42 protein-coding genes and 1 tRNA gene are annotated in these 46,248 nt (G+C 43.6%); 9 read left to right on the forward strand and 34 right to left on the reverse strand.

Annotation, left to right across the window (positions count from 1 at the left end; translation table 11 throughout):
* From AACR09_RS21235 to AACR09_RS21255, 5 genes are all read right to left on the reverse strand, one after another.
* The coding region (locus AACR09_RS21235; protein ID WP_228010800.1) for an AAA family ATPase at nt 1-1,103 on the reverse strand (1,103 nt) is incomplete at its 3' end.
* Between the two features lie 5 nt (nt 1,104-1,108).
* A complete protein-coding gene (sbcD, locus tag AACR09_RS21240) occupies nt 1,109-2,362 on the reverse strand; it encodes an exonuclease subunit SbcD (RefSeq protein ID WP_193835650.1) in 1,254 nt (417 codons plus the stop codon).
* A 213-nt stretch (nt 2,363-2,575) separates the two neighbouring features.
* Nucleotides 2,576-3,145 carry a porin family protein gene (locus AACR09_RS21245; RefSeq protein WP_017085555.1) on the reverse strand — a complete coding sequence of 190 codons (570 nt, stop codon included), beginning with the start codon at nt 3,143-3,145 and terminating at the stop codon, nt 2,576-2,578.
* Nucleotides 3,146-3,653: 508 nt separating this feature from the next.
* Entirely contained in the window at nt 3,654-4,310 is a 657-nt protein-coding gene (locus AACR09_RS21250; RefSeq protein WP_065681884.1) for a glutathione S-transferase family protein, read from the reverse strand.
* Nucleotides 4,311-4,511: 201 nt separating this feature from the next.
* Nucleotides 4,512-5,108, reverse strand: coding sequence for a LysE/ArgO family amino acid transporter (locus tag AACR09_RS21255; protein WP_193835651.1), 597 nt, complete (start codon nt 5,106-5,108; stop codon nt 4,512-4,514).
* 504 nt (nt 5,109-5,612) lie between these two features.
* Here AACR09_RS21255 and AACR09_RS21260 point away from each other — a divergent pair.
* Nucleotides 5,613-7,331 (forward strand): S8 family peptidase, encoded by a 1,719-nt coding sequence (locus tag AACR09_RS21260; RefSeq protein ID WP_193835652.1) that lies wholly within the window; start codon nt 5,613-5,615, stop codon nt 7,329-7,331.
* A gap of 392 nt (nt 7,332-7,723) precedes the next feature.
* Here the strand turns inward: AACR09_RS21260 and AACR09_RS21265 are convergent, their stop codons facing one another.
* The gene (locus AACR09_RS21265) at nt 7,724-8,248 is read right to left on the reverse strand and encodes a GNAT family N-acetyltransferase (protein WP_193835653.1); all 525 of its coding nucleotides are present in this window, start codon (nt 8,246-8,248) and stop codon (nt 7,724-7,726) included.
* Between the two features lie 274 nt (nt 8,249-8,522).
* Here AACR09_RS21265 and AACR09_RS21270 point away from each other — a divergent pair, with 274 nt between their 5' ends.
* Together AACR09_RS21270 and AACR09_RS21275 are read left to right on the forward strand one after the other, a co-directional pair.
* Nucleotides 8,523-9,818 (forward strand): sensor domain-containing diguanylate cyclase, encoded by a 1,296-nt coding sequence (locus tag AACR09_RS21270; protein ID WP_193835654.1) that lies wholly within the window; start codon nt 8,523-8,525, stop codon nt 9,816-9,818.
* 266 nt (nt 9,819-10,084) lie between these two features.
* On the forward strand, nt 10,085-10,840 hold the full coding sequence (locus AACR09_RS21275; RefSeq protein WP_228010801.1) for a class I SAM-dependent DNA methyltransferase: 756 nt from the start codon (nt 10,085-10,087) through the stop codon (nt 10,838-10,840).
* Between the two features lie 132 nt (nt 10,841-10,972).
* Here AACR09_RS21275 and AACR09_RS21280 read toward each other — a convergent pair whose 3' ends face one another.
* From AACR09_RS21280 to AACR09_RS21295, 4 genes are all read right to left on the reverse strand, one after another.
* Nucleotides 10,973-13,003, reverse strand: a complete 2,031-nt coding sequence (locus AACR09_RS21280; protein WP_193835655.1) for a TonB-dependent receptor domain-containing protein — start codon at nt 13,001-13,003, stop codon at nt 10,973-10,975.
* A gap of 172 nt (nt 13,004-13,175) precedes the next feature.
* Complete coding sequence (locus AACR09_RS21285; protein ID WP_193835656.1) at nt 13,176-14,105, reverse strand: LysR family transcriptional regulator; 930 nt, start codon at nt 14,103-14,105, stop codon at nt 13,176-13,178.
* A 226-nt stretch (nt 14,106-14,331) separates the two neighbouring features.
* Nucleotides 14,332-16,521 carry an immunoglobulin-like domain-containing protein gene (locus tag AACR09_RS21290; protein ID WP_193835657.1) on the reverse strand — a complete coding sequence of 730 codons (2,190 nt, stop codon included), beginning with the start codon at nt 16,519-16,521 and terminating at the stop codon, nt 14,332-14,334.
* A gap of 472 nt (nt 16,522-16,993) precedes the next feature.
* Nucleotides 16,994-18,007: a DHH family phosphoesterase gene (locus AACR09_RS21295; RefSeq protein ID WP_193835658.1), complete on the reverse strand. Its 1,014-nt coding sequence runs from the start codon at nt 18,005-18,007 to the stop codon at nt 16,994-16,996.
* Between the two features lie 239 nt (nt 18,008-18,246).
* Here AACR09_RS21295 and AACR09_RS21300 point away from each other — a divergent pair, with 239 nt between their 5' ends.
* The gene (locus AACR09_RS21300) at nt 18,247-18,486 is read left to right on the forward strand and encodes a PAS factor family protein (RefSeq protein WP_004733935.1); all 240 of its coding nucleotides are present in this window, start codon (nt 18,247-18,249) and stop codon (nt 18,484-18,486) included.
* Nucleotides 18,487-18,627: 141 nt separating this feature from the next.
* On the opposite strand, the gene AACR09_RS21305 is transcribed toward AACR09_RS21300, so the two are convergent.
* The 4 genes from AACR09_RS21305 to AACR09_RS21320 all read right to left on the reverse strand — a co-directional run bounded on the left by AACR09_RS21305 (nt 18,628) and on the right by AACR09_RS21320 (nt 23,570).
* The gene (locus AACR09_RS21305; protein WP_193835695.1) at nt 18,628-20,352 is read right to left on the reverse strand and encodes a methyl-accepting chemotaxis protein; all 1,725 of its coding nucleotides are present in this window, start codon (nt 20,350-20,352) and stop codon (nt 18,628-18,630) included.
* Between the two features lie 634 nt (nt 20,353-20,986).
* Nucleotides 20,987-21,403 carry a MarR family winged helix-turn-helix transcriptional regulator gene (locus AACR09_RS21310; protein ID WP_017070724.1) on the reverse strand — a complete coding sequence of 139 codons (417 nt, stop codon included), beginning with the start codon at nt 21,401-21,403 and terminating at the stop codon, nt 20,987-20,989.
* Nucleotides 21,381-22,376, reverse strand: coding sequence for a CDF family Co(II)/Ni(II) efflux transporter DmeF (gene dmeF, locus AACR09_RS21315; protein ID WP_193835659.1), 996 nt, complete (start codon nt 22,374-22,376; stop codon nt 21,381-21,383). The genes AACR09_RS21310 and dmeF overlap by 23 nt, the downstream gene beginning before the upstream one ends.
* A 282-nt stretch (nt 22,377-22,658) precedes the next feature.
* Nucleotides 22,659-23,570 carry a LysR family transcriptional regulator gene (locus tag AACR09_RS21320; protein ID WP_193835660.1) on the reverse strand — a complete coding sequence of 304 codons (912 nt, stop codon included), beginning with the start codon at nt 23,568-23,570 and terminating at the stop codon, nt 22,659-22,661.
* A gap of 394 nt (nt 23,571-23,964) precedes the next feature.
* Between AACR09_RS21320 and AACR09_RS21325 the strand changes: the two genes are divergently transcribed.
* Nucleotides 23,965-25,224 (forward strand): adenylosuccinate synthase, encoded by a 1,260-nt coding sequence (locus tag AACR09_RS21325; protein WP_065681901.1) that lies wholly within the window; start codon nt 23,965-23,967, stop codon nt 25,222-25,224.
* A gap of 79 nt (nt 25,225-25,303) precedes the next feature.
* Here the strand turns inward: AACR09_RS21325 and AACR09_RS21330 are convergent, their stop codons facing one another.
* The 15 genes from AACR09_RS21330 to AACR09_RS21400 all read right to left on the reverse strand — a co-directional run bounded on the left by AACR09_RS21330 (nt 25,304) and on the right by AACR09_RS21400 (nt 38,090).
* Nucleotides 25,304-26,245 (reverse strand): sensor domain-containing diguanylate cyclase, encoded by a 942-nt coding sequence (locus AACR09_RS21330; RefSeq protein WP_102558000.1) that lies wholly within the window; start codon nt 26,243-26,245, stop codon nt 25,304-25,306.
* 130 nt (nt 26,246-26,375) lie between these two features.
* Nucleotides 26,376-27,014: an OmpA family protein gene (locus AACR09_RS21335; protein ID WP_193835661.1), complete on the reverse strand. Its 639-nt coding sequence runs from the start codon at nt 27,012-27,014 to the stop codon at nt 26,376-26,378.
* A gap of 8 nt (nt 27,015-27,022) precedes the next feature.
* Nucleotides 27,023-28,579, reverse strand: coding sequence for a TadE/TadG family type IV pilus assembly protein (locus AACR09_RS21340; protein ID WP_193835696.1), 1,557 nt, complete (start codon nt 28,577-28,579; stop codon nt 27,023-27,025).
* Between the two features lie 10 nt (nt 28,580-28,589).
* Nucleotides 28,590-29,147 carry a tight adherence pilus pseudopilin TadF gene (gene tadF, locus AACR09_RS21345; RefSeq protein ID WP_193835697.1) on the reverse strand — a complete coding sequence of 186 codons (558 nt, stop codon included), beginning with the start codon at nt 29,145-29,147 and terminating at the stop codon, nt 28,590-28,592.
* Entirely contained in the window at nt 29,137-29,619 is a 483-nt protein-coding gene (locus tag AACR09_RS21350; RefSeq protein ID WP_193835699.1) for a TadE/TadG family type IV pilus assembly protein, read from the reverse strand. Before AACR09_RS21350 ends, tadF begins: the two co-directional genes overlap by 11 nt.
* Entirely contained in the window at nt 29,606-30,307 is a 702-nt protein-coding gene (locus AACR09_RS21355) for a tetratricopeptide repeat protein (RefSeq protein ID WP_193835698.1), read from the reverse strand. The genes AACR09_RS21350 and AACR09_RS21355 overlap by 14 nt, the downstream gene beginning before the upstream one ends.
* Before the next feature lie 47 nt (nt 30,308-30,354).
* Nucleotides 30,355-31,197, reverse strand: a complete 843-nt coding sequence (locus AACR09_RS21360; RefSeq protein WP_004733948.1) for a type II secretion system F family protein — start codon at nt 31,195-31,197, stop codon at nt 30,355-30,357.
* Nucleotides 31,194-32,096 carry a type II secretion system F family protein gene (locus AACR09_RS21365; protein ID WP_017090273.1) on the reverse strand — a complete coding sequence of 301 codons (903 nt, stop codon included), beginning with the start codon at nt 32,094-32,096 and terminating at the stop codon, nt 31,194-31,196. Before AACR09_RS21365 ends, AACR09_RS21360 begins: the two co-directional genes overlap by 4 nt.
* 1 nt (nt 32,097) lies before the next feature.
* A complete protein-coding gene (locus AACR09_RS21370) occupies nt 32,098-33,369 on the reverse strand; it encodes a CpaF family protein (protein ID WP_017083537.1) in 1,272 nt (423 codons plus the stop codon).
* Entirely contained in the window at nt 33,366-34,607 is a 1,242-nt protein-coding gene (locus AACR09_RS21375; protein ID WP_076645872.1) for an AAA family ATPase, read from the reverse strand. The genes AACR09_RS21370 and AACR09_RS21375 overlap by 4 nt, the downstream gene beginning before the upstream one ends.
* Complete coding sequence (locus tag AACR09_RS21380; RefSeq protein ID WP_193835662.1) at nt 34,607-35,086, reverse strand: hypothetical protein; 480 nt, start codon at nt 35,084-35,086, stop codon at nt 34,607-34,609. Before AACR09_RS21380 ends, AACR09_RS21375 begins: the two co-directional genes overlap by 1 nt.
* Nucleotides 35,083-36,453, reverse strand: a complete 1,371-nt coding sequence (locus tag AACR09_RS21385; RefSeq protein WP_102557991.1) for a type II and III secretion system protein family protein — start codon at nt 36,451-36,453, stop codon at nt 35,083-35,085. The genes AACR09_RS21380 and AACR09_RS21385 overlap by 4 nt, the downstream gene beginning before the upstream one ends.
* On the reverse strand, nt 36,453-37,277 hold the full coding sequence (cpaB, locus tag AACR09_RS21390; RefSeq protein ID WP_076645869.1) for a Flp pilus assembly protein CpaB: 825 nt from the start codon (nt 37,275-37,277) through the stop codon (nt 36,453-36,455). Before cpaB ends, AACR09_RS21385 begins: the two co-directional genes overlap by 1 nt.
* Nucleotides 37,278-37,298: 21 nt before the next feature.
* Entirely contained in the window at nt 37,299-37,724 is a 426-nt protein-coding gene (locus AACR09_RS21395) for an A24 family peptidase (RefSeq protein WP_076645879.1), read from the reverse strand.
* Between the two features lie 159 nt (nt 37,725-37,883).
* Complete coding sequence (locus AACR09_RS21400) at nt 37,884-38,090, reverse strand: Flp family type IVb pilin (RefSeq protein ID WP_017080668.1); 207 nt, start codon at nt 38,088-38,090, stop codon at nt 37,884-37,886.
* A 416-nt stretch (nt 38,091-38,506) separates the two neighbouring features.
* On the opposite strand from AACR09_RS21400, the gene AACR09_RS21405 reads away from it, so the two are divergent.
* Nucleotides 38,507-39,400: a LysR family transcriptional regulator gene (locus tag AACR09_RS21405; protein WP_193835663.1), complete on the forward strand. Its 894-nt coding sequence runs from the start codon at nt 38,507-38,509 to the stop codon at nt 39,398-39,400.
* Nucleotides 39,401-39,752: 352 nt separating this feature from the next.
* On the opposite strand, the gene AACR09_RS21410 is transcribed toward AACR09_RS21405, so the two are convergent.
* A complete protein-coding gene (locus AACR09_RS21410) occupies nt 39,753-40,076 on the reverse strand; it encodes a winged helix-turn-helix transcriptional regulator (RefSeq protein WP_193835664.1) in 324 nt (107 codons plus the stop codon).
* 139 nt (nt 40,077-40,215) lie between these two features.
* On the opposite strand from AACR09_RS21410, the gene AACR09_RS21415 reads away from it, so the two are divergent.
* Nucleotides 40,216-40,629: a YybH family protein gene (locus tag AACR09_RS21415; protein ID WP_193835665.1), complete on the forward strand. Its 414-nt coding sequence runs from the start codon at nt 40,216-40,218 to the stop codon at nt 40,627-40,629.
* A gap of 163 nt (nt 40,630-40,792) precedes the next feature.
* Here the strand turns inward: AACR09_RS21415 and AACR09_RS21420 are convergent.
* Nucleotides 40,793-40,869 (reverse strand) — tRNA-Val (locus tag AACR09_RS21420).
* A 264-nt stretch (nt 40,870-41,133) separates the two neighbouring features.
* Complete coding sequence (locus AACR09_RS21425; protein ID WP_193835666.1) at nt 41,134-41,802, reverse strand: DUF2726 domain-containing protein; 669 nt, start codon at nt 41,800-41,802, stop codon at nt 41,134-41,136.
* Nucleotides 41,803-42,074: 272 nt separating this feature from the next.
* Between AACR09_RS21425 and AACR09_RS21430 the strand changes: the two genes are divergently transcribed.
* Nucleotides 42,075-42,260, forward strand: coding sequence for a hypothetical protein (locus tag AACR09_RS21430; RefSeq protein WP_004734943.1), 186 nt, complete (start codon nt 42,075-42,077; stop codon nt 42,258-42,260).
* A gap of 153 nt (nt 42,261-42,413) precedes the next feature.
* Here the strand turns inward: AACR09_RS21430 and AACR09_RS21435 are convergent, their stop codons facing one another.
* A complete protein-coding gene (locus AACR09_RS21435; protein WP_193835667.1) occupies nt 42,414-44,378 on the reverse strand; it encodes a tetratricopeptide repeat-containing diguanylate cyclase in 1,965 nt (654 codons plus the stop codon).
* A gap of 259 nt (nt 44,379-44,637) precedes the next feature.
* On the opposite strand from AACR09_RS21435, the gene AACR09_RS21440 reads away from it, so the two are divergent.
* Nucleotides 44,638-45,744, forward strand: coding sequence for a M20/M25/M40 family metallo-hydrolase (locus tag AACR09_RS21440; RefSeq protein ID WP_004734941.1), 1,107 nt, complete (start codon nt 44,638-44,640; stop codon nt 45,742-45,744).
* A gap of 155 nt (nt 45,745-45,899) precedes the next feature.
* Here the strand turns inward: AACR09_RS21440 and AACR09_RS21445 are convergent.
* The coding region (locus AACR09_RS21445) for a DUF3859 domain-containing protein (RefSeq protein ID WP_228010805.1) at nt 45,900-46,248 on the reverse strand (349 nt) is incomplete at its 5' end.

Genomic DNA, 46,248 nt, shown 5'->3' on the forward strand with positions numbered 1-46,248 from the left:
AGTACTGCAATTTGGTTATCGAGCGGACGGACAAGATCGATGATCTTCTCTTGATCTTGTTGCTCGGTTTTTACCTGTTCGACAATCGCACTGCTTTGCGTCAGTTTTGTTTGCGCGTCTTGCTTCTCTGCATCACGAACGGCAAGTAACTTAGTGCTGTTATCTAAATGAGCTTGAGTAGTGTTCACCTCTAGTTCGCAACGCTTTAAATCTTTGTGCATTGGGCGCAGCTTTTCAGCCGGTTCACTGTATGCCAAACGCTCTAGTGATGGTTGGTTACGGCCTAGTTTATCTTGAGCTGTTTTAAGATCGTGCTCACTGGTCGCGATAGTTTGCTCAGCTTTAGTCACGTCTTTCCACCAGCTAAGATGCGCTTGCCACTCTTTTAATTGCTCGGCTAAACGCTTCTGCTCGGCTTCTAGCGTTTCTCGTTCTGCGGTTAGCTCTTTGATTTGCTCTTCAGACAGTAAGCTCACACCTTCTGCTTTCGCTTTAAGGTGATTAAGCGACTCTTCACTCGACTTGAAATGATCGTAGATGCGCTCAGAGATCAGGCTATAGACTTCTGTACCCGTCAGCTCTTCAAGTAGCTCGGCACGGTCGTTAGCATTAGCATTTAAGAACGCCGCAAACTCACCCTGAGACAACATGATGGATTTAGTGAAGCGTGAGAAATCGAGACCTGTTACCTGCTCCACCAACTTGGTTTTCTTGGTCAACATAGTTTCTAAAACTTTGTCGGTGTCCGCATCAGCAAACTCACACGTTGGCGTTTGTAATGCGCCATCGTGTTTTCCGCGAGCACGCTTTTGATGGAAGTTCGAGCGGTACGTTTTGCCCTGCACTTCAAACTCCAGCTCAGCAAAACACTCACCCGTGCCACGCGTCATTAATTCGTTGTTGCCTTTAGCGATGCTCTTTAAACGCGGTGTGCGGTGGAACAATGCCAAACAAATCGCATCAAGAATGGTGGTTTTACCTGCCCCTGTTGGGCCAGTAATCGCGAACAGGCCATTTTCCGCAAACGGTGATTGGGTAAAATCGAGCTTCCAACGCCCTTTCAAAGAGTTCAGGTTTTCAAATTCTAGGCTTAAAATCTTCATACTGGTTACTCTTCTACTTTGTTTGGCGCTTGAGCGCTCTCAGACACTTCAACCATCACTTGTTTAAACTTCACCGTCATGCGCTCTAAACGCGCTTTTTCAGAATCGGTTTCAAATTCTTCTAAGGCAATACGCTTCGTAAACACGTCCATCGGGCTCAATTCTGACAGTGTTTCTGCCGACTCTTGCTCTAAAGCTTGGTTACGGCGTTCTCTTGCGCGGCGCAGTTGCAGCACTTCCACATTCAAACCTTCGGTTAGTGCGCGCATACGTTCTTGAAGATCCGACAAGTAATCTTGTGCTTGCACTTCTATCGATAACCACACGCTTTGGTCGCTATCTAAGCCTATATATTGATTCAATTGAGATTCGATCTCGCTCAAGTCGCCTTTGATTTCAGCTAGGGGTTGGAACGTTGGAACTGGCAATTGAGAAATGGTGCGCTCGCCCTCAACAAACTCAACCACACATACCTGCTTTTGAGATTTAAGTTCATCAAAGCTTAATGGGATTGGTGAGCCGCAGTAACGAATGTATTCACGCTTTGCCACCACTTGTGGACGGTGGATATGACCAAGTGCAATATAGTCTGCGTCTGGGAAGCCATCAGCGGCAAAACCATCAAGGTTGCCAACATAGATGTCGCGTACCGAATCCGATTGTTGAACCCCCATCGCCGTTAAATGACCCGTAGCGATAATCGGCATGTGCTCGCTGTTTTCAAACGTCGCACGCTTTTCTACAGCGGCATCATAAACACTTTGGTAGTGCTGTTTAATCGCATCACCAAGTTGCTTCTGACGCTCAACGCCTGTGACGCCCGCCTGGCTGGTCAACACATCACGAGGGCGAATAAAAGGAATGGCACAAACCAGCGCTTCTACATCGCCGTTCTTGCCTTTTAGTTCGACAACCTGAGTCGCATGATCTTCATTGGTATTAGGAATCACGTCTGCACCCATGTATTTGAGCAGCTGTTGTGTCTCTTTAAGCACAGAGACTGAATCGTGATTTCCACCTAATAACACCAATTGGCAGCCGATCTTGTTCGAATCGACCACAAACTTGTTATACATCTCACGAGCGTAACTCGGCGGTGTGCTGGTATCGAAAATGTCGCCAGCAACAATGATCGCGTCGATGTCGTGCTCTGTAACTTGCTCAAGTAACCATTGTAAAAACCGTTTATGTTCATTCTTACGGCTTTTATTGTAGAAGTTTTGGCCAAGGTGCCAATCGGACGTGTGAAGAATCTTCATTGCTGCTCACTGGAAGTCGGTAATACCTTTAATCTACCAAAATAGTAGAGATAATTCCCTTTTATAAGCTTGTGAAAACCAACTAATTTCAGGCTTTGGACCAACTCCGCCCACAGCGTGACCAATCGTTATTTTTGACATAAAAAAACCGCTCAACGTTAGAGCGGTTATAGATGTCCATGACATTAACTGTAAGTTATTTTACAGAGGTCATTAAAAATTGTATGAAGCACCCAGTGTTACTGTGCTAAATGCGACATCACGACTTGCCAGTCTATTACCATTAGGGCCGAAGAATTCGATATTTACTGCATCTGCTTGCGAGATTAAACGTAAGGTTAGGTTTTCTACTGGCGTATATTCAACACCTATACCAAAATGAAAGCCTGCACCAGAATCATCATCAATGTAACTAGAGCCCTTAGAGTTTAGATCAACGTAGCTCAGGCCTGCGGTTACAAACGGACGAATTGAATTATCAAACGTGTAACCCAAATTTGCCGCAACAGAGAAAGATGTTGGTGAAAGTACTTTAGTGCCAAATTTTTCGTAATCAGCATAATCTGTGTAACCAAGTTCGATACCAACAATGCGGTTAAATTGGTAACCACCGTAAAGGCTGTACCCCATGCTTTCAGCATCTAAATTACCTGCGCCATCAGTGTCTGAGTCTTGATACACGCCAAGGCCAGCGCCAATGTATGGACCACCCTCGATACCAGCAGCAAATGTAGGAAGTGAAACTAAGCCAACTAGGCCCAATAGAAATGATGATTTAAGCATGAAAATACCCTTTTTTTGTCTGTCCTACAGCAACGTTGACCAACAGCCAATAGTTTCCGACACTATTCCGCCTGTTGCGTTACTGTTTAAAATAAATTAAATAACCAGCCCCTAATGAATAATAAAACACTGTTCATTTACGGGGCGGATGAGAAAGTACCACAAGATTTTTAGGTCACCAAACGAACAATCATAGATATTTAGTTCAGTCTTATTTATGAGACAGATATATTTCCTGAGAAGTAACGAGTACTAAAATACGTATAAACCTGATAGTAAACCTGAGCATTATCAATATTAAGTTCATTATAATCATACTGTTACCGTACTAACTAAATTGTTACTCGTTCTCAAAAACAACCTGAATCTTCACGCCTAAACATAAAAACCCATCCTGCTCCTCTCTTTTTCCAATAAAAGATATAAAGAGAAGAATGAGTTTAATTTTGGGAGGGTATTTATTTAGAACAGCCTGCTATTAAAATATATTTCAATTTAATTCATATTATTAACGAGCTTCAGCGAGACTAGCCAAATAGTTATTCGTTAAATAAAAGCCGCTGAACTTCTCAATAAAGTCCGCAGGAACGGTTTTATCGGTCAAGCCAGATTCAATCAGCGCCACTTGCCACTTCTGTACTTTCGGGAAGCCTTCAAGCATATCAAAACCAGAGCCCTCTTTAATTACTGACGCTCGGTGCAACAGTGGTAGCCAAGCGATGTCGACGTTAGAGATGTAATCGCCTTTGAAGAAGTCGCTGTCACCCAGCTTGTTCTCGGCCTTTTGGAAGGATTTTTGAAGATTCGCTAAACGTGTCTCAAAGGTTTCTTTGTCTTTACTGCCCATCGTTCCACATTGCGGCATGTAATGTTTGCTTGCCTGATAAGACCAAGCGCGATCTAGTGCTTTTTGCTCTGCAGACACCTCTTCTATCGGCGAATATTTATCGTCTAAGTATTCAACAATTGCATCTGACTCAAACAGAACTGTGTCATTTTCTGTAATCAATACTGGCACTTGTCCGTTTGGCGAAATATCTAGGAACCATTGAGGTTTATTATTTAGCTCAATGTATTCAATTTCAAATGGGACATTTTTCATTACTAAAGCACCCATTACACGTTGAACGAATGGGCAGTTTTTAAAGCTAACAAGTTTAATCATGGTTGACTCCGAATTAGGTCATTAATTTGTATTTGTACCCCTAAGACGAACGCCAAAACCGAAAGACGAAAAATAATTCTATTTTTTTGGAAATAATTAAATGCGGAGATAATTAAAGGCAGTCACTTTAAGTCGTCACTTTCGGTAGGAACTTTCGGTAGGAACTTTAGATAATATGTTTGAATGCCTAATTACGAGCGGCTAAACGATCAAAGATATTGCAATAGACGCCATGATCATGCCAACGACAAATTCCAACACCTTCCACGCTTTCGGGTTCTTAAACATTGGAGCCAAGAAGCGTGCGCCATATCCAAGTGAAAAGAAGAACACAAACGACGCCGATACTGCACCAGCGCCAAACAACATTTGATTAGGTTGATATTGCGTTGAGATAGAACCCAGCAATACCACAGTATCCAAATACACATGCGGATTAAGCCAAGTAAACGCCAAACACATCGCAATCGCTTTGGTTAACGAGTCTTTGGTTTCAGCAGTGGCTTCTAAGGCGTGTGTTTCAGTAAATGCTGAACGGAAGCTTAAGAATGAGTAGACACCCAAAAAGATAGCGCCGCCATAACGAGCGAGCTGCTCAATTTGTGGGAACTGTTTAACGATTGCGCCAAAGCCTGTAACGCCGAAGCTAATTAGTAAGGCATCAGAAATGGCACATACAGCACAAACTGCCAATACGTGTTGATTCTTAAGCCCTTGCTTTAAAACAAATGCATTTTGAGAACCGATTGCAAGAATCAGCGAAAGCCCAAGGGAAAAACCAGCAAAATAAGTCGTCATGGAAAAAGGTCTGTAAAAGTAGTGACGGTAATAATTGACACAATACTGCCAATTAATCAGATTGTTAACAAGTGACTCTGTTGTTCATCAATGACACTTTTCGTGTATTTTTGGCCATTAGAGTAACAAAAGCACGAGGAGCAGACGCACACTTCGACTCTAACCGAAACGAGTCAACCTACTCTCAGATACAATAATTAACAATCCAATCAATTGATTTTAAACACCTTTAATTCCAAACTATATTTTATAAATGTTGCTTTTATTAATAGAATTTAGCTCAAAGTTTAAGAATTAAAAATCGATCACAGTGAGATCTTCCTACCATTTCATTGACCAAGCGAATGATACAAGTCTGATTGCATATTACCTTTTAACTGCGTTTTGAGCGGGCATTTCCCTCTCACTCAACTGACTTACTGCGTGTTTTTTACACTTCGTTTCGAAGAAGTCAGCGCTAGTCGCACAACTATTTAGTCGCACAATGATAAGGATGCACCACAGATGAATCACGGACAAAGACTTACCACTATAGCCCTAGCTATTATGGCTTCAACCCACGTATCAGCTACGACTCTGAACGAAAGTAGCCCAGAGCCACAACCTATCAACCCTCCTTTTATTCAAGATGTAAAAGGCACGATTGTTGAGGATTACTCACGAGAAACCATTCAACCTTCGTTCTTCTCTATGAGAATGATGAGTAACGCCGATGAACAGCGCGGCGATTGGTTTAACTTATCGGCGAGCTACACAAGACTTCAGGGCGTGGGTTCAGATATTGTGTATGACTACCTAATGCCCCCTCTTATGCCACAGCCAGTTATCGTTGCCGTTCTTGATTCGGGTGTCGATGTTGAACATGAAGACCTAAAAAACAAACTTTGGACCAATGAAGGCGAGATCCCAGGCAACGGCATTGATGATGACGGCAATGGGTACATCGATGATGTCCACGGCTGGAACTTTCTGGGTAACTCGTTAGGTATTAACGTTGATCAAGACACACTAGAGGTTACCAGAGAATACAAAAAGTACCTCGAGTTAAAAGAAAATGGACATTGGATTCCGCGTAAGAAACGCAAGTACTATAAAGGTGTTGAATCTGATTACTTGTCGTCTCTAAAAGATGACCAAGATGCATTGAATCGTGTAACAACAGCAACTGAGCAAGCCAATGAGTACAAAGCAGAAATCCTTGAACTCACCGATCACAAAGACTTCACGGTAAACGGATTGCAACCGCTATTGAATATCGAAAATCCGAGCATTGTTACAGCAGCTGAAGGGCTTTTGAGCGTATTTGATTCATGGTATTCATTCGAATATCTAGAATCACGTCGTAGCCGCTATCAAGACTCTCTAGATTTTCACCTTAACCTAGAGCTCGATACGCGTGGCGATATTGTTTGGGATGACATTTCTAACCCTTGGGAAAAAGGCTACGGCAACAACGATGTGAAAGGCCCTGTAGGCTCACACGGCACACACGTTGCTGGAATCATCGCTGCTGAGCGTAACAACTCAGTGGGTATTGATGGTGTGGCAGATCATGCTCAAATCATGGCAGTACGCATGGTGCCAAATGGCGATGAGCGAGACAAAGATATTGCCAATGCGGTGCGTTACGCCGTCGATAATGGTGCGAAGATCATTAACATGAGCTTCGGAAAAAGCTACTCACCACGCAAATACATTGTCGACCATGCATTCCGCTATGCCGCTCGTAAAGGCGTGTTGATCGTTCACTCTGCAGGTAACAGCCGCAACGATAACGACATCAAACCAAGCTTTCCAAACCGTTACGCTAAGCACTATCGCTCGAAGCCTATTTCAACGTGGTTAGATGTGGGCGCATCAGCGAAATACGCAGACGAAACCTTGGTCGCAAGCTTCAGTAACTTCGGTCAGAAATCGGTTGATGTATTTGCACCAGGATATCGAATTTTGTCAACCACACCGGGGAATACTTACGGTTCGAAAAGTGGCACAAGTATGGCTGCGCCTGTCGTTTCTGGCGTCGCTGCGTTGGTGTGGTCGCGCTATCCTGATTTATCGGTAAAAGAGCTAAAGGCGATGTTAATGGGTGAATCAAAAATCTACCCAGAGCTGCTTGTTAAAAAGCCATCAAGCCCAGAAGATTTGGTTCCGTTCAGCACCCTTTCTATCTCAGGCAGCGTTGTGGATGCCGAAGCGATATTTGCAGAACTAGAAACACGCTAACGCTTTATCCATTATCGTTAGTCATTGATACCGGATATTCGTCATTCCCTAAAGCGAGGGGCGAGCGTTATAGGGAATCTCTCTTTTAGATTAGAGATTCCACATACCTCATCCCTCAGTTCTGGAATGACGCTGGGGAATCAAGTCAATGTTTTGCACGTCACTTCCTACTGTGAGGCGCTACAACCACCTCACTCTTAACAGCGAGGAACTACAACCGTGTCACTTTCTACGTAGAGATACACCCCGCCCGTAATTCCCTACAGTGAGGAACGAGTGTGATAGGGAATCTCTCTTTGCGGTCAGAGATTCCACATACCTCGGCCCTCGGTTCTGGAATGACGCCGAGAACCTCTTTTTTATCTTTTAACTCATTCACTTTTGAGCTTGTACTAGCGCAGTTCGATACTCATAAACTGACTGTAAGGATCTAACTCGTAATCTGCAAAGGGTTCGCAGTATCCAAAGCCAAACTTTTCATACAGGTTACGCGCGGCCTTAAAGTAGTCTTCTGAGCCGGTCTCTAAACTGATTGTTTGATACTGGCGAACGGTTGCTGTGTCTATTACATGCTGTAACAGTTGGCTCGCAACACCTGACTTTCGAGCAAACTGTGAGGTTCTCATTGATTTCAGTTCAGCATGTTGTGCATCAAGCTCTTTAATCGCAACACACCCGAGCAGTTGGCTGTCTTTCCAAGCGCTGAAAAAGGTAATTTCTGGCGACTTAAGTCCATCAAGATCCAATGCATGAACGCTTTCAGCTGGTGACGTAGCATACATATCGGCAAGGTGTTCTTCAAGTAATTCAATGACTTCCCCACCCGACAAGTCATCATGCTTAATTTCTATTGATGTGCTGCTTTCCAATGCTGTTCCGTTTCCCATTGAATCCTGTGCTTTTATTTCTGGTTTCATTACCTCAACTCTCCTTGTTTAGTTCGCTTATTTAGCTTGAGTGATTTGGCTTTATTTACTGGCCTGCTTTCCTGATTGTTTCCTTTTCAAGAACTCGGTTTGAATCAGTAAAATTACTGATTAATCATGAAATTATAAATGCCATACTGACCTTACCTAGATAGCATATTTTTCTTATCTAGTCTCTTCATAAAAGTGTTCCACAATGCCTGCGTGGTCACTACACCGAGGAACAACACCTGTTTCAATTTAACGAATAAGTAGCCAGGTCGATATGAGCATTCAATTAGATTTAACCACCACGACACCCTGCCAGAACTTCGATTCCGCGCAAGGACGCATGACACTGCAAAATCACCGAATTATTGATGTCGACAACGAAGTCGCTCAGATCTTTGGTTACCGAACCCGTGAAGAGCTGTTATTGAACGTTGAATTTGTTTATGCGTTAGTTCCTGACAGTTACCAAGAGCTAGCCAAGAAACGTTACTTAGAGGCCATAAAAGGCAAACTAAAAAAAGGAAAGTTGTACACCGATATTCCAGCCAATGGCCGCAACATCTCTATCTTTTGCCTATCACACATTATTGAACTCAATAGTAAACCCGCCCTCCAAGTCACTATCATCGACATCACATCCGTAGTCGAAGCTCAGCGCAAACGTAACGAAACGGATCGCATGTATCGCAAGCTACTTAATACATCGAAACAAGGGATCCTGATCCATAGAAACTTCAAACCTTTAATGGTCAACCAAGCATGGGTAGAACAACAAGGTGCAGACTCAATAGAGCAAGTGCTTGCGATGGACTCTATCCTATCCATCGTACCTGAAGATCAGCGTTCAACGGCCATCAGACGCTGCGAGAACATTCTCAATGGCAATACACCCAACTTTAGTTCAGTGGTATCTAACCAATGCTTTGATGGCACCCACAAATACTTCAACCTCTATGACAACGTGATTAACTGGGAAGGTGAAGACGCGATACAAGTGATCCTTGAAGAAGTCACCGATAAAGTATTACTAGAAAGGGAGTTGCTGCATCGAGCGATGCATGATGACTTAACGCATGTGTTCAATCGTCGTGCTATTTACGATTGGCTCAAGAAGCCGGTTAATCAGCATATGGAGATGTCATGTCTGTTGATTGATATTGATGACTTCAAATCGATTAACGATCGATTTGGGCACACCGTGGGTGATACGGTGATTAGGCACTTAGCAGACACCATTAAAGCTCACATTGAGTTGTTAGGTGGCGTAGTTGGACGTTGGGGTGGCGAGGAGTTTATTGTGTTCATTCCAAAAGCGAAATCGGCCCATACCAAAATCATCAGCGAACGAATCTGCCACACCTTCAATCAACATACCTTCTTTGGTATTAATCGCCGCGCTTTTACAACGAGCGTGAGTATTGGCGTTACCAACCAGTGCTTGCTCCACTCTGCCAACACCATTGATACACTTATTCGTGTTACCGATGATGCACTATATCGTGCGAAAGCGAATGGTAAAAATCAAGTCTCGATCAACGATGATGTGGTTTGCGATGAAGCACTAGCTTGATCGCAGTTCCCTGTTCACCTTCATGTTCCTCTGGCTCTCCTGCATAACCCACCAGTTCTCCTTCATAATCAAACGCCTTTTAAGCTAACGTTAAATGAGTCGGCTAACCGTAGAAATTGAGCACAGCCGCACATAATTAAGGTACAGCCACTGAGAATTAAAGCACATAACTTGATCGAATATTTGATTGCGATTTCGACATTTCGGTATATGATGCGCCACCCTCATTATATCAGCTAACGCTGTAGGCACTTATGTCCGCCAATATGTCAGCTACTATTTCTTCCAACGCACTTTATACCGACCTATCCGGTTACTACGATTTAATGTGTGTTGATATTGACTATCAAGCGCAAAGTAACTGCGTACGTAGGCTACATCAAATTTTCGGAAATGGTGGAAAGACGCACCTCGACTTAGCTTGTGGCACTGGTCCACACGTTCGTCACTTTATCGATTTTGGTTACCAAAGCAATGGACTCGATCTCAACGCGCCAATGCTAGATATCGCTCAGGTTCGCTGCCCCGAAGCCAATTTCTCAGAGCAAAACATGAGCAGTTTTGAAGTGGCGGAACCTCTGGATTTGATCACCTGCTTCTTATACTCAATCCATTACAACGATGGTTTCGAGAAGCTAAAAGAATGTGTTGAGAGCGTACATCGCGCTTTAAAATCAGAGGGAATTTTCTGTTTTAATGTGGTGGATAAAGACAAGATCAGCAATGATCTTTTTGTTCGACACACCACCAATCTTGAACAAGATGATTTCACGTTCAGCTCAGGCTGGTATTACTCTGGCAAGGGTGACAAGCAGGCGTTAAAACTCAGTATCGAAAAAACGACTGCTGGTGAAACTCAAGTGTGGAATGATGAACACCCGATGGTGGCATTCTCGTTTAAAGAGCTAATCGAGATATTGAAGCCCTACTTCGAGGTTAATATCTTCGAGCACGATTATGACAAACTGCTGCCTTGGGATACCAAATCAGGTAATGCTCTGATCGCTTGTGTAAAAATCTAGGTCAGTCGATACAAAACGAATTAGCCAGATTCAAACACAGACAAAAAAGAACCCACACTCGCCGTACTCTTTATCGAGCATCCAGCCAGTGTGGGTTCTTTTGTATCAAGCTATCGGTTACTGAACTCTAAATTAGAAGTCCGCTGTCATACCTACGTAGTAAGTACGTGGCTCTTCAACATAACCCATGCTCTCTAGCTCTTGTGATACCGCTTCGTCAGTCAAGTTAGTAATGCCTGCGCGTACTCTAACCGAATCATTAATGTTGTATACCCCACCAATATTTAGCGTAGTGTAGGCTTCTTGAGTCAAATCAGTTTCGATATTACGCTCACCTCGGTAACGCGCACTAACAAAGGTGTTCAGGTCGTAAGTTGGGCTCCAGTTCAGTTTAACTAAACCCGAGTGCTTGTAACGCTCAAGCAGTGCTTCACCAGTAGACTTATCTTCAGTGTCTAAGAACGTGTAGTTACCAGATACGCCCCATTCATCCGTTATTTGGAATTGGCCAGTAAGCTCAGCACCTTGAACCACAGCCTCAGACACATTGGTATAAGTACGTTTGCCTTTCACATAGCCAGTTGAGCTAGAACTATCGGCACACCCTTTACCCGATTCAAACATTCCGCCGTTATCGCAGTAGGTTTCATCACGATCAATAAGGTCGTTGATTTCATTGCGGAACAAGGCACCTTCAACGTTCCAACGAGGTTGGCTGTATATCGCTGCAATCTCATAGTTCCAGCTCGTTTCAGGCTTCAGGTCTTCATTGCCATATAAATCACAAGCACCTTTACAACTGTTAACTGTGTAGTCGGCTTGGTTTTGAGTCAATGTTGGTGCTTTAAATGCTTTACCCACGCCACCCTTAATGATCAGGTCATTCGTTGTTTGGTGCACCAAATACACACGAGGACTGAACTCTTCACCGTACAATTCGTGCTTATCTAAACGACCACCGATGGTTGCTGTTAGTTGTTCAGTCATCAGCCATTGGTCTTGAACAAATAACGCTCCTTGATACGCTTCTGATGTGCCATTGACCAAGTTTTCTTTGTTGGTTAATTCGCTCAACTGATAGTCCATACCAAACGTTACGGTATGATTATCACCAAGATAAGTCGTCGCTGATGCTTCTGCTATTTGAGTTAACTCTTCTACGTCACTGCTGTAGTTAGTATCAGAATCCGCAGCGTCGTTGTCAGTCACATTTTCGCGTGAGTAGCGAACTTGCGTGTCACCCCAACTCCAAAAACCGCTGTGCGTGATCGCTTGGCTGTTACGAACAACTTTAGTATCGACTGGGTTTACACCAGTAGCGTGTTCCGCTAGTCCATCTCGTTTGTCATCACTGTAGCCAAAATCGAAATCGACTGTTTGATTGTCTGTCGCGTGCCACGTGAGGCTTGCTAACAAACTCAAAGTATCGCGTTCTTCTAAAGCTGTAATGTCTTCTCGACCATTACCAGAATAGGGTTGCCAAGCATCACGGCTAGTTTGGTTAACAGATAGGCGAGCAAACAACTCGTCTTCAATTAACGCTCCCGATGTTGTGAAGCCCATCGAGTACTCTTCTCCACCATCACCGTCTAACGGAGATGAAGTGTCCATGCTTAACGTAGAGCTCCAATCATTTTCAGGAGCCTTGGTGATGATGTTGATTGTGCCACCCATGCCATCTGAACCATAAAGTGCAGACATTGGGCCACGGATGATTTCAACACGTTCAATTGAATCAGCAGGAATGGTCGATAGGTCGAAGTCGTTACCTCGGATGATGGCACTCGCCGAGCTTAGACGACGGCCATTCACCATGATAAGCGTGTAATCTGAATCCATACCACGAATAGAGATCATCTGACGGCCAGCACGTGTGCTATCAAAATCAGACTCAACACTCGTTGATTCTGCAACGATGTCAGCCAAAGTAATACCAGGACTGTCTTCAATGTCTTGAGCGGTGATCACTGACATTGAAGCCGGTGCTTGTTTTAGTGCCATTTCAGTACGAGTTGCCGTAACAACCATTTGCTCATCTGTTGCTTGCGCTTCTTCTTGCGCCAACACGTTAGCCGAAAGTGAGGTACAAATAACAGCGACTGCGATCGAAAGGGGTTTACGAACCAAAAGAGGTTTGCGAATCAAAAGAGATCTCTCAGACATGATATTCATTCTTATATGTGATTGGTAATGATAATGGTTTGCATTAAACAACCAGTTACCACTCTTATCAACGAAAGTTTCATACCAAAAATTGATTCTCGTTATTCAACTTTCAAATAATGAAACCAATACATATTCATTTTAATAGCATCACCTCAATAGCATTCACCACTTAGATAGATTGGGTGTATATCTCTTTAAATAAATCACGAACCCAACGACACATAGGGTCATTATGGAAACGTTTATGCCAATAGAGATAAACATCTTCTGATGGGCTTCTGATCGCTTTGGGAACGCGTTTACAAATTAAATCTCGTTGATTGGCAGCTTGTGTCGCAAATGGTGTCGGCAAGTGAAAAATAATGTCGGTCGTCTCCGCAATATCCGCAGCAATATTGAAGTTGGACAACTGAATTGGGATCGATAGTTGGCGCTGCTTATCAATCAAACCAAGATCTTTAAATCGATTTTCGATCGAGAGCTTCTTATCCCCTTGCAGTGAGATTTGACCAAGTTGGCTATTCAACAAGTCATCAACGGTGATCTCTTTGTCCGCCAGAAGATGGTCTTTGCTCATTAATAACCGATAATCGCGACTGATTACGAACATTCGATACAGGTTTTGTTCAGAACTTAATGGCTCATGCGTCGACAACACAAAATGCGCATCACCGGATAACAGGGGCTCAAAGTGTCGTTTAGGAATCGAGTCGATATCGACAACCATATTCGGCGCTTGCTGGCGAATTTGTGCAACTACTTTAGGCAAAAGGTGTGAAACCTGAGGAACCAAACCAAAAAAACGAACCGTACTATCACTCGTTTGTGGTTCAAACACGTCTCCGTGAACCAGTTTTTCAAGGCGCGTAAGCACAGAGTTGAGGTCTTGCTTGATGACCTCTGCTTTCGGGGTCAATTCATAGCCATAGGCAGCACGCACCAGCAAATCATCGTTGAACACAGTACGAAGTTTTTGTAGAGATCGGCTCACCGTAGGTTGGCTCATATCCAGCGCCAACGCCGTGTTGGAAACGTGCTTCTCTTCAAGAAGGTGTTTAAGAATAACGAGTAGGTTTAGGTCGACTTGGGCAAGATTCATTATGCAAATATTCACAACAGAGAAAATTCAGTGTGCGCATAGTGCATCTACCATCTCATTAATACAATTGATAATCACTCTTATTTTGATCTGAAGCAAAATGCAGAACCGAGTTTGAGGTTAGGAAAGGTTTGAAGCTCTAAATCAGAAGGAGACAATTAAAAAGAGAGGCACAATGGCCTCTCTTTGATCGTCTACTTTATGTTGCTAGCGTTGAGCTATCAGACTACAGCTTTGTCCAAGCATCTTGCCAGTATTGGCTTTCTGCTGGTGCGTAAGACGCGCTTGCACACCATGCCGTGTACGGCCAAGGTTTACATTCGTACAGACCATTATCGCTGCCGACCACAATGTCACCCGCTGCGTAGTTTGTGCCCGCTTCATACGGAGGGTAATCACCTGGAGGAGGAGTCGTTCCGCCACCGTCTTTAACAGCGAACGAATCATTTACCATCACCATTTCACCGTCAGATGCTTTACCGACAACCTCAAGTGCATATTGCCCTTCCGCTACATCGTACAAGTCGATGGTAATAGCACGGCTGTCCGTTACGTTAACCTGAGTTTGCTCAACCACAGTACCTGCACTGTTGATCACCATAGCGGTAACATCTAACGCTTCATTTGATGTCAGTGTTAGGTCTAAACGAACATTGCCGTTATCTGGCGCATATTCTGACTGAAGGCCTGAAACTGCAAGCTCTAAGTCATCGCCCGGATCTGGGTTACCACCACATGAAGAGTCTGAAACTTTTCTCCAAACGCCCCACTCACCTGTTGTTCCTGGCTCTTCGCCACGAGTGTACCAACCCGCTCCCCACGTTGAACCGTCGTGAGATACTTGGTCACCTTCAACATAAACGGTGTCGGCATCCCATGCAGCAGCACAGTTAGAACCATCCGTCACAGACACTTTACGGTCAGCGGTTACAGTTTGGTTCGCGCTATCTGTTACGCTATACACAAGCGTGTAGTTGCCGATTTCATTCACATCAACACTGCCAGTGTGTGTGATGGTACTTGTAAGGTCGCCATCTTCAGCATCATTCGCCGTTACGCCTGCCATAGCATCAAATGCAGTTCCCAACACAACAGTTGTGTCAGACACACCATTAAATACTGGCTTCTGGCTGTAAACCTCTACCGTTCTCGCTTTAGTGGTTTCGTTGTTATCGCTGTCTTTCACTCGGTAAGTTAGAACGTAAGTGCCAATCACACTAGTTTCCACGTAACCTTCAACATCGACAGAAGATGTTAGATCGCCATCTTCTTTATCGGTTGCTGTTACGCCTTCCATAGGATCAAACGTTGTGCCGTGAAGAACACGCGTATTTTCGACACCTTTAAGAACGGGCTCACCCTCTACTGGAGGTGGCGTCACTTGACCGTGTACAAACGGGCCGTAGTCTTTAATAAACTGCTCGTTGTATTGTTGACCGTTTTTGTTAGTGCCCATGTCCCAGTTGATAGACCAAGTCATTACACCACGCAGGGGTTGGCCTTGAGTCGTTAAGGTCTCGAACGCGTCGTATAAATCTTGAGGGTCTTGCACAAAGCCCGTCGCTGCAGCATCGATACTTGAAGGAATACCAAACACCAGCTTGTCATGAGGGATCTTGTGGAAGCCACGCGTTCCGTTGATAAGCGAATCAGAGATGTAGTAGATGAATTCTTCTTTTAATGCATCGTTGTTTTGAGCAATCCAGCCCACACCGTCAACCCAGATACCGTCGCCACCTTGGTTGTAGAACTGTGGGTTAATCCAGTCGTAGTAGCCTTCTAGATTATCGATATAAGGTACGTACTTGCCGCCTGTTGTTAGATACGGGAACTCAGGCGCCATAGTAATAAGGAAGTTTTTCCCTTCGGCACGGTAGTGATCTTTTACTAGCTTAAGTGCGTCAGGAATAACCGTTTGGTTGTTTGCTGCGGTTACTGCTGCTTGTTCAAGGTCGATGTCTAGGCCATCGAAACCGTAACGCTCAGTAAGGCGGATTATCTCATCAGCAAAGGCTCTTTCATCACCCGTTTCAAGCTCTACGTGTGCATCAGCACCACCCAAAGCCAACAGTACAGAGCGACCTTGCTTGTTGAGCTCAGAGATTTGGTCAATAAATTGTTCTTCTGAAAGCCCAATGGTTGGGTCCAGTTTAAAAGTTGGGATTCGACCATCAGCCACATCGTAAACCTTCATAAATGACACATTCACGATGTTATACATTGGGTTTACTTCATCCAGCGTCACACAAGGCGCATTACCACCTTGGTAGCCGCCACCGTCACACCAGTTGTGCCAATAACCGACCACGACACCAGAATCTGGATTCGTCATATCTGAACCATTCGCATAAACAGCGCCAGACATTGCGGCCATGCCGACCGATACAGCTAATTGTAGAGCTTTACGTTTCAACATTAGTCCCACTTCCTTACTTAACAGCTGTGCCAATCACAACCGAACCAATTCATTGTAATCATGAATATTTATAGAGAAGTAATGGAATTTATAGGAAAAGATGACCTTTGATTTAACTTGTGATTTTAAGTCACAGATTGAATATCAGAATCAATATGATTTTGACTTTTCATTCAAATTGAAATGCTAAAAGCTGTTATTTTCGTCCGAACACATTGACCATGCAAATATTTAATAAACCTTAATTCACATAGATAATTAACCGAAAATATAAAAAATCACCAATAGGAAAAAACGAACTGTAAATCGACAAAAATCTATCCAAACACACCGTAATTACTGACCCCAGACCAGATACCATTGCGAGTGACATCACTAAAATAGCTTGGATATAGCCGTCATACATGTGCTAGAGATACACACGTATAACGGAATATAGGAGTGAAAATTTGTGGAATTTTGGATGTATACCTCAGGAATTTTTCAGTTGACCCTCAGCACCAGATGAATAATATGCATCCAATAGTGAAATAAAATTCACCTTATCAAGTTCATTAAGTTGATTAATACCAGCCGCTGCTTTTCTTCCTCCACCCGTTTCAAAGCTTGAGCAAATTTCGTCTGCACCCGTTCTGTTTGATAATGGCGCCCGTAAGCTCACCGTGTAAGACTCGCCATCTTGGTTTTTCGTTAATACTGCTTGCGCTCGGTTTGGATCTTGATTAACGATTTCATTACCAAATACACCACTGATACGCCTTGCCCACGTCTCACCTGGCAGTTCAAACACGCGTGCGACTTCACTTTCATAAACAGGAGCAAGGTTTGATAGCTGTTGGCGATCATTTTGATAAGCAGCTCGTAGTCGATAAAACACAGAGTTTTTATCATCTAAAAGATCAAATGGGTTCGGGTATTGATAAAGGGTTTGGTAGAGCTCAATTGGCGTGAAATGCAAATCGCTTAATGAAGAACCGTAACCATTGTAGTTAACCAAGGTACCTAGCTCTTCTAAAAACTCGGTTTGAGATTGATTGAATCCATTTTCATCCGCTAGCCGCGCGGCCACTGTTTTTAGGTTATCACCAAAAGCAGCCGCGATTGCCCAAGCCACATGCGCACCATTCAGCTTCTGGTTAATCAGCAAGCTCGTGCAGCTCTCTGGCGCGGTATCGATCAGAGTATCCAAATAGCTAGAGTCAGGTACCTCACCAGTTCGATGATGATCGCAATAAAATACATTGATGTTGGCGTCTAGCAGTGAGTGTAATGCAGATAAGTTTTTCTCCATCGACACATCTAAAACGGTAACGGAAGAAATGTCACCTTGCTTACCCGGATCCATAATTTGAGTAACAACTTGAGAAACCAACTTAATATCACGCTTTACACCTGTAATGAGCACGTTCTCTCGTGGCTCACTTAATCGCAGCTGTAACAACGCGATTATGCCATCTGCGTCTCCGTTGAATACGTCGTAGTGCATGTTGTTCCTCTTCCTATAGATTTAACCGTTTGCCAGAAACGCGCCAATACGTTCTTTTATTCGATAGTCTGTCATTATTTTAGTTATATTTCACAGATACTTAAGTCTATTTTGGAATGCCTTATTCTCATTAGATTCAAAAGATAAACACATTAATAATATTGTATGACTTATATCACAGTAAAAGAACCTGAAAAGATTATAAAATAAGCGCCTCCCACTTAATGATAAAGAGACGAATGAACACTACCACCACTCTTGTTTATGACACTTTGAAAAGCCTTGCTGCTCACGCTCCTGAGCAACATGCCGAGATTCGCCAGCGTTTATATGAGCAGTTGAGCCTGCCATTTAACAAGCAGCTCTCGTTATACGCTAATGTGCTTGGTCCTATCAGCTCAGGTAAGTTAGCGGGATGCGACAATATTGATAAGGCGGTTGAACTGGCACTGGATGTGCTGGAAGGCCGAAATAAGTAATTCCCGTTAAAATACGTAATATAACGGCCCAGATCTTCCCTCAGATCGGGCCGTTTTTTATTCGCGCCTTCAGACTAGTGAATTTCAGGCACAAAAAAAGGCGCAGATGATCCACGCCTTTGATTTAGTTTGCTCTAAATTTTACGAAGTCTTGAACTGCGCCACCGCTTTGTCCATCTCATGGGCTTGCTCTGCGACTTTATCCACTTCAACTAAGCAATGTTGCGCCGAAGCGTTGTTATCACTTGAAATGGTGTTTAACTCAGTGATTGAGTCGCTCACTTGTGCCATAACAGCACCCTGCTCTTCAATCGCTGATGCAATACGCTCAGAGTTGCCCTGGATGCTTTCCATGTCGCTTAAGATAAGCTGCAGGCTAGCATCGAGCTCTTCCGAATCTTTCAGAGTCAGTTGGCCTTGTTGGTTACATTCACCAATCTCGGTCATAGAAGCGTTCATTTGACTTTGAATTGCCGTTACTACACTGGTAATTTCAGTCGTTGATTGGTGCGTTCTGCTTGCAAGAGCACGAACTTCATCTGCAACCACGGCAAAGCCTCGGCCTTGTTCACCGGCACGTGCTGCCTCAATGGCTGCGTTCAGTGCCAGCAAGTTGGTTTGTTCTGCAATGCCTTGGATGATATTTACCGCATCGCCAATTTGATCCACATGATGGTTCAATGAGCTGATCGAATCTTGGCTGCTAGAAAGGCGTTCAGACAACTGAGTAATGTTGCTGATCGTATCAACCACCACTTCACGGCCTTTATCGGCATTCACTTTTGCTTGATGAACACCTTCAGCCGCAACTGATGTGCTTTCTGAGATCTCGCCAATAGTGAGTACCATCTCTTGCACTGACGTTGTCATGGTTGAGGTGTGATTTGCTTGAACTTCAAACTGTTTGATGACTGACTCTAGCTCGTCATGCATGTTCGACGTGCTTTGTGTCAGTTGCAGTGACTTAGATTGAGATGCCGCGATCAAGCCTTCCAGCTGATCAAGCAATTGGTCGAAGTATTGGCCTAAAGTGCTGAGTTCGTCTTTGCCATCAAGGTGCGAACGAATAGACACGTCGTTAGAATCAACGATGTTGCGAATCACCGAGAGTAATGACTCAATCTTGCCGATAATAGAACGGACAATTAACCAACTGAACAGAATGATCGACACGAGTAGCGTGACGCAAAGGATGTTGTTGATCAGCGATAGTTTGTCCATCTCTTGTTGGGTTTCTTGGTCCAATACCGCTGAGAACTCTTTAAATTGAGTTTCGATAGCATGAGAACCCGAGCGAGCTTGCCCAAGCAGACCTTCGTTGTGCTTCAAGCCAATCACTCGCTTCTGTTCAACCACTTGACGTGCAGCATCTATCAAAGCAGTTGAGCTTCCAGCATTAGAAGTAATAGAAAGAACACTCGGATCGAACTCACCCTTTTCAATTAAGTCATTGAACAGGTAAAGCTCGATTTTTTGTTCAGCATTGGCTGTCGCGCTGATGTTATCGAGCAAAACATGAAACTCGCCTAGCATGCCTTTGTCACGTGCTAGCCCATAGACTTCGCTCGCTTTTACTAGGTTAACAAAGCTGGTGTGGTAAGTTTCGATGTCTTCACGAAGGTGTGTGCTGTTGGCTAAGCCTAAATCACTGAGCACTGTATCTAGCTCAGATTCAGACGCTAAGAATTTGTTGTAGTTTACGTCGAACTTGGCGAGGTACTTCATATCACTACGTAATAGGAAATCTTTCTCGTTACGGCGAAGATTGAGTAGTCGCACTTCAAGTTCTTTGGTGATTTGTTTGGCTTCGCTCATTTGAGCGGTGGTGTCTGCAAATTGCGATGTGGTAAACAACAATGAAATCATGCCGAAGATGGAGAACATCCCCAACGAATAGAGCTTTTTCTTTATATTCATATACGTGGCTCGTCTTTACTAAATTAACTATGAGTATCTAATTGATCGCATCGAAGCATGGAATACAACTCGTGCGACCTGGTTATTGTTATGGTTATGGTTATGGTTATGGTTTTTGTATCAGTAATGAGCACTAAATCTAGCGACTGTTCAGCCCACCAGCAGTGACATTCTCAATGGTATTCAAACAGAGAATGAATCTTTTCACTAAAGATAAAAGCATCAATAACACAAATTGAATACATGTACATTAGTTGAATGATAAAAGTGAGAGACAGCTATTTGACGGAACATAAACAGCCTGAACACCACGGCATACAAGGCATTGAATTAAAAGGCTTTGAAGCGCATTTGAACGCATTATTTATGATGACATTTTTTTGGCTCTCCAGAAGAGCACGAGCGAAGCGCAATATTGGAGGTTTTGACTTGGTTTTTAAACAGTGAATCCGTCTATTGATGATTGTACAGTAGAGCGTAAACGGCGAAAAAAATGGACCTACTCAATTCGAGTCAGATCCATCTTTTGATTTTCTAGTCAATCGCTTTGCAGCTAAAGAGTTAGGTGCGAATTCAAGGCTGACTAAAACGCTTTTACCATCTTGGTTAGGCACTTCAATAACACCGCTTTCTCATCTTCTTCGATGTCTTGTGTTAGTCCATTAACCAAATTCAAGTGAAGCTGATTGTGGTGAACGTGTATCTTCTGCCCTTCATCAGTCAAAGCAACCACAATCGCACGACGATCTGTTGGGTGTTCATGGCGCTCAATCAATTCAGCTTTAACCAACTTTTCGATTTGAACGGTAAGCGTACCCGTGGTGATACCAAGCTTTTCAGCGAGCTCTTTCATTCTTAACGCGCCATGCATACCAAGCACTTCAATGGTGTGAACTTGAGCAAGGGAATAACCTGTCTCTTTGACAACAGACTGCTCCCACGAAGACATTTTATCGTAGAACTCAGTCAGTATTTGGTTAAGCTGTTCTATATTTCGCATGGTCGTTTGAATGCACTTCAAGAGTAAGATGATTAATCTTATCAAACTTGGCGAGCATTTGTTTATATTCAGAGACGGTTTTGTCACTGTTTGATTCAAGAGTAATCGCTGCTGAATAGTGATGTCCACTCACCTTCCACATATGGAAATCGGTTACCGACGCATAAGGCGTTAAGGTTTCGGTCACTGAGTCACGATAATCTTGGTCGATATTCTCATCCAGCAGGATTGGGCTGGTTTGTTTCATAAGGTTCATCGTCCACTTGGCAATCACGAATGCGCCAACCATTCCCATTGCTGCATCTAACCAGTTCCAACCGTAAAACTTACCAAATAGCAGCGCAACAATCGCAAGCAGAGACGTCAAAGTATCCGCCAACACATGCATGTAGGCTGCGCGTAGGTTGTGATCATGATGGTGTCCGTGATGCCCGCCATGCTTATGACCATGCTCGCTATCGTGATCATGACTATGTGAATGACCGTGATTCTTACTATGATTGTGGCTATGCTCGTGTCCGTGATCATGATGGTGATCGCCAAGTAAAAACATACTCACCACATTCACAGTTAAACCAATACAAGCAACGATGATCGCTTCATTGAACTGAATTGCTTGCGGGTTAAACAAGCGATGTACCGATTCCACCAGCATCAGTAATGCCACAATCCCCAATGCAATCGCGCTGGTGTAGCCCCCTAACACGCTGACTTTACCGGTACCGAAAGAGAAACGTTCGCTCTCGGCATGTTTCTTCGCATATCGGTATGCAAACAAAGTGATACCAAACGCTGCAGCATGCGTCCCCATGTGCCAACCATCAGCAAGTAACGCCATAGAGCCGTAAATAGTACCGGCAACGATCTCGACAACCATGGTGATGATAGTTAACAAGAGAACGTAGAAAGTACGCTTTTCACCTTGGCTGTTATGTGAAGAAAAGTTGTGTTGGTGACGTGTTGGAAAACTCAAAATGGCGTCCTTAGCTCGTGTGTTCAATATTAGGAGTCGTTACTGATTAATCTTGCTCAAAAAAGTGCTTTGACTCACAAGTAGTTTGATTATCAAATCAATAAATGGAATTTAGTTTGATTATCAAACACTGTCAACGATGAATTTTAAGGCTCTGATTTGGGAGAGTAATAATTTATAGGGGGATCTAATTAGCTCGACAACCTATTAGGTGGAGAAACAGCTGCGCTTTGCAGACACAAAAAAGCCCACGCGAGGTGGGCTTAGATAGATCAGATGGAGTTATTGGTTTTGCAACAGAGTAATCTCATCATTCACCCAACCTAACAACTGCTTGGTGGCTTTCGACAACACTTGGTTCTGCCTAACAATATAGCCGAGACAGGTGCTCGAGAAGTTGATCAACGGTGTCACTTGCGAATGCAGATACTGCTTGGTGGATACCGCAAACTCAGGCACGATAGCGACCCCAAACCCGGCTTCTGCCCAGTCGATTTGAGCGTCGACACTCCCTACTTCCATCACCCTATAATTAGGCAGATTAAGGCTTGGTAAACCTTCATCAATGAAGTCACGGGTTCTCGTATCGTGGCCAAGTAGAATCAATGTGAGTTCTGTCTCTATATCGTCATCTTTAACCTCGTTTCCTGTCTTGCTATCAGAGTATTGCATGTCTAGGCCATCGCCTAACGCACACCATGAAAGCTCTTGAAGCTTAGTAAAATAGAGCGACTCGTTGTGCTGCTCTTTCGCAATCACAAAACCAAGATCCGCCTGAGCGTTCTTAACTAAACTCGATGCTTGAGATGACGTAGTGTTCAGTAGCGTTAGGTCGATACCCGGATACCGCGCTTTGAACTTCTGGAACGGGCGAATTAGCAAGAATCGAGAGATGATGTCGCTCACGGCAATAGTTAACGTGCCTATTTTAAGGTCGTTAATGGCGTTGAGATCGGCCTGACAAATCTGCAGTTCGAGTAATGTTCTTTGACTTGTCTCTAGTAACCTTTCACCTGCTTGAGTCAGTTGAAACGGACTTCGCTCTATCAACTTGATGCGTGTTTGTTGTTCCAGTTGTTTTAGGTGCAAACTCACATTGGGTTGTGTCATATGCAGTGCATTGGCCGCTTTCCCGAAATGCTTGTACTCCGCAAGCGTCACAAACGTCTTCAACAAATTAATATCGAGCATCATATCCCCTCTCTCGTGTTACTTACATCATTCCCTAAAGTAAAGAATGCCCCATCGTCATTCCCTACAGTGAGGAACGAACATGATAGGGAATCTCACTTGTGGTTTGAGATTCCTGATACCTCGTTCCTCGGTTCTGGAATGACGCCACGAAATCGAGTCGACGTTAGGTTCGTCACTTCCAGTCGTAAGGAACTGCAATCGCGTCACTCTCTACTACGATTTACACCCCACCCCGTCATTCCCTACAGTGAGAAACGAACGCGATAGGGAATCTCGTTTGTAGCTTAAGACTTTAAGGGTATATGGAATCCTTATCAAGATAATAAAGATAATTAATTTCTCTTATCCACTTTGTAGGCCTAACATGATTTCTCAATCAGTTAGGAGAAAAATTATGCCATCTATCGTTGTTGTGGGCGCAAACTGGGGTGATGAAGGCAAAGGCCGCATCGTCGATTTTTTAGCAGACCAAGCTTCTGCTAGCATTCGTTTTCAAGGCGGAAACAATGCAGGTCATACCGTAGTAAACGACTTCGGTACATTCAAACTGCACCAACTACCTAGTGGTATTTTTAATCCTGATTGTACGGCGGTTCTTGGCCCTGGCATGGTGATCAGCCCTGCTGCGCTAACTCAAGAGATTGCAGAAGTTCAAGAGGCTGGCATCAAAGTGAAAATGGCGATCTCAGATCGTGCGACACTATGTCTGCCTTTACATGCCCTTGAAGATACGCTTGAAGAAGAACGTTTAGGTGACGGCGCTTATGGCTCAACACGTCAAGGTATTGCACCAGCATACGGTGATCGCGTGATGAAGAAAGGCATTCTTGTCGGTTGGTTGAATCAACCTGAGATTTTAGAGCAACGCATTCAATTCCTGCTTGATTGGAAGATGCCTCAACTGAAGGCTCTATACCCTCAATGTGATTTCACTCAGACAGCTTCTGAAATGACAGAGTGGTTACTTGAAGTGACTAAAGCGTGGCGCCCGTTCATCTGCAACGTAACTGAGCCGCTAAAAGCACTGCAATCACAAGACGCGAACCTATTGTTTGAAGCTCAGCTAGGTGCAGGTCGTGACCTTGTCTACGGTGAATACCCTTGGACAACGTCTTCGAATGTAACCGCAGCTTATGCAGGCATTGGGAGCGGTTTACCTGCCCTTCGCCCTGAGCGTATTATTGCCGTTGCTAAATCGTTCAGTTCATCTGTAGGTACTGGCACGCTAGTTACAGCAATGGAAGAGCAAGACAGCTTCCGCGAAAGCTCTAACGAATATGGTGCAACTACGGGTCGCCCACGTGATATGGGTTACTTTGATGCTGTAGCTACTCGCAACGGCGTTGACCTACAAGCCGCGACTGAAATCGCACTGACTAAGATTGATTGCCTATCTGGTTTGTCTGAACTTAAGATCTGTACCGCTTACTCAGGTGAACACACTGAGAACCCGATTTGGCCACAAACGGCTGAGCTAAAACCTGTATATGAAGATATGGCAGGTTGGGATGAAGATATCACCGGTTGCCGCACATTTGAGAGCCTTCCTCAAGCGGCACAAGATTACGTTACGCGTATCGAAGAGTTGATGGGTGTGCCAATCGTGATGGTATCAGTAGGTCCAGAGCGCGAACAAATGATCATTCGAGCTTAGTTTAGAAGACTACTACATCTACATCTACATCTACATCTAAGCCCACACTAGTGGGCTTTTTTACGCCTGTCACGAACATCTAAATCTTGTTCTTCTTATTGAGGTACATGTTTTCATCGGAAGACTTTATTAGATTTATGATGTTGAAACTTTGGGAATCCGCCGTACCACAACCATATGAAAAACCGAGTGGCACCTCATCATCGCAACGAAAGCCTTCAATGAAATCATCGAATTCAGCGTGAATGTTATTGACCAACTCAGAAGCATAACCAGCCTCTTCTGAGTGTATGACGACAATGAACTCATCACCACCGACCCTAGCCGATATGATGTTGTACTTTGAATTGTTTTTTATGCATGACGCAAAGCCAGAGATATAGTCATCACCTTTGAAGTGGCCATAGGTATCATTGATATACTTCAAATTATCCAAGTCGAAATACAAACAAACGATCTCACCATCGCTTATATTTGCTTTGTTGAATTCATGGAAGAATCCCCTTCGATTAAGCAGCGTTGTCATGATATCAAAATGACTATTCTTGTATAAAATCCGGCTCTCTTCTTTTAATAGAATTTCAGAACGCAATAGAGTTGATATGTTTTCAATCAAGCTAACTTGGCTCTCGGTATACGCTGTTGGGCTTAAATCAAACACCAAGAGCACCGCAAACACTTCGCCATCGATATCTCTTACCGGGACACCGCAAAACGACTTATAGGCATCCGCCCCATTCGCAGAAACGGAATCACCACCAGCATGACCACTCAAATAGACCGTGCGATTTTCGTTATGCACATACTCGCAAAAGAGGCTAATTTTGCTCTTATGTTGGTTACACGATATGTTTGAGGAGCTCCACACACTCTCAGAACCAGAGCAACTCAAATCAGAGATCATGATGATGCCCGCATTCGATGCGTCCATTATGTCTCGTATGTTATCCAATATAGATACCCAAGTATCGACATCGATATTTTTTTGCATCCCTTCAGAAGAGAACTTATCAAAAAGCATTAATATTTCTTTAGTATCAGACAGTTAAACTTAATTGAATATTCATTAGTATACGTTGTAACAAAAATCCCAAGAGCGACAATCTAGGGCGGTTATTACCTAGTACTAAGCAACAACCAAACCCTACATCCTAATTTTCTAATTCAGCGGCATCGTTCGCAGAGGCCCAAATTTCTGAGCGTCTATTCTTGGCTCTACCTTCTGCCGTTGCGTTGGACGCAATAGGTTTACTTTCACCAAATGAGCGTATAACAAGGCGATTCTTCTCTACACCATCCATGATTAAACCATCCGACGTCGTCAGTGCTCTTTGTAGACCCAATGCTTGGTTGTAACCTGCTTCGCCAGTGCTGTCAGTGTGTCCATCTACCGTAATCGCACTGCCGTTAGTCTTTAACTCGCCTGCAAGTTGGCTCAGTGCTTTGCTGCCCATCGGCGATAAGTTGTGTTGGTCAAAACCAAAATGAAGTCGTGCCAACAACCCGTGACGCTCTTGGTTACTGATCCAAGTCTTACATCCTGACTGGTTCATACCTAGATTAGATTGACCTGCTAACGCTTGTTTTAGCTCACGGCTGTCAGACGGCTGCTCAATTTGTAAAAAGCCCTGTCTGTGCTGTGCAATGCCAACGACATCATCAACCGTGACACTGTGCTGATACTCACTGAACGCAGTATCGCAATAAACACTGATGCCTTCTTCTGCATTGGCGATAAGGCTAAATTGCAATGTCGATATGACGATTGAACCGATCATTAACTTTTTCATATTTTCCTCTAGTACAACTTAGTTATTCCGCTTGTTTTTGAGCCTTTACGGATGAGTTCTTCTATCTTTTCAATCAATTCATCTAGGTTAGATACGTCGATGATGTCTTCATTTGGGTCGACAACGCAGTCTTGAAAACCACTTTGTTGAGATGCTCGAAAATCGATACCAACAACACCTATGTATAAGCCCGGTATTTCCTCTCTTGCTTTGTCACACATGCCTCTGTCGACTAACCCTTTGAGGATGCCGTTATTCGGACTCTCCTGCCCATCGCTTAAGATCAGCAACATCTTAATTTTCTTGTTGTAGACTTGCTGCTCTTCTTGATCGGAACTGTTCGGGTCACCATCATGGAGCACCTGAGAACCTCTCAAAATACCTTGAAATGCCGCAGTCCCGCCGTCTGCCCACATCGAATTAATCGGATTCAAGTCTGAGAGCTTGTTCGACAGGCGAATGTTGGAAAACTGCGATGAATTGGAAGAACCATGCGCGTTAAATAAACTTGTTCCGCTCACACTATAGAAATCGGGCTGTAACCCCGACTTATCAGTAAACATCGTCGACACTGATGTCGATAAATCAACATAGTTGTATACGTCTGCAACCAAGTAGTTATCTTGATAAATCACATCCTTAATACGTTTGGCGTACTTTTGATTCTCCGGTTTTGGATATGAGCAACGTGACTGCCGGTCAGCACATCTAATCACGTCATTTTGTGAATAGGTGCGCCAGTAATCCCAGTTAACATCGTTGTAGGAATAAGGTGATACGTTCGTTTTATAGTTATCTTTGTAGCTCAACTGGCTTGTCGCCCGAGCTTGATTTCCCGAAACGATCTCCCTCGTTCGAACGTTAAAAGGCACAAAACCAACTCGATTAAGCAGTTTGTCTCCGGTTGTATCTTCTCCAGGCTCATCACAAACGTATTTCCACTCGCCATCGACATAGTCCTGTTTAATCGATGTGCAAAGAATTTTGCTGGATATTGCGTCGATGGCTGTCTTTAGATCGTCGATTTTTATGTGTCGACTTGAACCCCACCTGTCGTTCATTGAACCGGAAAAGTCCGACACAAACACAATATCGATGTTGTTATCACCAAGGTAAACCGGGTACTTTCTCGCTAACGAACGTCCCGCTAAGTCTTGCTGCTGATCAAACGAAGGGATAAAGCTACTCGCGAACCAAGAGTCATGTGTCGTCTTAGCATTCACTGTGTATTGGATGTATTCCAGAACCCCAGTGCCCTCGTCTTCCGCTTGGTGGAACCGGTCTGCTGAGAGGTTGGTTGATTTGATGTCTCGCACGTAGTTATCGACATACTTGGTCGCGAGCCCACGAGCCTGATCCGGTTGGTCTTCAATGGTTACCGCTATGGCTGCGGCCTCTGCGGAGTCTCTTAATCGACTGGTCTCTTGAACATAACGTGTGCCCTCAACCGCCCAAAAAGTCATACCCATGATTGGAACAAGCAATAAGCCCATCCAAACCGCGGCAACCCCTTGCTGTCTTTGGAGACTGAGATACTGGCGATTGATATGACGATCGTGCTGCATTTTCATTTCATTATCTCCCAGGCATTATTGAAGAAGAGCCAATCTTAACCGTGGTGCTGGTGCCGCTGTTGAAGAAGGGCTTGAACCAAGAACTCTGCTCTTCACACAGACTAATTCTGTACAATGGATACACAACGCCCTTTTCTACCGGAGCTAAATCTGCATGCTCGAGAATCGAATCGGTTTGGCAATTTAAGCTTCTGTACTTGCTGGTTGAAAATTCAGCGACATTAACTTTATTGGTCAATGACTCTATCTTGATCGCTACATTATCGACTGGTGTATTGAGCATTCGACTTGCCACTTTAGCCATGTCTTCTAACTCTGAATTAGTTACAGGTAGGTTTTGTCCTGCCAATACATCGGCTTCAAAATAACGAGTACGCTCTTTGATAACATTGACTAAGGCAAAGCTGGATCGATCAAGCTTGGCGCGCGCGAGTAATTGATAGCTCAAGTCTGCTCCAAACAAATAAACGCCCCACAAGGCCACTAGAATGAAAACTAACTCAATCGTATACGAGCCTTGTTGGTGTCTTTTAGAAAGCACACGTTGCTTACGGAGCATCATCTTTCCACCCCTCGTGTTCTAAGTTCAAAACCATGGTGCTTGAAATGTCCCTGTCAGCAGCGCCAGTCAGTTTAATCACTGGCGTGTAGCGGTAGGTCACCGTGATTTCGGCTAAGTCGTAGTTGAAGTTCAAGCCTTGATCAGAGTGTCCCCTGTTCGCGACGAAATCGTCATAGGTTTTGAAGTACTGACCTGCGATAGAAAACCGTGAGCTATCAATTAAGAAACTCCACAGATTGTCATCATCTTCGATTAACGATTTGAACTTCGTTTCGTACTGCTCGTTGATCCCTTTACCTTCATATATTTTGGTATTCCTGATGGTTTCTCTCAGCGAATACTCGGTCATGTTCACGACGTAGATTTGGTAACTCGATTCGAAGATCGCAAAGGTGGCGAAAAACAGAACAAGCGCACCCAACACAAACTCAATCGCTGTCACGCCCTTCTGCTTATTAAGACGCTTCATCATTAACTCCTAGATGAGTCAATTCAGCGGCGATGCTCTGGATCTCTTCCGCTGAGAAGTCACCTTTGAGTAACTTCTTGGCTGAGTCGATTTGCTGAGTTTTCATTAGTGCGATAGCTAGGTTCGCTTTTACGATCTTATTCGACGGGTCTTCTTTTAAAACCGGAGCTAACGTTTCGATCGCCTGTTGATACTCGCCATTAGCCATTTGAATCATCGCAATGTTGTTCTTAACCACGACATCGTCATAACCGCGTAAACGGGCTCGATTCAGTTCTTGGTAAGCTTCATTAAATCTTCCAACCTTGGTGTACGACACGCCGAGCAAGACGTGAATTTGACCCGTTGTATTTCCCGCCTCGATAGAAGCTAGATATGCGGCAATGGCATTTTCAACGTCATTTTTTGCATCAAACACTTGTCCTTCTAACTGGTACAAGTTGGGGTTTTCAACACCCTCTTTTTGCAAATGTTGAACATAGAAGTCTGCCGACTCGATATCCCCTTTGTTGAAATATGCCCACGCCAGTTTCTCTTTTACCTCTGGGTCTTCGGAGCCCTGCTCAAGCTCGGATTTGTAATAACTAATCAAGCCGTCATAGTTATTCACTTTTTCCATACTAGTGACGTCGGCAAGCTGCAAGTCTTGTGCTGAAGGAGCCGATTGACAACCCGCCAACACACTCATCGACAACAAAATGAGACAAAAACGTTTTCCAATCACTCGTCATCTCCCTATATATTCAATGTCATTTGCATGATGCTCGGCGCGAGAATCAAGATAACGATCGGGAACATGATGAAAAGGATCAATGGGACACTCATCTTCGCAGAGAGCTTACCTACCTTTTCCTCGACCGTAAGAATTTGGACTTTTCGCATGTCTTCAGCGAGGTCACTTAACACACTCGCCACGGATGTGCCGTATTGCAGGTTTTGAATGATGGTCAGTACAAAACTTCGTACTGGTGGCGTCGGGATACGCTCACTCAGATCATTGAGCGCCTTTTCTAAACCGTGTATTTTTGCAGAATCAGATGTGCGTTTAATTTGGTAACAAAGATCTGAATCAAATTCAGCCAGCTCTTTCCCCAAATAAACCAGCGCCGCTTCAATCGTCATACCGGTTTGAACACATACCGACATCATGTCGAGCAAATACGGCAATTGAGCTGAGGTTCGACTGATCAACATCTTGCGGCGCATTTGAAGCATTGTATCTGGGACGACAATGACGCCAATCAGCGAGAAAATAACCACGAGCAGTTTGTTGGTTGACGTCATATCTCCCAACAGCACCAACCCAGAAACCAACGCTAATACCAACAACTTTGCTGGAAAATAGAATTTTGCCCAATCCGTGTTGTAATAACCCGCCTCTATCATTTTTTGCTCGAGTTCATGGCGATGTTCTTTACCAAAACGAACAAAAAAGCGATTTACGCGTGAAGGTGCGCGAGCCGAATTATCCCCAATATAGAGCGCAACCTTCTTATGTCGTTGCTCTTTACGAATAGAATCGATAATCAAAAAGAGTAGCGAAAAAAACAACACAATAAGGGAAGCCAATAACATCATGCGCGTACTCCTCTCACTAACAACCAAACAAGAAATAGACCGAACAGTTCACTACCAAGCACGTAAAACAATACAAGCCTTCCTTCTGGATCGTAGAGAACAAATTCCACATTATCGGGATTAACGTAGTTGAGAATAAGCATAAAAATCAGAGGAATAGCCGCAACTATTTTGGCGGAAATTCGTGCTTCCGAAGTCATCGCCATTTTCTTTTTCTCTAGCGTTCGAGAGTCCACTAGCACTCTAATCAGCCGCGCCATCACGCCCTTAAGTTGCCCACCTCGAGCAATATTCGCCCTGATAGTCACGGTAAAGAATAGAAACTCTGGGTAGGGGTAATTTTTGCACGATCGTTGAAGCACCACCTCTGGTGACTCACCCAACTTAAGTCGGTCGCCCATTAGCTTAAATTCGCGACCTATCGGGTTGTGCATCACATCGCCTACATAACTGATGGCTTGCATTAAGCTGTCACCCGCAGTGACCGCACTCATTAGAATATTCAGCGCATCTGGGAACGTATTCTCAAATTCGCGACGTCTTCTTGTCACTAGGAACCGATAACCACATAGGGTAAATACCATAGATGAGCCCAGCACTAACCACGTATTGGTGATTGATAGCAATTCAACAACGATGTACCAAGATGCGATGATGCTGCCCGTAATATAGAGCGCAATGTAAAGAGAAGAACGCGGGCCTAACACCATTAACGTGGGTGATATGGACTCTTTGAACTTTTGCCAGTTTTGTTTACGAACCAAAGATTTGACGTTAATAGCATTGAAGTTTTCAGCTTCTACTTCTTCAATATTGAAAAACTGATTAACCTTTTTTACCTTTGAATCTCGGATCAAAAGCAGCACAAACGCAAAGAGGATTAACGAAAGCCAAAGCATGCTAGGCCCCCTTAAATGATGCTTTCAGCTCTTCATAGAGCCCGAAGAATTGCGCTTTTTTCACAAGCTCAGATCGCTGCATAATGCCGTCGGTGACAAACTCACCTTTAACGGTTTCTCCATAATGTGCGTCGTCATAACGAAAACGATAAATCTCTTCCATCACTACGCTGTCGCCTTCTAGGCCGACGATTTCCGAGATGCTCGTGATTTTACGAGACCCATCGCGCAACCTGTTGACCTGAACAATCATTTGAACGGCACTCACGATCGTTCTTCTAATCGCATCCAGAGGCTGATTTAAGTTCGCCATCATGACCATCGATTCAACACGGGCAATCGCATCTCGCGGCGTGTTGGCGTGCAACGTAGACATTGACCCATCGTGTCCGGTATTCATAGCTTGCAGCATTTCAAACGCTTCAGAACCACGACACTCGCCAAGAATAATGCGGTCTGGACGCATACGAAGCGCGTTAATAACCAATTCACGCTGCGTTACCGCTCCGGTTTGCTCAACACTTGAGGTTCGCGTTTCGAGTCGAACCAAGTTGGGTTGTTGCAGACGCAGTTCGGCCGCATCTTCAATCGTAACGATACGTTCATCTTCGGCAATGTATTGAGATAGCGCGTTAAGCAATGTCGTTTTGCCTGAGCCTGTACCGCCAGAGATCAACACATTGATACGGCAGCGCGAAGCGATCATCAGCACTCGCGCCATGTCTGGAGACATAGAACCGAAGCCAATCAAATCTTCAAAGCCGATGTTCTGCTCTCTGAACTTACGAATAGAGATCGAAGTACCATCCAACGAAATGGGAGGAATCACGATGTTCACACGGCTGCCGTCTTCTAACCTAGCGTCGACCGTCGGCGAAAGTTCATCGACACGTCTTCCGACACGTGAGGCAATACGCTTAGCAATGGCTAACAACTGTTCCTCATTCACAAACGAGACTTCGGACTTTTTCACCTTGCCGTGTCGCTCGAAAAAAATGTTGTTGGGCCCATTCACCATGATGTCGGAAATGGACTGGTCTTCGACCAAAGGCTGTAAAGGCCCTAAACCAAACAGTTCATCGATTAGGCTTTTCACTAACCCTGACTTCATCATCGAGGTGATCGGTCTTTGGTAGCTATTCGCCAACAAATCAACCGCCGCTTGTATTTGGGATTCAAGATCTCTGCGGGTCATTTTCTGAACCGCTTCTGCATCTAGGGCTTCAAATATCTGGCCACGAAACGCGAGGTATAAGTCTTTGTTAGAACTCATTTAGCACGCACCTTTTTCAACCAAGAGTTCATGCCCTTCTGGTCCATCGGTTGACCATTAATCAGCTTCACCAACTGTTCCATAGAACGACTAATGTGACGATCATGCTTATGCCCGCGTTTTCCATCGATAATGATGTGCGCCAGCGCTTTGCAGTAGTCGACTTCGAGATCAACTTCTGCGCCTAGATACTTAATAAGATCAGGTTTTTGTAAGACGTAAGCGTTTTCCGGGCGATGGTAGTTCACCACCGTAATCACACGAGTACGCGACGATAACGAAAGCTGTAAGTTGGAGACTTTTTCATACAGTCGTTTTGCACTTCTTACTGAAGACACAGATGCGTCTAACACCAACACAACCACATCAAAGTTTTCTACCAAGAGTTGAGGTTCAACTTTGAAGTCCACACCACCAGAAAAGTCTTCGATAATGAAATTGGTGTTGCGCGCTAACAACTCGCACAAGGTCTGGTTGTAATTAAGAACATCGCTTTGGCTCATGTCGCCATCAATCGCCAACAGTCGTAAATTTTTGCGAGCGTTGATTAGGTAACTCAACGCCCCTTCTTCATCCATTTCGTGCAATGGTGCGGTGAACTCATCGATGGTTCTCGGCTTAAAATCCTTTAAGCCAAGCAAGACATCAATGTTGGTATCGGCATATTGATGATCGACAAGAATCGTGTCCGAGCCTTGTGTCGATAATATTGAGCTCAACTCAGTAGTGATAAACGATGCGCCAACGCCACCTTTTGAACCGACAATCGCCACGCGCTTCGCTTTGCGTTTCTGACTCACACCAGAGAACGTCTTCAGGTTCTTGCTCACGTGATTTAAGAAGTCAGCAAATTCCTGCTTATTCACCGGCCAGAACACGTAGTAAAAACCCATGTCTTTAAGAGAACGAAGCGTAGAAATGGCATCCTCTTTACCAATCACCACCACGCCTTTGTGTGTGGGTAGTTTACTTGCAAATGCTTTAGCATCCTCAACAACATTGGTCGATTCATTAAGTTCCAGAATAACGATATGGCTACTCTGTTGCTCTGTCAGTTTGGTCAAACCCGCTTTGGCTTTAACGCATGCAGGATCATTCCACCCTTCAAATCGAAAGACTTCTTGAACAAGATCTAAACACTCTTGAGATTGATAGAACAAAGTACATCCGGCAACCCCTGTCGTTCCGGTTTGCACTGGCTTAGCCTTTGTTGTTAATGCTTTAGTCAGGTCAAACATTATTGCTCTCCTACCAATCGAGACTTGTAAGCCACTTGCTTCAAGCGCATCGATTCAGCAAAGCAGTCTGGCTGCCTCAACCGAACGTGAATCTGTGCTGGCGCGCATTGTTGAGTCTTCAAACGCGTTAAGGTCACTTGAATCTTTAAGTCGTTCGGTAACAACGGAGCGCTTCGATACGAGACTCTTTGTGGCGCGATGACATGTGACGGATATTGATCGAAGATCTTTTGCAACATCTGTTTGCTACGGGGTGATTTGTAATCCACAACATAGGTAGCTTCTTTATCCATTGATTCGATATCTTGAATCAAAGCGTTGATCTGCTTGGTGGTTTCAGCGCGGTTTTTCATCGCAAACTCAAAGCTGTGATGCTCTTTGTACACCAAGGCTTCAGCACCGTGTCCGACAAAATATTGCTCAGAGGCGCAGCCTAAAAGTGACGTGGTAAATAACGCCATTAATAGTAATTTCTTCATTGGATAAACCCTCCTTGCGACAACAGACGAATCGTTGCATCGGAAGATGTCACCGACTTGCCATCCCACTTAATGTTTAGCCAGCGCGCCAATGTAGAAGTCTTCTTGATGTAAGGCAGTTGAATGTCTTTCGGTTTCATCGGTTCAACAAGATTCACGGTAGCAACAATGATCAGTTCAGTACGTTTTCTTTCTGTGGTTGCTTTGCGGAATGCGGCACCTAGAACGGGAATATCGCCAACAAAAGGGATTTTTTGCATTTTTTCCAAATCAGCACTGCTCATCAAGCCACCAAGGACGAAGCTGTCACCATCAGCTAACTCTACGGTGGTCATCGCACGTCGTGAAGCCAGTTGCGGAACTTTGATACCTGCCGTTTCTATATAACCTTCAACTTCGCTTACTTCTGGCGCTAATTGCATGCGGATTCTGTCTTGGCTAAGCACTTTCGCGGTGAGATCGAGCTTGATGCCGAACTCTTTGAAGGAAATGTTCACATTGTTACTGGTAGTAACAATAACGGGCACTTCGCCGCCCACAAGGAAACTTGCAGACTCACCGGACAACACGGTTAAGTTAGGTTCAGCCAGAACTTCAGCAATCTGGTCGTTACCTAATGCCGTGATTAACGTACTCAGGTTTGCTGCATCGAATTGGTCGAAAACAAATTCGCCGACGCTTGAACCGACTGAACTCCAATCAACACCAACGGTTTGTCCAAACGACTCCGTTACCTGAGCCACAGATATTTTGACGTTAACCTGCTGGGTCGTTGCAACTTCAATTCGTTCGATGATCCCTTCCCACGTCATATTGCGGGCAAACACCATGCTTTCGGGCTCTTCATAATTTGAGTTGTCGGACTTAAACTCCAGCTTCACCGTTTTGTCCCATTTCTCTGTTTTTTCTCGTCCAAGCAGAGTGGCAACCAAACGATAGATATCGTCACGAGTTGCTTCGGAATCAACAAGACCACTCACGGCAACTTGCTCTCCTACAGACTGAACCTTGACTTTGGCATCAGGGAAATGGAATTTGAGTTGACGTCTGATATCCGTTAAATCCAAATCAACAATAATGCGATCGGAAAGCAGAACATCACCATCAATGCCATAGACGATCAGTCGCGATTGCCCAATAGCATTGGCGAACACAACTATCGTGTTGTCGTTGATTATTTTGTAGTCGACGATGTCAGGGTTATTAATAAACACTTGGCCAATCGGACTTTTTAACTGGATGTGCTGACCATCGTTGAGCGTGATGGAGCGATCGGCGGCAAAAGCGTTTGTTATAGAAAGTAAGCCAATCAGCGGCACTAGAATGGAAGCAAACAGTACTTGCTTGATTCGATGGTGAATCATCATCACAAAGCCTCTCTCGGGTTGTTCTCGTTACCACGTAACTCAGCAATCCCGGTATAGTTATCGATAATATTGCGCACCTCTGCATACTCCGGTTGCGTGTAGGTTTGGCTTCGGTAAATTTCGATGTGCATTGTTCGTTGCGCTAGTGCAAGTTTTGGTAACTCGTCGGGACTAACTTCGATGACCACCGTAGTCAGTCCATCCTCTTTACTCGGAGCGCGAGCGGTAATAGAACTGTCGCCAGTTGCATCATTTCCAATGTTCAGTACTTTGACGTTTTTAAGAAACATTGACGCCTTAACCCCTCTAAAGCGCTTCGGCTTATCGATAATTCCGGCTAAGTTATCGTTTGGAGAACTTACAGTGAGGATATCGATGGACGTTCCAGGACGGATGTAATCGTTGATTAGGTTTTTGTCACTGACTTTAAGTGGGTATAACGTCATGCCTTCTGTGACCAAAAGGTCGATGTATCCGGGCTGGCCTGGCGTCACTTGATATTCAGGCAGTACAACTTCACCTGCGTTAAGGCTGCGATTGAGCAAAATGGAGGGTGAAAAGCTGATTTGTGCGTCTTCTCTGATACCAAGCGTTAATGCTTCACTAAGAGGGAGTTGTTGTTTTACGACACCTTGCGCATCGATCGCACGTCCTTTTTCATAAGGTTCCGTGGTCATCCAAACGGCAACATGCTCTTCATTTTTTTCTTCCACCACTTCAGCGGTCGTTGTCGGTTGAGGTTCACTCTTCAACAAATCGACAACGCCTAGCGCGCCCACTATTAAGGCAGCAATGGCAACAAGTAATACCAGTCGAGATCTCATAATGTTCTCATTCTTGGAGGGTTAAATATGTGGCGTGTTTTGAGTCAAAATTACCAAGTAGAATCCAACGCTAATTGCTATCCCATATGGAATACCTTGTTGGTCGTTCGACGTTTTTCTTGTTAGCTTGTTCTTTACAAGATAAATAACGGCTAAAAAACCGCCAGCAAAAGCCGTCATAACAAACGCCCAAAGCAAATCGTTGAGAGGTATAGTAAGTGATAGAACTGCGGCATATTTAATATCACCGGCTCCAATCCAAATCAGGGCGTAAACAATCAACCCTCCCCCTAACACCAGCAGAAAGCTCATAATTTGAATGTCTAACGGTGACAAAAAACATTGTAAAAAGAGCAATATCAACAAGGTGTGATTTTGTATCTTTCGATAGAGAAAATCGGTAGCCGATACATAGACACACACGATTACCAAAATCAGTAAATACACGTCAAAACTCACAATTAGAAATATCACCTAGATTTATATGGATTAGCGTAAAGTATGTCTTAATTGATGTTCCTAATTAACTGAGCCAGACCAATGGAAAACATAGGTCTGGCACAAATATCTTTCGATATGATCTACATTAGCCAATAAGGCTTGATGTTAGCTGCTTGCAGTGTCAATAGCGGTAGCGACATCTTCAAAAGCACCTTCTAACTTACCAATGAAACCATCAGCGCCTACTGCAGTAGTTACTAATACAGCCATTGCTACTGCAATAAGACCATATTCAATCGCAGTTACACCGCGCTCATCGTTCTTGAATTGTGATAAAAACATGCTTGTTTTGACGTATAGCTTAGTAATCATTATGTGTTCCTATAAGGGCTGTTGAAAATTCGTCGCCATTATAATTAGCGTTACCAATCTATGGAAAATAACCCCTATCGACTTAATCAATAGGCCGGACGAAAAATGATCAAAATAAACACAATAAAAGCAAAGGAATTAAAAACAAAACCATAATTAACAATGAGTTACATATAAAATCAACCTAACCAGACAATATTAAATAAAATTTATAAACTTAAAAAAGTAAGACATCGATCAATATTCTAACTTATCTAAACTTTATATAAGCTTTGGAACCAATCTAAGAAATAATTTACCCAGTTTTATTACTCCTTATAAAACTTGTTGAAATACAATTATCATCACGCTATTGTTCTTCAAATCAACAAACCATAAAAAATATAATTTATTTGTGTCAAAAGGTTAGTCGAATCATGAAACTACATTTCGAAAATATCATTTCGTTCATAGCGGTAGTTGAGGAAGGTTCATTTAGCTCTGCTGCTCGCAAGCTTGGCAAGTCACAATCAACCGTTAGCACGGCTGTTCAAAATCTTGAGTCCGATTTAGGTTTCAATGTATTTAATAGGGAACACTCTAAAGTTTGGCTAACAGAAAAAGGAAAACGATTATTCCAGTTATCTTTACCTGTGGTATCGAAATATCGTGATCTAGTCACGATCGCACAGCAAATGAATATATCTGACCAAATAGTCTACCGGGTAGGTATAGACCCATTAGTGTTTAATAATAATGTAAAGAAAACACTATTAGCGTTTTCAGAAGCATTCCCTAACGTTGATTTACTTGTCGTAACTAAACCAAGTTTCGTGTTAGGTAACTATATAAATGAAGGGAAGATAGATTTAGCCTTAGGTAACCCCTATCACAAGACAAATTACGACTTCAACATAGAGGAGTTATTTCACGTCAACTGTTGGTGGGTGGCTCATGAAGACCTGGTAACCTTTAAGTCTCAAGCACCATCACAACGAGTTCTATTAATGGATGGTTGTGAAGAGCTGCTTAACTTGTCAAACATAGCATCGTACAACTTATGGCGACTGGATGACTTAGGAACCATCATCGATCTATGTAAGGCTCAAAAAGGCATCGCTTTTTTACCGGGATTTCTCATAGAGGGAAGTGTAGAAAATAGTATACTTAAAGTAGTTACAGACCACCCTGATTTTTTTGGTAAGCGAGTTATTGCATCCCTTTTCTGGCAATTACATTCTGACTTTAGCTTGTTCAACCAATGGATCAAAAAAGAGCTGCAAACGACTGCCAGTTACAAGCAAACATTTGTTGCTGATTTAACTCAATAATACTCTGTTGAAATCTGACAATCACACTCTATTGCACGCTTCAGCTTCGAGTGTGATATTTCAACACGATTATTTATCCTAATATAAATCTAAAATAAAACATATTAAATACTAATACCAAGACCGAAATGTATTACCCAACATATGCACTGGTCTTGTTTCCATTATTTAGCCTCACATATTTTTGTGATTAAATCTAATTAAAAACTAACCTATTAAACGTATTTGATATTTAAGCTATGACTGCGTTTGTCACTCAATATCGAAAAAAACGCCTAAACCATGCACACAGAAAAATCCACCATAGTAATGACGTTGGATAACAGAATAGCTTTACAACCATTACGTTAGACTAATTCCAGCTATCCGACTTTTTTACGATAATATCAACAATATCCGCCAGTTCTTTTCCTTTTTTAGTCAGACCGTAATATACCATCACTGGAACGGTTTCTTCTTGCCTACGCCAAATGAAACCTTCCTTGCTAAGCAACTTCAGCCGCTCACTAAGTACTTTACTCGACACTAAAGCCAGCTGCTTTTGAATCTGTCCAAAACGTATCTCGCTACTCTGACCTAGCAACCAAACAATGTGAGCAGTCCACTTCGTAGAAATCAGTGTCAAATATTTATCAGCGCTGCAGTAACCTTCAGGTTGCTTACCCTGTTCACTCATATCCACCTCTTAGATTATCCATCGTAACAATTGCATAGTTACCTAAAGGTAATTAGTTACTTTTAGGTAGCTAATTTCTTTTAGTAACCACCCTATCTATTATGGCTTCAACCCAAAACACAAACAAGCAGGTGGTTCCATGAAGATACTTCTATTCGTCGTTTTAAACTTAATAACTTTCTATTCTTACGCATCCACAGATTACAAAAAACCGCAGTCGCCAACAGAACTGCACCAACTTTTCGCGGAATACTTTTCAAAACAAGACATCGACGGACTAGGCACTCTGTTCCATGAAGACGCCATATTCGTCCTAGATAATCAGGGTAACCTTGCTCGAGGACCAAAGGCTATTAAGCCTATATTGAAAAGTTACCTTCAAGGCGACGTCGAAATGCTCACCCATGATGTGTCTATCCACATTAACGGCGACACGGCTCTCATAAGGTCCGATTGGGAGATAGTTGGAGGCCCCAAAGGAACCGCTCTCGAAGTAATGAGGTATATAGATGGAGGCTGGCTATACGTAATTGACAACCCGAATGGATTTTAATTGGCTATTGCACTTTGGATCATAAAAGGACGCAGTCTAGGAGCGTTACAAGCAACAATTCTTAGAACCCTAAAATAACTGATAGTTTAATAATAAGGGGAATTACAGACACAAAAAAGCCCACGCTAGGTGGGCTTTTTTGCTTGTTCATAAAGAACGAATTTGGTGCCCGCTACTGGACTCGAACCAGTGACACCTTGCATGTCATGCAAGTACTCTAACCAACTGAGCTAAGCGGGCAATGCTTTGAAACTTAACTAACCGCTTTACTAAGTGGCTAATGCTTCAGAACGAGATGGATAATAACGAGTGAATGGGTAGCGTGCAAGGATAAATTTGCACAAAACGGTTCGTTTGCTTTTAAAAACAACAATCAGAATAAATTTTAAACACAAAGCAGATCAATGGCTTGAAGTAGATCACATTTCGCCTCTAGTTCAATAGCTATATACATCTGCCTGTTTCGTGTCTTATCCCTCTAATAAAGCATTTTAACTCAAGATATTAGTTAGAATCTTCATCCACATCGAATACAACGTTGTAGTTCTCTGTATACGTACAGTTTGGCTGACGGCTACAAGTGAAGAATCGTCGGCCTTTGTAATCGCCTTGGCTGGCCAGTTTGATGATCATCGGGCTGCCGCACTTCTTACAGAATCGAACTTCTTTTGATGGCTCGATTAAATCGATGTGTGCTGCCAGTAATCTCTTCAAACGGCTCACTTGGTAGCTGTGTTTAATAGATGCACCAATCAGTGGCAAGCCTGCCGATTTACACACGTGGATCAGTAGCTTTTCTCGATCGGCCTTTCCCTTATTGAGCTCTTTGCCGTTATCAAGTTCGATGATCACGCGGGGCTCTAACGTTCGCGGGTCACACACGACAAAATCAAAATAGCTACGTGAGATTTTGTTGTTGGCGATAAACCAATTCTTCTTGTTGTTCGCCTTAGCAGGAACAAGAACGTTCAACATGCTGACCTTGGCAAACACTTCGCCATGGTTACCCACAGCGGATTTAAGTGCGTTATAAAATGTCGCCTGTTGCGCCGACATCAACGACCCTTTTTTCTGGTAAGCATGATCTTTGGTGTCGTCATGCTTCACTAGATACTTTTGGATAAAGTAAAAGAACACAACCAGAACAATTACAACGATAAAGATATTAGTCATTTTCCAACACAATCACGTCTGTATAGGGATTAAGAGAGTGGCTAGCGTATGTAGAAAAGCCTCACGTGGCAAGCAAAAGAGCGAGAGTAGCCAACCAGAATCACGACCTTTGAATGCTGTAATCACCAAGAGGTCGCTCATACGCTAGACACACCTCTCCTATTTGCTAATCAAATCATCAATTACACTCTAGATTGATTCAGATCAATTTACCTAAATTTGTGATCAACTAGTCTGAAAAACGTTAGGCAAATGTTAATAAGGAAATTGATATGGAACTCAAACAAGACCCAAGATGTTATACGGACGTATGTGTAGACGGTAAATGGTTCCACTATGACCACTGCGGAACTCGAGCTTATATGTTAAAAGGCGGTGCTTCCGCGGTGATTGAACTGGCAAGAGAACCTGCTACAGAGGGTGAACTGGTTGAAATGCTGCAAGGTGCCGCTAAATAACTCATTTAGAAAATGTTGATATAGATAAACTCGACATATCGCTAAGTAAACTCTACTTCTCACTCAAATTTTGATATTAGCGATCTCAGAGTGTTCCAGAAGCCATTCTTATCTCACGAAGATCAGAATGGCTTTTTGTTTGCTGATTAGAGATTAACTTTCAGCGATGGTGACTTGATTCCTACCCGACTCTTTCGCTTGATATAATGCATCATCCGCCGCTTTGAGGTACTTCTTGTAAGTATCTTGATTGAGTTGCTCATGAGCAATACCAATCGACGCTCCTATCGATGTGGTGAGGTTTAAAGAGCCGGAGTGCGTATCAATGGGTGTTTCAGAAATAGCTAAACGGATAACGTTCAACTGTTGCTCAGGATCAATGGAACCAGACAGCAGCATAACAAACTCTTCACCACCCCAGCGAGCCACTACATCATTTGGGAATAAGTGCTGTTTTACTCGCCTTGCGACTTCCACTAAAACCTCATCACCAATATCATGCCCAAAGGTGTCATTAACGCGCTTAAAGTGGTCAAGATCTAGAATGACGAGACTGATCCCAAACCGTGAAGTATTAAATGGCACTGGCTGAGTTAACAACTGCTCTAGATAGCGTCGGTTGTACAAACCCGTTAGCGCACACGTTGTAGATTGAGTGACCAGAGCTTTATTTTTACTTTGAATGCTACGAAGCCGAATCGCCAGTAATACAGCACTAATACTGACCATTATGATCAATGCCACCACGATTCTGTTTCTCAGTTGCTCCTTTTGAAGCAGCAACTCGTTGAGGTCCTTTTCTGTATTGAGTAATTCGTTTTCGTTAGCAAGTGTCTGTTTTGCATAGTCTTGTTCTAGCAAGAAAATATCACTCTGCCTTTTATCAAACAATAACGCTTTGTTGCCATGATAATATTGTTTGTAGTAACTCAGTGCAGTATCAAGGTCACCTTGAGATTCGTAATATTCAGCCAGTGTTTTTAAGCCTAGTACCTTCCAACTTCTGCTCCCAACCACTTCAAAGATTGCAAGTGCTCGTTCAAGATCATTCAATATGGCGTCATCTTGATCCAGTCCAATGTTAGCTAACGCTCGGTTTAGGTAACACTGCCCGTTTTGAAGCGTGTACTTCTTAATATTCGGCGCTTGAAGACATTGATTAGCCACTTGTAATGCTTTGCTGAAATTGCCCTCTGATAGCAGTACATCACTGTAGGTTCTCAGTAATAAGATTTTGTATCGAGCACTGACTCTTTTGCTATCGAGTGCTTTTGCCTTCTCATAAGCAATTCGGCCATTAGTCACGTCACCACTGCTCAAATGCAGAAATGATTCGTTGATGTAAAGAATGCCGATAGCGTCATCTTCAAGTAAGCCACTTTTAAAGTAGAGCTTTTTTGCTTTCTCGATAATACGCAGGGCTTTAGGCCAATCCTCTAAATAGATATAGAGCAACGCCATGTTCGACATCAGCTTGCTGTTATAAATGTGCGTTGGATACTGCTTGCCAAGTTGCAGCCCTTTATAGAAAAAGTACTGAGCGTCTTGCAAGTCGTTCCGCACGTTATTGATCGCCCCCGCGGTGTTATACGCTTTAACCAATAACTTATCGTAACGAATAGATTCAGCAATGCCTATCGCGGACCGAATTTCAATTTCCGCAATTGCAAGTTCCCCTTCCTTGAGATATTCAATCGCAGATTCGACCAATGATTCTGACTTCAACCACAACATACCTTCATGCTCAGACAACGCTTTTATTTGTTCTATGTAGGCCATCACGGCGTCGGCATCTCGTTGATGTTGAGCGACATTCGACAAAATCATAAGTCGATAAGCTTGGTATATTGCTTTGTCATTAACGCCAGTGGGCGGCCGTAGTAGAATAAGCTGATGTTTTGCAACTGAGGGGTCACTGCGAGATAAACCGAGAATATGAATTAACTTTTTTCCATATTCAGTTTGAGAGAGTTCTTTTTCTGGGGTGTAGACAGAAGTGTTGTCGGCTTGAGGAGGGCTCAAGTCCACATCATTGAGCGGATACAGCAAATAAAGCCCGAGTACGGCACTCATTGTTACAACGAGTAGAAACGAACCTAAAACGTTGTTTTTATTCATGTATTAAGACCGTTACAAATTGAATGACCATATCACTGCTGTTTATCTATATTAGAAACTTATTATACCCGAGCCCTACACAGATTAAAATATTGTCATCTCGACGAACTGAGCAAGGTTATTCTCACTAATTAGAATAATCAGGCAACTTTCTTGATTTAACTCAGATAATCATCTACCTCATTGGCGTTATAGTAATTTTCCTGTTCCTACCTCCGCGGCTTCTTTAGAACAAGCGGAAGCATAATGAGAATTAACAATGACCCAAATTAATGAACAACGTCTTGTAGAACATTTCTGCAATCTAGTGAAAATTGATAGTGAATCTCGTAATGAAAAAGCGATTGCTGAAGCTTTGGCTGAACAACTTGGTGAACTAGGCTTTGAAGTTCACAAACTGGCTGTCCCTACAGAAGTGTCTAACGGTTTCAACATCTACGCTCGTCTAGATGGCACTCTTCCAGGCAGCACAGTATTCAGTTGCCACATGGACACAGTAACGCCAGGTATCGGCATTGAGCCAATCATTGAAGACGGTATCATCCGTTCAAAAGGCAACACAATTCTCGGTGGCGACGACAAGTCTGGTATCGCAGCTATCATGGAAGCGGTTCGTTGCATCAAAGCTGAAGGCCACGCGCACAAAACTATCGAGATTGCGTTCACTGTCTTCGAAGAAGGCGGCTTGTTCGGCTCTTTGAACTTCGATATGTCTTACATTCAATCTGAGCACGCTATCGTACTGGATACAGGCGGCCCAATTGGCACCATCGTGAACGCAGCTCCGGGTCAGCAGAAAATTGTTGCTAAGATCAAAGGCCGCCCTGCTCACGCTGGTTTAGCGCCAGAAGAAGGCATCAGCGCAATTCAAGTTGCTGCAGACGCTATCACTAAGATGAACCTACTTCGTATCGATGAAGAAACAACGGCAAACGTCGGTATTGTTGAGGGTGGTCAAGCGACTAACATCGTAATGCCAGAGCTTAAAGTCGTGGCTGAAGCACGTTCTCTAAACGGCGAAAAGCTAACGGCTCAAGTTGAGCACATGATCTCTACATTCCAAGAAAGTGCTAAGCAGTTCGGCGCTGAAGTAGAAATCGAATCAACGCGCGCTTACGATGCATTCGTTATTGCAGACGATCACCCGCACATTCTTTCTATCAAATCCGCATTCGAGAAGCTTGGCGTAACAGCAAACACTAAACGCACTGGCGGCGGTAGCGATGCGAACAACTTCAACGCGAAAGGTCTAACAACGGTTAACCTTTCGACTGGTATGGCGAAAGTTCACACCACTGAAGAGTACATTGCAGTGAAAGATATGGTCGCTATCACTGAGTTTGTTGTGGCTTACGTGACTCAATAGTCTTACTGGTTAACTAGCCAGTCTTATTTGTTAACTAGACAACCTTACTCGTTAATGAGATAGAAAATGCCATCTAGTTAATGTCAAAAAGCCGAGTCCACATACGACGTGTGACTCGGCTTTTTTGTTGTCTGAGTTTAGCTAGAAGATTAAGCTTAAAACCCCCTACGCTTCCAGAATTGGCCTTCGTCTTTTGCAACAAGGTCGAATGTCTTATCGGCAATGATGTTGCCTTTTAACTCCACGGTCATGCGCCACTTGCCTAGCTTGTTCGAGACAGGAGCCCAGATGGTGTCGCCTAAATAGAAATCCCAGTCGTTGTTACCGACATGCTCTTCACCATCGAACGGTTCGAGCACTTCGCCCTTGTCTGTGGTGATATCCGGGTGATAGATGCAGTAGCGGATCTTTTCACCTTTGGCTTTCTTGATATTCAAGATATAGCCAAACTCTACGTCGATTTCGGCATCAACGGTAGTGGTGAACTCTTGGATTTTTGGTAGA

This window comes from Vibrio sp. OPT20, from assembly GCF_963889365.1.
GTDB lineage: Bacteria > Pseudomonadota > Gammaproteobacteria > Enterobacterales > Vibrionaceae > Vibrio > Vibrio splendidus.

Coding starts and splice junctions, on each gene's coding strand:
- sbcD (WP_193835650.1), bottom strand. CDS start 2,362: ATGAAGATTCTTCACACGTCCGATTGGCACCTTGGCCAAAACTTCTAC.
- AACR09_RS21245 (WP_017085555.1), bottom strand. CDS start 3,145: ATGCTTAAATCATCATTTCTATTGGGCCTAGTTGGCTTAGTTTCACTT.
- AACR09_RS21250 (WP_065681884.1), bottom strand. CDS start 4,310: ATGATTAAACTTGTTAGCTTTAAAAACTGCCCATTCGTTCAACGTGTA.
- AACR09_RS21255 (WP_193835651.1), bottom strand. CDS start 5,108: ATGACGACTTATTTTGCTGGTTTTTCCCTTGGGCTTTCGCTGATTCTT.
- AACR09_RS21260 (WP_193835652.1), top strand. CDS start 5,613: ATGAATCACGGACAAAGACTTACCACTATAGCCCTAGCTATTATGGCT.
- AACR09_RS21265 (WP_193835653.1), bottom strand. CDS start 8,248: ATGAAACCAGAAATAAAAGCACAGGATTCAATGGGAAACGGAACAGCA.
- AACR09_RS21270 (WP_193835654.1), top strand. CDS start 8,523: ATGAGCATTCAATTAGATTTAACCACCACGACACCCTGCCAGAACTTC.
- AACR09_RS21275 (WP_228010801.1), top strand. CDS start 10,085: ATGTCAGCTACTATTTCTTCCAACGCACTTTATACCGACCTATCCGGT.
- AACR09_RS21280 (WP_193835655.1), bottom strand. CDS start 13,003: ATGTCTGAGAGATCTCTTTTGATTCGCAAACCTCTTTTGGTTCGTAAA.
- AACR09_RS21285 (WP_193835656.1), bottom strand. CDS start 14,105: ATGAATCTTGCCCAAGTCGACCTAAACCTACTCGTTATTCTTAAACAC.
- AACR09_RS21290 (WP_193835657.1), bottom strand. CDS start 16,521: ATGTTGAAACGTAAAGCTCTACAATTAGCTGTATCGGTCGGCATGGCC.
- AACR09_RS21295 (WP_193835658.1), bottom strand. CDS start 18,007: ATGCACTACGACGTATTCAACGGAGACGCAGATGGCATAATCGCGTTG.
- AACR09_RS21300 (WP_004733935.1), top strand. CDS start 18,247: ATGAACACTACCACCACTCTTGTTTATGACACTTTGAAAAGCCTTGCT.
- AACR09_RS21305 (WP_193835695.1), bottom strand. CDS start 20,352: ATGATTTCATTGTTGTTTACCACATCGCAATTTGCAGACACCACCGCT.
- AACR09_RS21310 (WP_017070724.1), bottom strand. CDS start 21,403: ATGCGAAATATAGAACAGCTTAACCAAATACTGACTGAGTTCTACGAT.
- AACR09_RS21320 (WP_193835660.1), bottom strand. CDS start 23,570: ATGATGCTCGATATTAATTTGTTGAAGACGTTTGTGACGCTTGCGGAG.
- AACR09_RS21325 (WP_065681901.1), top strand. CDS start 23,965: ATGCCATCTATCGTTGTTGTGGGCGCAAACTGGGGTGATGAAGGCAAA.
- AACR09_RS21330 (WP_102558000.1), bottom strand. CDS start 26,245: ATGCTTTTTGATAAGTTCTCTTCTGAAGGGATGCAAAAAAATATCGAT.
- AACR09_RS21335 (WP_193835661.1), bottom strand. CDS start 27,014: ATGAAAAAGTTAATGATCGGTTCAATCGTCATATCGACATTGCAATTT.
- AACR09_RS21340 (WP_193835696.1), bottom strand. CDS start 28,579: ATGCAGCACGATCGTCATATCAATCGCCAGTATCTCAGTCTCCAAAGA.
- tadF (WP_193835697.1), bottom strand. CDS start 29,147: ATGCTCCGTAAGCAACGTGTGCTTTCTAAAAGACACCAACAAGGCTCG.
- AACR09_RS21350 (WP_193835699.1), bottom strand. CDS start 29,619: ATGAAGCGTCTTAATAAGCAGAAGGGCGTGACAGCGATTGAGTTTGTG.
- AACR09_RS21355 (WP_193835698.1), bottom strand. CDS start 30,307: ATGAGTGTGTTGGCGGGTTGTCAATCGGCTCCTTCAGCACAAGACTTG.
- AACR09_RS21360 (WP_004733948.1), bottom strand. CDS start 31,197: ATGATGTTATTGGCTTCCCTTATTGTGTTGTTTTTTTCGCTACTCTTT.
- AACR09_RS21365 (WP_017090273.1), bottom strand. CDS start 32,096: ATGCTTTGGCTTTCGTTAATCCTCTTTGCGTTTGTGCTGCTTTTGATC.
- AACR09_RS21370 (WP_017083537.1), bottom strand. CDS start 33,369: ATGAGTTCTAACAAAGACTTATACCTCGCGTTTCGTGGCCAGATATTT.
- AACR09_RS21375 (WP_076645872.1), bottom strand. CDS start 34,607: ATGTTTGACCTGACTAAAGCATTAACAACAAAGGCTAAGCCAGTGCAA.
- AACR09_RS21380 (WP_193835662.1), bottom strand. CDS start 35,086: ATGAAGAAATTACTATTAATGGCGTTATTTACCACGTCACTTTTAGGC.
- AACR09_RS21385 (WP_102557991.1), bottom strand. CDS start 36,453: ATGATGATTCACCATCGAATCAAGCAAGTACTGTTTGCTTCCATTCTA.
- cpaB (WP_076645869.1), bottom strand. CDS start 37,277: ATGAGATCTCGACTGGTATTACTTGTTGCCATTGCTGCCTTAATAGTG.
- AACR09_RS21400 (WP_017080668.1), bottom strand. CDS start 38,090: ATGATTACTAAGCTATACGTCAAAACAAGCATGTTTTTATCACAATTC.
- AACR09_RS21405 (WP_193835663.1), top strand. CDS start 38,507: ATGAAACTACATTTCGAAAATATCATTTCGTTCATAGCGGTAGTTGAG.
- AACR09_RS21410 (WP_193835664.1), bottom strand. CDS start 40,076: ATGAGTGAACAGGGTAAGCAACCTGAAGGTTACTGCAGCGCTGATAAA.
- AACR09_RS21415 (WP_193835665.1), top strand. CDS start 40,216: ATGAAGATACTTCTATTCGTCGTTTTAAACTTAATAACTTTCTATTCT.
- AACR09_RS21425 (WP_193835666.1), bottom strand. CDS start 41,802: ATGACTAATATCTTTATCGTTGTAATTGTTCTGGTTGTGTTCTTTTAC.
- AACR09_RS21430 (WP_004734943.1), top strand. CDS start 42,075: ATGGAACTCAAACAAGACCCAAGATGTTATACGGACGTATGTGTAGAC.
- AACR09_RS21435 (WP_193835667.1), bottom strand. CDS start 44,378: ATGAATAAAAACAACGTTTTAGGTTCGTTTCTACTCGTTGTAACAATG.
- AACR09_RS21440 (WP_004734941.1), top strand. CDS start 44,638: ATGACCCAAATTAATGAACAACGTCTTGTAGAACATTTCTGCAATCTA.